At 72.4% G+C, this 57,671-nt stretch carries 45 protein-coding genes and 6 pseudogenes; 25 read left to right on the top strand and 26 right to left on the bottom strand.

The annotated features are described in order from the left end of the window. The 4 genes and pseudogenes from ACF07S_RS31650 to ACF07S_RS31665 form a co-directional block, all read right to left on the bottom strand. Window positions 1-215: pseudogene (locus ACF07S_RS31650) on the bottom strand (glucose-6-phosphate isomerase); the annotation flags it as partial. Beyond that, window positions 208-1,143: a glucose-6-phosphate dehydrogenase assembly protein OpcA gene (gene opcA, locus ACF07S_RS31655; protein ID WP_391975745.1), complete on the bottom strand. Its 936-nt coding sequence runs from the start codon at window positions 1,141-1,143 to the stop codon at window positions 208-210. The gene opcA and the pseudogene ACF07S_RS31650, both read right to left, overlap by 8 nt. Next, window positions 1,140-2,831: a glucose-6-phosphate dehydrogenase gene (zwf, locus tag ACF07S_RS31660; protein WP_391975746.1), complete on the bottom strand. Its 1,692-nt coding sequence runs from the start codon at window positions 2,829-2,831 to the stop codon at window positions 1,140-1,142. The genes opcA and zwf overlap by 4 nt, the downstream gene beginning before the upstream one ends. After that, window positions 2,828-3,166, bottom strand: a pseudogene (locus ACF07S_RS31665) (transaldolase family protein); the annotation flags it as partial. The pseudogene ACF07S_RS31665 and the gene zwf, both read right to left, overlap by 4 nt. A gap of 703 nt (window positions 3,167-3,869) precedes the next feature. On the opposite strand from ACF07S_RS31665, the pseudogene ACF07S_RS31670 reads away from it, so the two are divergent. After that, window positions 3,870-4,658: pseudogene (locus ACF07S_RS31670) on the top strand (helix-turn-helix domain-containing protein); the annotation flags it as partial. A 142-nt stretch (window positions 4,659-4,800) separates the two neighbouring features. Here the strand turns inward: ACF07S_RS31670 and ACF07S_RS31675 are convergent. The 5 genes from ACF07S_RS31675 to ACF07S_RS31695 form a co-directional block, all read right to left on the bottom strand. Next, a complete protein-coding gene (locus ACF07S_RS31675) occupies window positions 4,801-6,195 on the bottom strand; it encodes a glycoside hydrolase family 16 protein (RefSeq protein WP_391966910.1) in 1,395 nt (464 codons plus the stop codon). 377 nt (window positions 6,196-6,572) lie between these two features. Next, window positions 6,573-8,684, bottom strand: coding sequence for an MMPL family transporter (locus ACF07S_RS31680; protein ID WP_391966909.1), 2,112 nt, complete (start codon window positions 8,682-8,684; stop codon window positions 6,573-6,575). 129 nt (window positions 8,685-8,813) lie between these two features. Next, on the bottom strand, window positions 8,814-9,485 hold the full coding sequence (locus tag ACF07S_RS31685; protein WP_391966908.1) for a response regulator: 672 nt from the start codon (window positions 9,483-9,485) through the stop codon (window positions 8,814-8,816). Then, a complete protein-coding gene (locus ACF07S_RS31690) occupies window positions 9,482-10,678 on the bottom strand; it encodes a sensor histidine kinase (RefSeq protein ID WP_391966907.1) in 1,197 nt (398 codons plus the stop codon). Before ACF07S_RS31690 ends, ACF07S_RS31685 begins: the two co-directional genes overlap by 4 nt. Before the next feature lie 34 nt (window positions 10,679-10,712). Beyond that, window positions 10,713-10,952, bottom strand: coding sequence for a hypothetical protein (locus ACF07S_RS31695; protein WP_391975747.1), 240 nt, complete (start codon window positions 10,950-10,952; stop codon window positions 10,713-10,715). Window positions 10,953-10,968: 16 nt separating this feature from the next. On the opposite strand from ACF07S_RS31695, the gene ACF07S_RS31700 reads away from it, so the two are divergent. Continuing rightward, window positions 10,969-12,306, top strand: coding sequence for a 6-phospho-beta-glucosidase (locus ACF07S_RS31700; RefSeq protein WP_391966906.1), 1,338 nt, complete (start codon window positions 10,969-10,971; stop codon window positions 12,304-12,306). Window positions 12,307-12,626: 320 nt separating this feature from the next. On the opposite strand, the gene ACF07S_RS31705 is transcribed toward ACF07S_RS31700, so the two are convergent. Continuing rightward, a complete protein-coding gene (locus tag ACF07S_RS31705) occupies window positions 12,627-13,760 on the bottom strand; it encodes an ATP-grasp domain-containing protein (RefSeq protein ID WP_391966905.1) in 1,134 nt (377 codons plus the stop codon). Window positions 13,761-13,995: 235 nt separating this feature from the next. Between ACF07S_RS31705 and ACF07S_RS31710 the strand changes: the two genes are divergently transcribed. Then, window positions 13,996-14,853, top strand: a complete 858-nt coding sequence (locus ACF07S_RS31710) for a metallophosphoesterase family protein (protein WP_391966904.1) — start codon at window positions 13,996-13,998, stop codon at window positions 14,851-14,853. Then, the gene (locus ACF07S_RS31715; protein WP_391966903.1) at window positions 14,850-15,527 is read left to right on the top strand and encodes a 4'-phosphopantetheinyl transferase; all 678 of its coding nucleotides are present in this window, start codon (window positions 14,850-14,852) and stop codon (window positions 15,525-15,527) included. Before ACF07S_RS31710 ends, ACF07S_RS31715 begins: the two co-directional genes overlap by 4 nt. A gap of 56 nt (window positions 15,528-15,583) precedes the next feature. Here ACF07S_RS31715 and ACF07S_RS31720 read toward each other — a convergent pair whose 3' ends face one another. From ACF07S_RS31720 to ACF07S_RS31730, 3 genes are all read right to left on the bottom strand, one after another. Beyond that, window positions 15,584-15,820 (bottom strand): hypothetical protein, encoded by a 237-nt coding sequence (locus ACF07S_RS31720; RefSeq protein WP_391975748.1) that lies wholly within the window; start codon window positions 15,818-15,820, stop codon window positions 15,584-15,586. Between the two features lie 146 nt (window positions 15,821-15,966). Beyond that, window positions 15,967-16,506: a toxin-antitoxin system, toxin component gene (locus tag ACF07S_RS31725; protein ID WP_391966919.1), complete on the bottom strand. Its 540-nt coding sequence runs from the start codon at window positions 16,504-16,506 to the stop codon at window positions 15,967-15,969. A gap of 30 nt (window positions 16,507-16,536) precedes the next feature. Further along, window positions 16,537-17,193 (bottom strand): helix-turn-helix domain-containing protein, encoded by a 657-nt coding sequence (locus ACF07S_RS31730; RefSeq protein ID WP_391966901.1) that lies wholly within the window; start codon window positions 17,191-17,193, stop codon window positions 16,537-16,539. A 222-nt stretch (window positions 17,194-17,415) separates the two neighbouring features. On the opposite strand from ACF07S_RS31730, the gene ACF07S_RS31735 reads away from it, so the two are divergent. From ACF07S_RS31735 to ACF07S_RS31765, 7 genes are all read left to right on the top strand, one after another. Then, window positions 17,416-18,081, top strand: a complete 666-nt coding sequence (locus tag ACF07S_RS31735; protein ID WP_391966900.1) for a hypothetical protein — start codon at window positions 17,416-17,418, stop codon at window positions 18,079-18,081. 368 nt (window positions 18,082-18,449) lie between these two features. Further along, window positions 18,450-19,448, top strand: coding sequence for a LacI family DNA-binding transcriptional regulator (locus ACF07S_RS31740; RefSeq protein WP_391966899.1), 999 nt, complete (start codon window positions 18,450-18,452; stop codon window positions 19,446-19,448). Window positions 19,449-19,584: 136 nt separating this feature from the next. Continuing rightward, window positions 19,585-20,928 (top strand): ABC transporter substrate-binding protein, encoded by a 1,344-nt coding sequence (locus ACF07S_RS31745; RefSeq protein WP_391975749.1) that lies wholly within the window; start codon window positions 19,585-19,587, stop codon window positions 20,926-20,928. 6 nt (window positions 20,929-20,934) lie between these two features. Further along, a complete protein-coding gene (locus ACF07S_RS31750; protein ID WP_391975750.1) occupies window positions 20,935-21,885 on the top strand; it encodes a carbohydrate ABC transporter permease in 951 nt (316 codons plus the stop codon). After that, a complete protein-coding gene (locus tag ACF07S_RS31755; RefSeq protein ID WP_391975751.1) occupies window positions 21,882-22,748 on the top strand; it encodes a carbohydrate ABC transporter permease in 867 nt (288 codons plus the stop codon). Before ACF07S_RS31750 ends, ACF07S_RS31755 begins: the two co-directional genes overlap by 4 nt. Before the next feature lie 36 nt (window positions 22,749-22,784). After that, window positions 22,785-24,371, top strand: a complete 1,587-nt coding sequence (locus tag ACF07S_RS31760; RefSeq protein WP_391975752.1) for a glycoside hydrolase family 13 protein — start codon at window positions 22,785-22,787, stop codon at window positions 24,369-24,371. A gap of 87 nt (window positions 24,372-24,458) precedes the next feature. Beyond that, the gene (locus tag ACF07S_RS31765) at window positions 24,459-26,597 is read left to right on the top strand and encodes a discoidin domain-containing protein (RefSeq protein ID WP_391975753.1); all 2,139 of its coding nucleotides are present in this window, start codon (window positions 24,459-24,461) and stop codon (window positions 26,595-26,597) included. 199 nt (window positions 26,598-26,796) lie between these two features. Here ACF07S_RS31765 and ACF07S_RS31770 read toward each other — a convergent pair whose 3' ends face one another. Continuing rightward, window positions 26,797-27,936, bottom strand: a complete 1,140-nt coding sequence (locus ACF07S_RS31770) for an amidinotransferase (protein ID WP_391966918.1) — start codon at window positions 27,934-27,936, stop codon at window positions 26,797-26,799. 191 nt (window positions 27,937-28,127) lie between these two features. On the opposite strand from ACF07S_RS31770, the gene ACF07S_RS31775 reads away from it, so the two are divergent. After that, a complete protein-coding gene (locus ACF07S_RS31775; protein ID WP_391966893.1) occupies window positions 28,128-29,063 on the top strand; it encodes a TerC family protein in 936 nt (311 codons plus the stop codon). Between the two features lie 576 nt (window positions 29,064-29,639). Here ACF07S_RS31775 and ACF07S_RS31780 read toward each other — a convergent pair. Beyond that, window positions 29,640-30,611: a DUF2510 domain-containing protein gene (locus ACF07S_RS31780; RefSeq protein ID WP_391975754.1), complete on the bottom strand. Its 972-nt coding sequence runs from the start codon at window positions 30,609-30,611 to the stop codon at window positions 29,640-29,642. Between the two features lie 284 nt (window positions 30,612-30,895). On the opposite strand from ACF07S_RS31780, the gene ACF07S_RS31785 reads away from it, so the two are divergent. After that, window positions 30,896-33,580, top strand: coding sequence for an ATP-binding protein (locus tag ACF07S_RS31785; RefSeq protein WP_391975755.1), 2,685 nt, complete (start codon window positions 30,896-30,898; stop codon window positions 33,578-33,580). Between the two features lie 83 nt (window positions 33,581-33,663). On the opposite strand, the pseudogene ACF07S_RS31790 reads toward ACF07S_RS31785, so the two are convergent. Next, window positions 33,664-33,890 (bottom strand): annotated as a pseudogene (locus ACF07S_RS31790) (protocatechuate 3,4-dioxygenase subunit beta); the annotation flags it as partial. 29 nt (window positions 33,891-33,919) lie between these two features. Between ACF07S_RS31790 and ACF07S_RS31795 the strand changes: the two are divergent. Beyond that, window positions 33,920-34,244: pseudogene (locus tag ACF07S_RS31795) on the top strand (MarR family winged helix-turn-helix transcriptional regulator); the annotation flags it as partial. Between the two features lie 9 nt (window positions 34,245-34,253). Here the strand turns inward: ACF07S_RS31795 and ACF07S_RS31800 are convergent. Continuing rightward, entirely contained in the window at window positions 34,254-35,264 is a 1,011-nt protein-coding gene (locus tag ACF07S_RS31800) for a DUF3048 domain-containing protein (RefSeq protein WP_391975756.1), read from the bottom strand. Window positions 35,265-35,463: 199 nt separating this feature from the next. Here ACF07S_RS31800 and ACF07S_RS31805 point away from each other — a divergent pair, with 199 nt between their 5' ends. Further along, window positions 35,464-36,654, top strand: coding sequence for a zinc-dependent alcohol dehydrogenase (locus ACF07S_RS31805; RefSeq protein ID WP_391975757.1), 1,191 nt, complete (start codon window positions 35,464-35,466; stop codon window positions 36,652-36,654). A 417-nt stretch (window positions 36,655-37,071) separates the two neighbouring features. Here ACF07S_RS31805 and ACF07S_RS31810 read toward each other — a convergent pair whose 3' ends face one another. Both ACF07S_RS31810 and ACF07S_RS31815 read right to left on the bottom strand, forming a co-directional pair. Beyond that, on the bottom strand, window positions 37,072-39,273 hold the full coding sequence (locus ACF07S_RS31810) for an OmpL47-type beta-barrel domain-containing protein (RefSeq protein WP_391975771.1): 2,202 nt from the start codon (window positions 39,271-39,273) through the stop codon (window positions 37,072-37,074). A 23-nt stretch (window positions 39,274-39,296) separates the two neighbouring features. Beyond that, complete coding sequence (locus tag ACF07S_RS31815) at window positions 39,297-41,804, bottom strand: ThuA domain-containing protein (protein ID WP_391975758.1); 2,508 nt, start codon at window positions 41,802-41,804, stop codon at window positions 39,297-39,299. A 200-nt stretch (window positions 41,805-42,004) separates the two neighbouring features. On the opposite strand from ACF07S_RS31815, the gene ACF07S_RS31820 reads away from it, so the two are divergent. The 4 genes and pseudogenes from ACF07S_RS31820 to ACF07S_RS31835 all read left to right on the top strand — a co-directional run bounded on the left by ACF07S_RS31820 (window position 42,005) and on the right by ACF07S_RS31835 (window position 44,637). Next, on the top strand, window positions 42,005-42,991 hold the full coding sequence (locus ACF07S_RS31820; RefSeq protein ID WP_391975759.1) for a multicopper oxidase domain-containing protein: 987 nt from the start codon (window positions 42,005-42,007) through the stop codon (window positions 42,989-42,991). An 85-nt stretch (window positions 42,992-43,076) separates the two neighbouring features. Then, complete coding sequence (locus tag ACF07S_RS31825; RefSeq protein WP_391966886.1) at window positions 43,077-44,117, top strand: LacI family DNA-binding transcriptional regulator; 1,041 nt, start codon at window positions 43,077-43,079, stop codon at window positions 44,115-44,117. Window positions 44,118-44,144: 27 nt separating this feature from the next. After that, window positions 44,145-44,252: pseudogene (locus ACF07S_RS31830) on the top strand (VOC family protein); the annotation flags it as partial. 139 nt (window positions 44,253-44,391) lie between these two features. Continuing rightward, a complete protein-coding gene (locus ACF07S_RS31835; protein WP_391966884.1) occupies window positions 44,392-44,637 on the top strand; it encodes a WhiB family transcriptional regulator in 246 nt (81 codons plus the stop codon). A gap of 26 nt (window positions 44,638-44,663) precedes the next feature. Here the strand turns inward: ACF07S_RS31835 and ACF07S_RS31840 are convergent, their stop codons facing one another. Continuing rightward, on the bottom strand, window positions 44,664-45,593 hold the full coding sequence (locus ACF07S_RS31840) for a LysR family transcriptional regulator (RefSeq protein ID WP_391975760.1): 930 nt from the start codon (window positions 45,591-45,593) through the stop codon (window positions 44,664-44,666). A gap of 114 nt (window positions 45,594-45,707) precedes the next feature. Here ACF07S_RS31840 and ACF07S_RS31845 point away from each other — a divergent pair, with 114 nt between their 5' ends. Together ACF07S_RS31845 and ACF07S_RS31850 are read left to right on the top strand one after the other, a co-directional pair. Then, window positions 45,708-46,235 (top strand): DapH/DapD/GlmU-related protein, encoded by a 528-nt coding sequence (locus tag ACF07S_RS31845; RefSeq protein WP_391975772.1) that lies wholly within the window; start codon window positions 45,708-45,710, stop codon window positions 46,233-46,235. A 102-nt stretch (window positions 46,236-46,337) separates the two neighbouring features. After that, window positions 46,338-46,721: a transposase gene (locus tag ACF07S_RS31850; protein WP_391975773.1), complete on the top strand. Its 384-nt coding sequence runs from the start codon at window positions 46,338-46,340 to the stop codon at window positions 46,719-46,721. Between the two features lie 181 nt (window positions 46,722-46,902). Here ACF07S_RS31850 and ACF07S_RS31855 read toward each other — a convergent pair whose 3' ends face one another. The 4 genes from ACF07S_RS31855 to ACF07S_RS31870 form a co-directional block, all read right to left on the bottom strand. Next, the gene (locus tag ACF07S_RS31855) at window positions 46,903-47,877 is read right to left on the bottom strand and encodes an acyl-ACP desaturase (RefSeq protein WP_391966882.1); all 975 of its coding nucleotides are present in this window, start codon (window positions 47,875-47,877) and stop codon (window positions 46,903-46,905) included. A 211-nt stretch (window positions 47,878-48,088) separates the two neighbouring features. Further along, complete coding sequence (ddaH, locus tag ACF07S_RS31860; protein ID WP_391975761.1) at window positions 48,089-48,865, bottom strand: dimethylargininase; 777 nt, start codon at window positions 48,863-48,865, stop codon at window positions 48,089-48,091. Between the two features lie 157 nt (window positions 48,866-49,022). Next, a complete protein-coding gene (locus tag ACF07S_RS31865; RefSeq protein WP_391975762.1) occupies window positions 49,023-51,287 on the bottom strand; it encodes an ATP-binding cassette domain-containing protein in 2,265 nt (754 codons plus the stop codon). A 10-nt stretch (window positions 51,288-51,297) separates the two neighbouring features. Then, complete coding sequence (locus ACF07S_RS31870) at window positions 51,298-52,923, bottom strand: ABC-F family ATP-binding cassette domain-containing protein (protein ID WP_391975763.1); 1,626 nt, start codon at window positions 52,921-52,923, stop codon at window positions 51,298-51,300. A gap of 314 nt (window positions 52,924-53,237) precedes the next feature. On the opposite strand from ACF07S_RS31870, the gene ACF07S_RS31875 reads away from it, so the two are divergent. From ACF07S_RS31875 to ACF07S_RS31890, 4 genes are all read left to right on the top strand, one after another. After that, window positions 53,238-53,924 (top strand): GPP34 family phosphoprotein, encoded by a 687-nt coding sequence (locus ACF07S_RS31875; protein WP_391966878.1) that lies wholly within the window; start codon window positions 53,238-53,240, stop codon window positions 53,922-53,924. A gap of 156 nt (window positions 53,925-54,080) precedes the next feature. Continuing rightward, window positions 54,081-54,494, top strand: coding sequence for an SsgA family sporulation/cell division regulator (locus ACF07S_RS31880; protein ID WP_391966877.1), 414 nt, complete (start codon window positions 54,081-54,083; stop codon window positions 54,492-54,494). Between the two features lie 148 nt (window positions 54,495-54,642). After that, a complete protein-coding gene (locus ACF07S_RS31885) occupies window positions 54,643-54,966 on the top strand; it encodes a plasmid stabilization protein (RefSeq protein ID WP_391966876.1) in 324 nt (107 codons plus the stop codon). Between the two features lie 74 nt (window positions 54,967-55,040). Continuing rightward, window positions 55,041-55,733, top strand: coding sequence for an endonuclease V (locus ACF07S_RS31890; RefSeq protein ID WP_391966875.1), 693 nt, complete (start codon window positions 55,041-55,043; stop codon window positions 55,731-55,733). Between the two features lie 6 nt (window positions 55,734-55,739). Here ACF07S_RS31890 and ACF07S_RS31895 read toward each other — a convergent pair whose 3' ends face one another. Both ACF07S_RS31895 and ACF07S_RS31900 read right to left on the bottom strand, forming a co-directional pair. Then, window positions 55,740-55,931 (bottom strand): hypothetical protein, encoded by a 192-nt coding sequence (locus ACF07S_RS31895; protein ID WP_391966874.1) that lies wholly within the window; start codon window positions 55,929-55,931, stop codon window positions 55,740-55,742. 350 nt (window positions 55,932-56,281) lie between these two features. Further along, a complete protein-coding gene (locus ACF07S_RS31900; RefSeq protein ID WP_391975764.1) occupies window positions 56,282-57,487 on the bottom strand; it encodes an MFS transporter in 1,206 nt (401 codons plus the stop codon). Window positions 57,488-57,671 lie beyond the last annotated feature (184 nt).

Here is a 57,671-nt window from a genome sequence, read left to right on the forward strand (position 1 = left end):
GCGGCCAGGTCCCGCAGCAGCCGCAGGGTCTCGTCGGTGACCAGGTGCTTGGAGTAGTCGACGTACAGGTCGCCGACCCGGAGGGTGTACGCGGTGCCGCGGCCGGGATCGGCGGCGAACAGCTCGCGCAGGTCGAGACGCGGAAGCACGTCCGCGCGGTGGTTTTCCAGGGCGGCCCACTCGGGGCGCCGGGTCGGCTCGGGGACCTCAGACATGAGCGGGGATCTCCTCGGTGTGCTCGCCGCGCAGGGCGACGGCGTACATCTCGTCCGCGTCGAGGCGCCTGAGCTCCTCGGCGATGAGTTCGGAGGTGGGGCGGACCTTCAGCGCCAGCCGGCGCGGGGGCTGCCCCGGCAGGGTGAGCGTGGCCAGCGGGCCCTCGGGACGGTCGATGACGACCTCGCCGTCCGCGGTGCCCAGCCGGACCGCCGTGACGACCGGTCCGGCGGTCTCCACCCGGTCGACGGGTACCCGCAGCCGTGCCTCCAGCCAGCGCGCCAGCAGCTCGGCGGCCGGGTTGTCGGCCTCGGCCTCCACGGCCGCCGAGGTCACCGTCGCCCGGGCCTGGTCCAGCGCCGCCGCCAGCATGGAACGCCACGGCGTCAGCCTGGTCCAGGCGAGGTCGGTGTCACCGGGCGCGTAGGAACGCACCCGGTTCTCCAGGGCCTCCAGCGGGTTCTCGACCGCGTACAGGTCGGTGATCCGGCGCTGGGCCAGCGCGCCCAGCGGGTCCTTCGCGGGGTCGTCGGGCGCGTCCGACGGCCACCACACCACCACCGGGGCGTCCGGCAGCAGCAGCGGCAGCACCACCGAGTCGGCGTGCTCGGACACCTCGCCGTAGGTCCGCAGCACCACCGTCTCACCCGTGCCCGCCTCCGAGCCGACCCGCACCTCCGCGTCCAGCCGGGAGTGGGTGCGCTCGCGCGGGGTGCGGGCGTGCCGCTTGATGACGACCAGGGTGCGCGCGGGATGCTCGTGCGAGGCCTCCTCGGCCGCCCTGATCGAGTCGTAGGCGTTCTCCTCGTCCGTGACGATCACCATCGTCAGGACCATGCCCACGGCGGGGGTGCCGATGGCGCGGCGCCCCTGCACCAGCGCCTTGTTGACCTTGCTTGCCGTGGTGTCGGTCAGGTCGATCTTCATGGCCTGCGCCAGCTCCGTCCGTCTCGTGCGAGCATCTCGTCGGCTTCCGCGGGTCCCCAGCTGCCCGACGCGTACCGTGCCGGCCTGCCGTGCGAGGCCCAGTACTCCTCGATCGGGTCGAGGATCCTCCAGGACTCCTCCACTTCCTGGTGACGGGGGAAAAGGTTGGCGTCCCCCAGCAGGACGTCCAAGATGAGCCGCTCGTACGCCTCAGGGCTGGACTCGGTGAACGACTCGCCGTAGGCGAAGTCCATCGTCACGTCCCGCAGTTCCATCGACGTTCCCGGCACCTTGGAACCGAACCGGACCGTCATGCCCTCGTCCGGCTGCACCCGGATGACCACCGCGTTCTCGCCGAGTTCCTCGGTGGCGGTGGAGTCGAAGGGGGAGTGCGGCGCCCGTTGGAACACCACCGCGATCTCGGTGACCCGGCGGCCGAGCCGCTTGCCGGTGCGCAGGTAGAAGGGGACGCCCGCCCAGCGCCGGTTGTCCACCCCGAGTTTGATCGCGGCGTAGGTGTCCGTGGCGGAGGCCGGGTCGATGCCCTCCTCCTCCAGGTAGCCGCGCACCTTCGCACCGCCCTGCCAGGCGCCCTCGTACTGTCCGCGCACCGTGTGCAGGTCCAGGTCCTCCGGCAGCCTCACGGCCCGGAACACCTTCAGCTTCTCGGTCAGCAGCGAGGCCGCGTCGAAGGAGGCGGGCTCCTCCATCGCGGTCAGCGCCAGCAGCTGCAGGAGGTGGTTCTGGATGACGTCACGGGCGGCGCCGATGCCGTCGTAGTAGCCCGCGCGGCCGCCGATGCCGATGTCCTCGGCCATGGTGATCTGCACGTGGTCGACGAAGGACCGGTTCCAGATCGGCTCGAACATCTGGTTGGCGAAGCGCAGCGCCAGGATGTTCTGGACGGTCTCCTTGCCCAGGTAGTGGTCGATCCGGAAGACCTGGTCCGGGTCGAACACCTCGTGCACGATCGCGTTCAGTTCCTCGGCCGACCTCAGGTCGTGCCCGAACGGCTTCTCGATGACCGCGCGCCGCCAGGCGCCCCCGGGGGCGTCGGCCAGCCCGTGCTTCTTCAGCTGCTGGACCACCTTCGGGAAGAACTTCGGCGGTACGGAGAGGTAGAAGGCGTAGTTGCCGCTGGTGCCCCGGGAGGCGTCCAGCTCCTCGACGGCCGCGCGCAGGTTCCCGAACGCCGAGTCGTCGTCGAAGTCGCCCGGGACGAAGCGCATGCCCTCGGAGAGCTGCTGCCAGACCTCCTCGCGGAACGGCGTGCGGGCGTGCTCCTCGACCGCGTCGTGCACCACCTGGGCGAAGTCCTGGTCCTCCCACTCCCGGCGGGCGAAGCCGACCAGCGAGAAGCCGGGCGGCAGCAGGCCCCGGTTGGCGAGGTCGTACACGGCCGGCATCAGCTTCCTGCGGGACAGGTCGCCGGTCACCCCGAAGATCACCAGCCCGGAGGGGCCGGCGACCCGGGGCAGGCGACGGTCCCGGGGATCGCGCAGCGGGTTGGACCAGCCGGCCGGGGGCGCGGGCAGGGCCGTGAGCCTCGGATCCGGCTCCTCCGGTGCGGTCACGGCGTCGCCCACCGGGGCGTCCGGTACGGCGTCCACGGCGGGTCCGTCCGTCCCCGCGGGTTCGTCCGTCCCGGCGGGGGTGCCCACCGCCGGCCGGATCGTCTCGTCGGTCATTCCGCGTCAACTCCCTTGCTGTCGAGCGACTTCGTCACCGCGTCCAGCAGCTCCTGCCAGGCGTCCGCGAACTCCGCGCCGCCCTCGTCCGCCGGCTGCCGCACCACCTCGTCGTACGAGGAGCCGAGCCGTTCCACGGCGGCCGGACCGGCCCGCGCCCGGGCGTGACCGCCGGTGACGGTGCCGCCCCGGACCACCTCGCGATCGGTGGTGGCCCCCGGCGTGGTCGCGGTCGTCGTGACGACGGCGCCGGGCGCGACCAGCTCCTCCACGTACAGGGTGTCCCGGTACACCGGGTCCTTCACCCTCGTGGGCGCCCACAGCGGGCGCCGCCCGCCGGGCCGGGAACCACCGGCCCGCGCCGGCCGGCGCGCACCGGGCCGTCCCGGACCGGGGGCGGGGCGGCCCCGGGACGGCTCGTCCGGCCGGACCGGCACGCCCCGGCCGGACAGCCGCCTCGGCGTCCCCGCGCTCGCGGTCGCTTCGCTCACAGTGATCATCTTCTTTCTCGCGATCGTCAACCGCGCGCGTCGGCCGGTGATTCCCCGGGAGACGATGCGTCCTGGCCCACCCGTGAACCGGTACCACGCCGGACCCGCTCCCACCCCGACCGCAACGCGAGCCCGCGTACGCCGGTACGCCCCTACGGGTGAGCACCCGGCCGTGCGGAGTGGCCGGCGGGCGGGCGGCGCCGACGGCACGCCGGCCGAGCGCGGCCGGGCCGGTGCGATGTCTGCCCGCTCGTCTTCAAGAGATCCCCGTTCCGGGCGATGGAGCCCTGTGACGTGTTCAAGAGTAAAAGTCTGACTTATTTGAGGGAAGGTCACGGTGTGTCGGCCCGTGGTGAAAGCGGGACACCGGACGCACGATCGGTGTGTGCCGCGCTGACCTACGGCGGACGGGGGAGAGACGGCAGGCAGGGCTCCGCGGGGCGGAAGGCGCACCGGCGGGGACGGCGACGGTGATGGCGACGGGACCAGAACCTTCCCCTTCCCGGTCGACCGGAGCGTCCTCGGTGTCGGCGTGCGGATCGCCCCGATGGGCCCCGGCGGCATCTGGCGCGCCGGCGCACCGCCGGCCCGGGTGCACCGCATCGACCTCCACCTCGTGATGCTGTTCGACGCCGGACCGGTCCGGCACATGCTCGACTTCACCGAGTACGAGGCCACGGCGGCGATCTGCTGTGGATCCGCCCGGAGCGGGTCCACCGCTTCTCACCGGACGGCGAGTACCGCGGAACCGTGCCGGCCATGCAGCCCGGCTTTCTCCCCCGCGCCACCGTCGGGGCCACCGGCCTCCACCGCCACGACCGCCGGCCCCTGCTCCGCCCCGCCCCGGCGCAACGCGCCGCGCCCGAGGCCGCCCTGGCCCAGCTGCGCCGCGAGCACGAGGACACGGCCACCCTGCCGCCGAGCCTGCACACGGCCGTGCTGCGGCATTCGCCGACCGCGTTCCCGCTGCGCCTGGCCCATCTCGTGGCCGGCTCGGACGAGGCGGCCCGGGAGCGTCCGGGCACCGCCTTCACCCTGTTTCCGGGACGCGGTGGAGCAGGACTTCGCCACCAGCCACAGCGTCAGCGCGTACGCCCGGACGCTCGGTTGCTCGCGCCGCACCCTGCTGCGCGCGGTGCGTGCCGCGACCGGCGGGACGCCCGGGTCCTTCATCGACGGACGCGTGGTCCTCGGGGCCAAGCGCCTCCTGGCGCACACCGGTCTGCCGATCGGCCGGGCCGGGGCGGCCGTCGGGTTCCCGGACGCCGCGAACCTCTCCAGGTTCTTCCTGCAGCACACCGACACGACGCCGGCGGCGTTCCGCGCGGAGCTGCGGCAGTCCGTACGGACGCCGCGCGGCAGCCCGTGCGGACGGCGCGCGGATCCCGGTGGCGGACACGGGTCCGGACCTGCGAAAGAGGGCTCCACGCACGCGTGGAGCCCTCTTTCCCGGCCGGAGGGGCCGGTGTGGGGGGTGCTCAGTGGCCGAAGGTGAACCAGTTGACGTTCACGAAGTCCGCCGGCTGGCCGCTGGTGAAGGTCAGGTAGACGTCGTGCGTCCCGGTCACGTTGGCGATGTTCGCCGGGATCGTCCGCCAGGACTGCCAGCCGCCCGTGTTGCCCACCGCGAAGCTGCCGATGGGCGCGTTGCCCCGGCTGTCCAGGCGCACCTCGACCAGCCCGGTCACGTTGGCGCCGGCGCCGCTCGCCACCCGTGCGGAGAACTGCCGTGCCGCGGTCGAACCGAAGTTGACGCCCTTGAACTGCAGCCAGTCACCGTTGGCCAGCGCGCCGACGTTCTGCCCGCCGCCGGAGTCCGAGGTCGCCTCCGTCATCACACCGGACTGGGCGTCGTAGGACTCGGCCTGGACGGCGGTGTAGGCGTCACGGTTGCCGGTGGGCGGGGGAGTGGTGCCACCGCCGGAGGTCAGCACCTGGACGTAGTCCACCAGCATGGAGTGGCCGGGCCGGGTGCCGGCGTCCGGGCCGCCGCCGAAGGCGTCGGGGAAGCCGCCGCCCATCGCCACGTTGAGGATGACGAAGTAGCCGTGGTTCGTGGCGTTGGTCCAGGTCGTCGCGTCGACCTGGTTCTCCCGGACGGTGTGGTAGTTGTTGCCGTCCAGGTAGAAGCGGATCTCCTCCACATCGGCCGAGCGGTCCCACTCCATCCGGTACGTGTGGAAGCCGGCCTGGCACGTCGTGCCCTGGCAGGTGGTCGAACCGCCGATGCCGCTGGTCTCGTTGCACGGGCCGCCCGGCGAGGTGCCGCAGTGCATCGTGGCGAACACGGTGTTGTTGCCCTGCGTGTTCTCCATGATGTCCAGCTCGCCGACGGCGGGCCAGTTCCAGTAGTTGCCCCGGTAGGGCGAGCCCAGCATCCAGAACGCCGGCCAGTAGCCCTTGGCCGCGGCGCCGGTGACGTTCGGCACCTGGATGCGGCTCTCCACGCGGAGCCTGCCGCCGGCCGGGGGCTGGAAGTCGGTGCGGTTGGTCTCGATGCGGCCGGAGGTCCAGTTGCCGGAGGCGTCGCGGCGCGGGGTGATGCGGAGGTTGCCGTTGCCGTCCAGGGAGACGTTGTCCGGGTGGGACGTCATCGTCTCGATCTCGCCGGTGCCCCAGTTGGCGGGGCCGCCCGGGTAACCCTTGCCGGTGGCGTACCGCCAGTTGGAGGTGTTGACGCCGCTGCCCGCGGCGCCGTCGAAGTCGTCGGCGAAGACCTGGGTCCAGCCGGACGGGGGAGGCGGCGCGGAGGCGCTCGCGGGCGAGCCGGCCGCGGTGGCTGCTCCCGCCGCGAGAGCGAGCGTGCTGACGACGGCGGCCAGCGCCCGTCTCAGGGGGCGGGGGCGGCGCAGGGTGCGGAGGGTGTCGCTCATGTGGGGATGCCCTCTCGGGTTCGGTGACCTGTGCGGGGACGAGCTTTCGAGAGCCCGGAACATCGCTGAGAGCGCTCTCACGTTGGCGCCAATGTGCTCCGCGGCCCCACCGCCGTCAAGAGGTGTAACCGGGAAACCTCCCGTGAACGGGGAGAGTTCACCTCTCGAATGGCGCGAATGGGTGCAAGCGCGCCGCCCGCCGCTCCGTTCGACCACAGGGGCTGGGCCTGCTCGGCCCGACCGGCGGCGGTGGCCGGGGAGGCCGGGCCCCCAGGCGACCGAGGACCGGACCGGAGCCCCCGTGGACGGGGAGCCCGGGTCCGGGGCCCTGCCGTCCGAGGGGGTCGCGGGTCCTTTCCGTCGCGGGGAGGAAGTGCTCAGACCCCGGTCGGTACCCGTGGCCGGGGTGCTGCCTCGGCCGGCTCCTCGTGCAGGCCGAAGCGGTCGTGGACCCGGCGCAGGGGTGCCGGGGCCCACCAGGCGCGGCGGCCGAGCAGGGCCATGGTGGCCGGGACCAGGAGCATCTGGACGACGGTCGCGTCGATGAGGACGGCCAGGGTGAGGCCCAGGCCGATCTGCAGGATCGGCGAGAAGCCGCCCGTCATGAAGGCGGCGAAGACCACCGCCAGCAGCAGCGCCGCGCAGGCGACCACCCTGCCCGAGCGGCGCAGCCCGTCCACCACGGCCTCCGCGTCGTCGCCGGTGCGCTGCCGCGCCTCGCGCATCCGGGCCAGGATGAACAGCTCGTAGTCCATGGCGAGTCCGAACGCGATCGCGACGATCAGCGGTGGCGCGGTGAGACTGAGCGCGCCCAGCCCCTCCGCGCCCAGCAGCCCGGCCAGATGACCGTCCTGGAAGACCCACACCACCACGCCCAGCGCGGCGGCCAGGCTGAGCAGCGTCGTCGCGATGGTGCGCAGCGGCAGCAGCACCGAACCGGTGAACGCGAAGAGCAGCACGAAGATGCCGGCCAGGACGGTCAGGGCCGCCCAGGGCGCCCGGTCGGCGAGCATCTCGCGGAAGTCGACCAGCCGGGCCGCGGGCCCGGTGACCTCGACCGGTTCGTCGCCGCGCACCTCCCGCACCCGTTCGACCAGGCCGGTCGCCTTCTCGCCGTCGGCCTCGCCGGGGGGCCGGATCTCCAGCACCGTGGCACCGCCGGGAAGTTCACGGGCCGCGGTGGCCGGGGCCAGCGCGCGGATCCCGTCGGTGGTCACGGCGTCGGTGCCGGGCCGGACGACGACGGTGATCGGCGTGACCCCGGCGCCGGGCGGGAAGTGGTCGCCCACGGTGTCGTGCAGCTGCCGGGCCTCGCTGTCCGTGGGCAGCTGCCGCGCGTCCCCGATGGCGATCTTCATTCCGGCCACCGGTACCGCGAGGACCAGCAGCACCGGGACGGCCACGGCCAGGACGGCGATCCGGCGCCGGGCCGCGAAACGGGCGATCCGTGCGAAGAACCGGCCCTCCTCGCCCTCCGGCAGTTCCTTCGCCGGGGTGATCCGCCCGCCGAACCGGGCCAGCATCGCGGGCAGCAGGGTGAGTGCGGCGAGCATGTCGATGACGACCACGGCGGCGACCGCCAGGCCCATGCTGCGCAGGAACACGCTCGGGAAGACCAGCAGCCCGGTCAGGCTGACGGCCACCGTGAGCCCGGAGAACAGCACCGTCCGTCCGGCCGCCGCGACCGTGCGGTGCACCGCCTCGACGACGTCCTCGGTGTGCCGGCGCTCCTCCCGGAAACGCATCAGCATCAGCAGGGCGTAGTCCACGGCGAGTCCGAGCCCCAGCATCGTCGTCACCTGGATCGCGTACACGGAGATGTCCGTGACCTCACTGAAGAGGAAGAGCGCCAGGAAGGCCCCCGCGATCCCGCTGACCGCGATGACCAGCGGCAGCAGAGCCGAACGCAGCCCGCCGAACACCACGAGCAGCAGCGCCAGCACCACTGGCAGGGAGACCATTTCCGCGAACTTGACGTCCTTCTGGGCCTGCTCGCTGAGCTGCTGTCCCAGCAGCGGGCCTCCGCTCACATGGACGTCGGGGGCGTCGATCTCCCTGATCCGGTCGGCCGCCGCGTCGAGCGTGCGCTCCTCGGCGTCGCCGTCCAGACCGCCCTCGAGCGTGACGGGGATGATCAGCGCCTGCCCGTCCCGCGCGGTCAGGCCGCGCGTGGTGTACGGGTCGGGCACGGCGGCGACCCCGGCCACCTTCCGGACGTCGGTGACGGCCCGCTCGACCTCGGCGCGCAGCTTCGCGTCCGAGACGGTGGTGCCGGCCACCACGCCGGTGATCGACTCGCCGGCCGGGTCCTCCCGGTCCAGGTACTGGGCGGCCGACTCCGATTCGGTTCCGGGGACTTCGGGCACGTTGTCGGAGAGCCGCGCGAAGACGCCGGTCCCCAGCCCGAAGCCCAGCAGCAGGAAGAGCCCCCACAGGAGCATCACGGTCAAGGGGCGGCGGGTGGCCGCCCGGGCGAGTGCGGTGAGCACGGTCCCTCCAGGCGATTGACGGTCTGTCATCGCTTCCACAGTGGCGCCGCGGGGCGGTCCACCGGATCGCCGGAGGGAGCGGTTGTCGGCCCTCGCCCGTACGGGGGAGACGGCCCCCTTCCTCACCCCTCAGGGGGAGCCCGGGGTGATCAGGCCCGACTCGTACGCGCGGATCACCGCCTGTACCCGGTCCCTGAGACCGAGCTTGCTCAGCACGTTGCTCACATGGGTCTTGACGGTGTGCTCGCTGACGAACAAGGTCGTGGCGATCTCCGCGTTGGACAGGCCGCGGGCCAGCAGCCGCAGGGTCTCCGTCTCGCGGGCGGTGAGCGCGTCCAGGCGCTGCGGGGCGGGGGCCTCGGCGGCGGTCCGTTCCCGGCGGCACCGCACGATGTCCGCGACCAGCCGACGGGTCACCGCCGGGGCGAGCAGCGAGTCCCCGGCCGCGACGACCCGTACCGCGTGCACCAGGTCGTCCCGGCGCACGTCCTTCAGCAGGAAGCCGCTGGCGCCCGCGTACAGGGCCTCGTACACGTACTCGTCCAGGTCGAAGGTGGTCAGCATGACCACCTTGCAGCCCGACTGCGCGCACACCAGGCGGGCCGCCTCGAGGCCGTCCATCACCGGCATGCGGATGTCGAGCAGCAGTACGTCCGGGGCGTGCCGGCGCACCGCCGCGACGGCCTCCTCGCCGTCCCCGGCCTCGGCGACCACCTCGATGTCGTCCTGGGCGTCGAGGATCATGCCGAAGCCGGCCCGCACCAGCTCCTGGTCGTCGGCGACGACCACCCGGATGCTCACCCGAGGGCCCCCTGCCGGCCGGCGGCCACGGGCAGGCGCACGACGACCCGGAAGCCGCCGTCCGGACCGCTGCCGGTCTCGGCCCTGCCCCCGCAGGCGGCGGCCCGCTCGCGGATGCCGATCAGCCCGTGGCCGCCGATCGGCGCGGACGGGCCCCGTCCGTCGTCCGTCATCGTGAGGGTCACGTGGTCCTCCGACCAGTCCAGCTCCACCACCGCGCGGGAGGCACGGGCGTGCTTCACGGTGTTGGTGAGTGCTTCCTGGACCACACGATAGGCCGCCACCTCGGTGTCCGAGGACAGCGGGCAGGGCTCGCCCGTCGTGCGCAGCTCGGTGCGCAGCCCCGTGGACTCCTCCACCTGGCGCACGAGCCGCGGCAGCGCGGCCACGCTCGGCTGCGGCAGCCGCCGCGCGACCTCGCCGTCCGGCCGTTCCTCCTTCAGCACGCCCAGGATGCGGCGCAGTTGGGCCATCGCGTCCCGTCCGGTCGTCGCGATGGTGTCGAAGGTGGCCGCCGCGCGTTCCGGATCCTTGCGCACCACCACCGGCCCGGCCTCCGCCTGCACCACCATCAGGCTCACCGCGTGCGCCAGGATGTCGTGCATGTCCCGGGCGATCCGGGAGCGTTCCTCGGCGCGGGCCCGCGCGGTGTCCGCGGCCCGCTCCCGTTCCAGCCGGCGGGCCCGGTCCTCCAGTTCGGTGGTGTACGCCCGCTGCACCCGGGCGAGCACTCCGAGGGCGTAGGCGCAGACGAGGCCCATCAGGTGGAAGGCGTACTCGAAGGGCTGCTTGTCCGCCTGGTGCTGCATGGTCACGACGACCCCGATCACCCAGCCGGTGAGCATCAGCCGCCGCTGCCAGGGCCGGGCCAGGGCGGCCAGGGTGTACAGGACCACCATTCCGCCGTACATCACGTCCGGCGGCGGCGCGTGGTACAGCGCCTGCGCCGGGGTGGCGGCCGACACGGCCCACGCGGACGCGCACGGCGACCGGCGGCGCCAGACCAGCGGTACGGCCGTGGCGGCGGCGAGCAGCCAGCCCTGCCACGTCAACCGGTCGTCGCCCTTGCCGGGGAAGATCCAGTGCAGGGACACGGCGAACAGCACGAGCGCGGCGAGCGCCGTGTCGAGGGCGTACGGATTCGCCGAACGCCAGCGGGTGACGACCGGCGTGAAGGCGGACCGGAGGGACATGGGCGGCTCCTCGGGGACGGGGGACGATCCAGTATCACGAGGGCCGGCCCGCCCGGTCCTCACCGGTGAGAGGGATTTCGTCCCGGCTGCCGGCCCGGGGCCCCGGAGGTACCGCGGGCCGCAGTGCCGGGCCGAGGACCGGGATCCGGGAGCCGGCGCACGGGACGACGACCGGGGCGGCCACCGACGGCGCGTCCGGGGTGATCAGGCCGTCGCGGCGGGCGGCTGCCCGGCCGCGCGGCGCGCCACGAGTAGGGTCGTCCCCGGTCGGCATGGAGGGAAGGTGCGGTGTGAGGCTGACGATTCTGGGCGGCGGAGGCTTCCGCGTGCCCCTGGTGTACGGGGCACTGCTCGGCGACCACGCCGAGGGGCGGGTCACCCGGGTCGTCCTGCACGACGTGGACGCGGGCAGGCTGCGGGCGATCACCCGGGTCCTCGCCGAGCAGGCCGCCGGCGTGCCCGACGCCCCCGAGGTGTCCGCCACCACGGACCTCGACGACGCGTTGCGCGGCGCCGACTTCGTCTTCTCCGCGATCCGCGTCGGCGGCCTGGAGGGCAGGGCGAACGACGAACGGGTCGCCCTGGCCGAGGGTGTGCTCGGCCAGGAGACGGTCGGCGCGGGCGGCATCGCCTACGGTCTGCGCACCGTCCCCGTCGCCGTCGACATCGCCCGCAGGGTGGCCCGCCTCGCACCCGACGCCTGGGTCATCAACTTCACCAACCCCGCCGGCCTGGTCACCGAGGCCATGTCCCGGCACCTGGGCGACCGCGTCATCGGCATCTGCGACTCACCGGTCGGTCTCGGCCGCCGTATCGCCCGGGTCCTCGGCGCCCGACCGCGGGAGGCGTGGATCGACTACGTCGGCCTCAACCACCTCGGCTGGGTACGCGGACTGCGCGTCGCCGGCCGTGACGAACTGCCCCGGCTGCTCGACGACCCCGCACTGCTCGGCTCCTTCGAGGAGGGCCGGCTCTTCGGCGCCGACTGGCTCCGCTCCCTGGGCGCGATCCCCAACGAGTACCTGCACTACTACTACTTCAACCGCGAGGCCGTCCACGCCTACCAGCGGGCCGAGCGCACCAGGGGAGCGTTCCTGCGCGACCAGCAGGAACAGTTCTACGCGGGGGCCAGCGCCCCCGGCGTGCCCGCACTGGACCTGTGGGAGCGCACCCGCGCCGAACGCGAGGCCACCTACATGGCCGAGAACCGGGAAGCGGCGGGCGCGGGCGAGCGCGAGGCCGACGACCTGTCCGGCGGCTACGAGAAGGTGGCCCTCGCCCTGATGCGCGCCGTCGCCCGTGACGAACGCACCACCCTGATCCTCAACGTCCGCAACCGCGGCACCCTCGCGCCGCTGGACGAGGACGCCGTGATCGAGGTCCCCTGCCTGGTGGACGCCGGCGGCGCGCACCCCGTCTCCGTCGACCCGCTGCCCGGTCACGCCACCGGTCTGGTCTGCGCCGTCAAGGCCGTCGAACGCGAGGTGCTGGCCGCCGCCCGGTCGGGCTCCCGCACGACAGCGGTCAAGGCGTTCGCACTGCACCCGCTGGTGGACTCCGTGACCGTGGCCCGGCGGCTCGTCGACGGCTACACCGCCGTCCACCCCGGCCTCGGCTACCTCGGCTAGGACTCCCCCGGCGCCGTGCCGTCCGCCCTCTCCGGGAGGGCCGGTCCGCGGTGCCGCTGCCGCCGCCGGCCGAGTGCGCGGCCGGGTCCGCGAAGGCCGTCGAGGAGGGCGCGGGCACGATCGCAGCGCCCCGCCGAACACGGGTGCGGGCACGGGAACGGCTTCGGATCGGCCGGTCGCCCCCCGTGACAGCGGCCGACCGACCCGAACCCCCCGTTCCCCCGTGCTTCCCCCCGGCGGCTTCCCCAGTCGCCTACACCGTTAAGAGTCCGCGGACCGGCCCCTGATACACCCCTGGCCGGGATTTCCCGGAAATACTTTCAGGTGCGTGCTCCGGTCGCCGTCCTCGGCTCCACCGGCGCCGCCGGAGCCGGTACGGCGTCCAGCGCGGCCGTGGGCACATCGGCACGCTGCTGCCGCGGCGGCAACGGCACCGGCAGCAGCGGGCGCGGACCGGACACCACCGAGTAGTCCTGGCCGAGGAACGGCGGTGACATCTCGCCCGGGTCGTCGCCGAGCGCCAGCCGCACGGCGGCCCACGGGGCGTTCACCCCGCACAGCGACAGCTGGTGCAGCCCGCCCGCGGGGCGGGTGTTGACGTCCATGAGCACGGGCCGCTCGCCGAACATCCGGAACTGGATGTTGGACAGGTGGTGCAGCCCGAAGCCCTCCGCGATCCGCCGGGCCGGCTCCAGCCACTGCTCGTGCAGCGTGAAGCCCCGGCGCCGTCCGTTCTTGGTGCGCCCCACCGCCAGCCGGATCCGGTTGTCGGTCCCGGTGAGGCAGTCCACCGACACCTCGGGCTCCTCCAGGCGCGGCATCACCAGCCAGTCCACCGGCTCGTCGGCCTGCCGCACGGCGTCCAGCACCGGACCGAGCGCTACGTACGGGCTCGGGAAGCCGCTCAGCTGCGCGAGCGAGAACGGGGCGCGGGTGATCATCCTGAAACCCACCCCGCCCGCACCGGACGCGGGTTTGAAGCAGGCCCGGTGGCCCCGCGCCTCCAACTCGTCCACAGCGGCGAGGAGTTCGTCCGCACAGCGCACCCGCCACCACGGCGGCACGGGCACCCCGATCGCCTGCACCGCCTCGTAGGCGATCACCTTGTCCCGGAACACGGCCACCGCCTCGGGCGGCGGCGCCAGCAGCGCCGTACCGGCCGCCTCGAACTCGGCGCGGTGCGCGACGACCGCCGCCTGGTGCAGCCGGGGCACGAACACGTCGATGCCGCGCCGCTCGCACTGGGCGAGCGCGTACTCGACGTACGCCGCCGGCGACAGCCCCTCGGGCTCCAGGTCGGCGGTGTCCGCGGCGGCCAGCACGGGGGAGTCGGGATCGCCGTGGGTGGCATGGATCTCGACGGCCCGGTCGTCGGGATTTCTCCTCAGCTGATCCATGAAGAACACGTTCTCCGCGTACGTGCGGTTGAGCCAGACGCGTACGCGAGAGACCATGCAGGCCGCCTTTCACGGTTCGCGGGCAGGGCTCGGCGGCCCGTTGCCCGGGCAAGACACAGGGAGGGTCGCCAAACGGCCCTGGACGAAGGGCGGGTCATGGCGGTGGTGCCGCAGATCATACGGCTTCGGCGGCGGTTCCGGACACCACGGGCATATGACGGGCCGAGCTTGTCCCGGCGGCACGAATGTGATCTCGTGGTGCCGTTCGTGACGGCTGAAGGGGCGACGGGTGATGTCGGGTACAGGCGGCGGCGGACGGATGTGGGCCATCAGCGACCTGCACATCGGCTACGACGAGAACCGTGCCCTGGTCGAGCGGATGCGGCCCGAGACGGACGAGGACTGGCTGCTGGTGGCCGGTGACGTCGCGGAGACCGTGGAGGACATCCGCTGGGCCCTCAAGACCCTCGCGGGACGGTTCGCCAAGGTCGTCTGGGTGCCCGGCAACCACGAGCTGTGGACCCATCCGCGCGACGCGGTCACCCTGCGCGGCGTGGCCCGCTACGACCACCTCGTCGAACAGTGCCGCGACCTCGGGGTGGTCACGCCCGAGGACCCCTACCCCGTCTGGGACGGCCCCGGCGGCCCGGTGACCGTCGCACCGCTGTTCCTGCTGTACGACTACTCCTTCCTGCCGTCCGGGTGCGCCACCAAGGACGAGGGACTGGCCTACGCCGAGGGCACCGGCGTCGTCTGCACCGACGAGCATCTGCTCCACCCCGACCCGTACCCGAGCCGGGAGGCCTGGTGCCGGGCACGGGTCGCCGAGACCGAGCGCCGGCTCGCCGAGCTGCCCGACGACCGCCCGCTCGTCCTCGTCAACCACTATCCGCTGCACCGCCATCCGACGGAGGTGCTGTGGTACCCCGAGTTCGCCATGTGGTGCGGCACCGTGCTGACCGACGACTGGCACCGGAGGTTCCCCGTCCACACCATGGTCTACGGCCATCTGCACATCCCCCGGACCACCTCGCAGGACGGTGTCCGGTTCGAAGAGGTGTCGGTCGGCTACCCGCGCGAGTGGCGCAAGCGGTCGCAGCCGCCGGGGCGGCTGCGCCGGATCGTGCCCGAGGAGGACGAGAGACGATGATCGAGGAACTGCTGCCGCAGACGGTGGTCTCCGTCGAGGCCTACGGCGACGAGGGCGTCGACGCGCCGCTGTACCCCGAGGAGGAGGCGCTGATCGAGCGGGCCGTCCCCAAACGCCGCCGGGAGTTCACCGCCGTACGCTCCTGCGCCCGCCGCGCGATGGAAAAGCTCGGCGTGCCGGCGCACCCGGTGCTGCCCGGTGAACGCGGCGCTCCCGGCTGGCCGGCCGGGGTGGCCGGCAGCATGACCCACTGCCAGGGCTACTGCGCCGCCGCCCTGGTCCGCGCCGGCGACCTGGCCTCCCTCGGGATCGACGCCGAGGTCCACGGGCCGCTGCCCGACGGCGTGCTGTCCGCCGTGGCGCTGCCGGACGAGGCGGCACGCATCGCCCGGCTGACCGGGGAACTGCCCGCCGTGCACTGGGACCGGCTGCTGTTCAGCGCCAAGGAGTCCGTCTACAAGGCGTGGTTCCCCCTCACCAGGAAGTGGCTGGACTTCCACGAGGCCGACATCGACCTCTTCCCCGACGACGACGCGCACCACCGCGGCGGCTTCCGCGCCACCCTCCTCGTGCCGGGCCCCCGCGTGGGCAGCGAGGTGCTCGACCACTTCACCGGCCGCTGGACCACCCGGGGAGACCTGATCGCCACGGCGGTGGTCGTACCCCACGGCTGAACACGTCGGCGGCGGCCCGTCCCGGGGCGGCGGCCGCCGCCCCGGGACGGGCCGCGCTACGGCTCGGAGTGCCAGTCGCGCAGCATCCGGAAGAACGCCTCCTCGTTGCCCGCCAGGCCCGCCCGGGCCAGGGCCGTCTCCGCCTCGGCGAGCACGGAGGGCGGGAGAAGCGGGGGCCCGGGCCGGTCCGGCGGGACGGGCCGGGCGTCGAAGGCGGCGCGCACGGTGTGCAGCAGCCGCAGATAGGCCTGGACGGCGGTGCGCTCGCGGTCGGTCGGTACGGCGGTGGGCATCGCTCGGCTCTCCCCGTGTCGTGGTCGTGGGTCCGGCGCCCCGCGCGCGGGGACGCACCTCCAGCTTGCCGCCCACCACTGACAACGGGGCCGCGACGCCGACCGGTCCGCCCGCCCGGAGGGCTCGCGCGCCGGGGCGCGGCCGCTCAGCCCTGCGGCCCCAGGTACCCCAGCGAAGCCCCGATCCGGCCCGCGAGGTGGTCCCGCTGCACCGGCCCGCGCAGCGACGAACCGGCCAGCCACGTCCGGCACTTGCTGGCCAGCAGCAGGCCGAAGGCCTCGGCCTCCTTCTCCTCGGCGAGGTCGAAGCGGGTGCGCGCGGCGACCTTCAGGACGGTCGCCCGCAGGGCGTCCTCGTCGGTGTTCTCGTGCAGGAGCCGCGCGGCGACCCGCGCCCCCTCGACGTGATGACTGCGGTGACCGGCCTTCATGTGCCACAGCTCGTGCCCCAGGATTACCAGCTGGTGACCGGGCGCGGTGCGCTCCTCGACCACCACGAGGTCCAGGTCCGCCATGTCGAGCCACAGTCCGCTCGCGGTCGCCGGCGGGAAGACGGCCGTGCGGAAGAGCACGGGCCGGCCCCGGCGCCTGCTCATCGCCTCGCACAGGGCGGTGCACAGGTCGGCGGGCCGCGCCGGGACGGGGAGCGTCAGCTCCGTGACCAGCTCGCCGCACAGACGGCGCATGTCCCTACCGGTGCCCACGGCTCTCCCCGGTCACGACGTGGGCCGCTGGACGCTCTCCAGGAGCATGTCCAGCCACTCCGCGACCTTGTCGCGGTGCTGGTCGGTGGGCAGCTGCGCGGCCCGCCACGCGATCCCGCGGACACCGTGGTCCTGCAGCAGCCGCTCCAGCGGGTCGTCGGCCACCGCCGCCGCCTCCCGCTCCCGGCCCGCGAGCTTCTGCAGCAGCTCCTGCTCGGTGTGCTGGAGCACGCTCGCGAGCGCCTCGGGGTCCTCGGCGGTGAGGAAGCCGGCGTGCACCCGGAAGAACCGCTGGAGGGCGTCGCAGTGCTCCATGGTGGGCCGGCGGTCGCCGTTGATCAGGGCGCCGGCCTGCTGCCGGGACATGCCCGCGCCGTCGGCGATCTCCTGCTGCGTGTACTTGCGGCCGTTCGGCTTCAGCCGGGTGCGGCGCAGCAGGTCCAGCCGCTGCAGGAACCGGGCCTGCACATCCGGCTCGCCCGCCGGCCGGCCGCTCAGCAGCGACTTGACCACGGGCTCGGGCACACCGGAGGCGACGGAGAGCCGGCCGACGTCGAAGACCTCGCCGTGCGCCACGCCGAGCCGGTCGGCGAGAGCGGTGACGCGGGCGACGACGGCCGGCAGCGCGGTCGTCGGCGCGGTGTCCGGACCCTCGAAGCCACCCGTCACCGAAAGATCTCCTACGTCTCTCACAGGCTTTTCACAAGCGATTGCCGTGAACTTCACGGAGACTAGCCGTGGTTCGAACTCACATCCAGGTCTCGCCACAACTGTGGCCAATTTCAGCCGTCAACAGGCATGGAATGCCACGATAGTTGACACGCGTCGCGTCCGGGCAGCAGGATCGGGGCGCCGCGTCAAGGCCGCACAGGCAAGAGGGGTGACCTCCCGATGGCATATCAGGCAGGAGGGCAGCGGCCGGCACCGCGGCCCACCCCCGACACTCCCGAGGCGCAGGCCTACCTCCAGGACTACGCCGTACTCCTGGAGGCGGTCCCGCATCCCTCCCTGGTGGTGGACCACCGGTGGGACGTGCTGCTCACCAACACCGCTTTCCGGACGCTCTTCCTGGACGTGGAGCCGCATCCCACGGCCCTGCCCGTGGACAACTTCCTCAGGTTCGTCCTCTTCCACCCGGATGCCGCCACGGTGCTCGGCGACCACGAGTCGAGCTGGTGCCTGCCGATGCTGGCCCACTTCGCCAGGACCGTCGAGCGTTACGGCCACGGCCACGACCGCGGGCTGCAGGCCATCCGCCGCGAGATCGCCCAGGATCCGATCATGGAGGCCGCCTACCGGTACGGCCTGCCGCACTGGCTCCGGGTCGTGGGCGAGCGGGCCGCCGAACAGGACGGCGCCGTACGTCCCCTCCTGCACCCCGACCCGCGCTGGGGCGCCACGGACTGCCGCGTCGTCGTCGAGACGACCAGCACGCTCCGGGAGATGGACTGCGTCCGGCTGACCCTGGTCCTGCGCGAGGCGCCCCGTGTCCCGGCCGGGAGCCGCAGGGCCCGCCGCGCAGCCTCCCACCTGAGAGTCGTCCCCGCCGGGGACTGAGCCGCCCCGCGGAGGCCGCCCGCGCTGTTCCCCGCACGGGTGCCGGGTGCCGGAACGACAGGCGCCGCCCGCGCCCTGGAGAGCAGCCGAACGAGGCGAACCGGGTGAACGCCGTGAACGGCGTGGGCGCCGGGCGGAGGGACCCCGGCCCGCCCCGTGCGCACTCTCCGCCCCCGGCGGGCGGGAGCCCGGCTGTCGCGAGCGCGCGGCGGACGTGCCGCGGGCCGCGCCGCTCGTCCGGACCGGGAGGCCGTACGCGCCGCGACGACCTGCCACCTCGGGCACGTCCGGGGCTCCGGGCGGCACCCCGACGTAATTTTTGCGCGGTTACGCAAGCTGTTTGCATTCCTTGCGTTATTCTTGCGTTCATGACGCGACGACTTGCTGTGGTGGCGAAGAAGGTCGGGGTCAGCGAGGCGACGGTCAGCCGGGTGCTCAACGGCAAGCCGGGAGTCTCCGAGGTCACCCGGCAGGCGGTGCTCTCCGCCCTGGACGTGCTCGGCTACGAGCGGCCCACCCAGTTGCGCGGTGAGCGTGCCCGCCTGGTCGGCCTGGTCCTGCCCGAGCTGCAGAACCCGATCTTCCCCGCCTTCGCCGAGGTCATCGGCGGCGCGCTGGCCCAGCTGGGGCTGACGCCCGTGCTGTGCACCCAGACCCGCGGCGGCGTCTCCGAGGCGGACTACGTGGACCTGCTGCTGCAGCAGCAGGTCTCGGGTGTCGTGTTCGCCGGCGGCCTGTACGCCCAGGCCGACGCGCCCCACGACCACTACCGCCGGCTCGCCGGGCGCAACATCCCCGTCGTCCTCGTCAACGCGGCGATAGAACACCTCGGTTTCCCCGCCGTCTCGTGCGACGACGCGGTGGCCGTGGAGCAGGCCTGGCGGCACCTGGCCTCGCTCGGGCACGAGCGCATCGGGCTGGTGCTCGGGCCCGGCGACCACATGCCCTCGGCGCGCAAACTGGCCGCCGCGCGCGCCGTGGCCGGCGAGGTGCCCGACGAGCACGTCGCCCGGGCCATGTTCTCCATCGAGGGCGGTCACGCCGCCGCCTCGCGGCTCATCGAGCGGGGCGTCACCGGCTTCATCTGCGCCAGCGACCCCCTGGCCCTCGGTGTCGTGCGGGCGGCCCGCCGCAAGGGACTCGGCGTGCCGGACCGGATCTCCGTCGTCGGCTACGACGACTCGGCGCTGATGAACTGCACCGAGCCCCCGCTCACCACCGTCCGGCAGCCCATCGAGGCCATGGGCAGGGCGGTGGTGGAACTGCTGAACGCGCAGATCAACGGCAGTGCGGTGGCCGCCGAGGAGCTTCTGTTCGAGCCCGAGCTGGTGGTGCGGGGATCGACCGCCCAGGCACCCCGTTCCTGAGATCCGCTCTCCTGTCCAATAATTTCAAATTCTGTGCGACATATTGCGGGCCGTTGATGTCGGTGCTTGAGTGTGCCCCGCCCACCGCTCCTGTTCCGAGGGGTCCACTCGCTCCTGTCCCGTAAGGGGTCCACCGATGAGAAGCACCGGGATCCGCCGTACCCTTGTCGCCCTGGGCGCCGGCGCCCTCACGCTCACCGCGTGCGGATCGAGCGGCGACGAGGCCGCCGACGGCAAGACCCGCATCACGGTCAACTGCATGCCGCCCAGGAGCGCCGAGGTCGACCGCCGGTTCTTCGAGGAGGACATCGCCGCCTTCGAGAAGGAGAACCCGGACATCGACGTCGTCCCGCACGACGCCTTCCCCTGCCAGGACCCCAAGACGTTCGACGCCAAGCTCGCCGGCGGGCAGATGGAGGACGTCTTCTACACGTACTTCACCGACGCGCGGCACGTCGTCGACATCAACCAGGCGGCCGATCTCACCCCGTACGTGGACGAGTTGAAGAGCTACAAGACGATCCAGCCGCAGCTGAGGGACATCTACACCGTCGACGGCAAGGTCTACGGCATCCCGCGCACCGGCTACTCGATGGGTCTGATCTACCACAGGGCGCTCTTCGAGAGGGCCGGTCTCGACCCCGACCGGCCGCCCACCACCTGGGCCGGGGTCCGCGACGCCGCCAGGAGGATCGCCGCGCTCGGCGACGGCACCGTCGGCTACGCCGACTACAGCGCCCAGAACCAGGGCGGCTGGCACTTCACCGCCGAGCTGTACTCCCGGGGCGGCGACGTGGTCAGCGCCGACGGCGAGAAGGCCACCGTCGACACCCCCGAGGCCCGCGCCGTGCTGCGGACCCTGCACGACATGCGGTGGAAGGACGAGTCGATGGGCAGCAGGCAACTGCTCGTCATCAACGACGCCCAGCAGATGATGGGCGCGGGCAAGCTCGGCATGTACCTCGCCGCCCCCGACAACATCCCGATCCTGGTCAAGGAGAAGGGTGCCGAGTACCAGGACATCGCCATCGCTCCCATGCCCGGCGGCAGGGCCACCCTCATCGGCGGCGACGGCTACATGTTCGGCAGGAACGCCTCACCCGAACAGATCCGCGCCGGTCTGAAGTGGCTCGACCACATGTTCCTCACCCCCGGTGACGGCTTCCTCGGCGACTACGCCCGCGCCGGGAGGAACGACGCCCCGGTCGGCCTGCCCGAGCCCCGCCTGTTCACCGGCGCCGCCGACGAGAGGGACCAGCGGGCCAAGGAGGCCCACGCCAACGTCCCGGTGGAGAACTACCAGTCCTTCCTCGACGGCAACCAGAAGCTGGAGATGAAGATCGAGCCGCCGCACGCGCAGCAGCTCTACTCCGTGCTCGACGGCGTCGTCTCCGCCGTCCTCACCAAGGAGGACGCGGACATCGACCGGCTCCTGAAGGACGCCTCCGGCAAGATCGACGGCATCCTGGCCCGGGGCTGACCGGCGATGGAGACGGTCGAACGGCCGGCCGCGGCCGTGCCGGTCCGCCCGGTGAGGGCGCCGTCCCCGGCAGGGGACCGGAGACGGCGCCGCCTCGCCGACCACCTGCGCGCCTACGGCTTCCTCGCCGGCGGCCTGGTCTGCTTCGCGCTGTTCTCCTGGTACCCGGCGATCCGCGCGGTCGTGATCGCCTTCCAGACGTACACGCCGGGCTCGGATCCCGAGTGGGCCGGCACCGCCAACTTCACCCGCGTCCTGAACGACCCCGAGTTCGGCGCCGCCTGGCGCAACACGCTCACCTTCACCCTCCTCGCCCTGCTGATCGGCTTCGCGGTCCCCTTCGTGCTGGCTCTCGTCCTCAACGAACTCAGGCACGCCAAGGCCTTCTTCCGGGTCGTGGTCTATCTGCCGGTGATGATCCCGCCGGTGGTCAGCGCCCTGCTGTGGAAGTGGTTCTACGACCCCGGCGCCGGCCTCGCCAACGAGGCGCTGCGCTTCCTGCACCTGCCCACCTCGAACTGGTCCAACGGTGCCGACACCGCCCTGGTCTCCCTCGTCGTCGTGGCGACCTGGGCCAACATGGGCGGCACCGTCCTCATCTACCTCGCCGCCCTGCAGTCCATCCCCGGCGAGCTGTACGAGGCCGCGGAACTGGACGGCGCGACCCTGCTCCAGCGCGTCCGGCACGTGACGGTCCCGCAGACCAGGTTCGTCATCCTGATGCTGATGCTGCTCCAGATCATCGCCACCATGCAGGTGTTCACCGAGCCGTTCGTGATCACCGGCGGCGGCCCCGAGAACTCCACCGTCACCGTCCTCTACCTCATCTACAAGTACGCCTTCCTCTACAACGACTTCGGCGGCGCCTGCGCGCTGAGCGTGATGCTCCTCGCCCTGCTCGGGGCGTTCTCCGCCGTCTACCTCCGCCTCACCCGTTCCGCGGAGGAGGCCGCATGAGCAGCGCCACCCGCACCCTCGTCTCCCCGGCGGTGCTGGCCCGCCCGCGCGGCAGGGCCGTCTACTGGACCGTGTTCACCGGCATCCTCGTACTGTTCGCGCTGGCCTTCCTCTTCCCGGTCTACTGGATGGCGAGCGGCGCGATGAAGTCACCGGACGAGGTGGCGCGCACCCCTCCCACCCTCGTCCCGCAGACCTGGAGCACCAGCGGCTACACCGACGCCTGGGAGCTGATGCAGCTGCCCACGCACCTGTGGAACACGGTGGTGCAGGCGGCCGGAGCCTGGCTGTTCCAGCTGGTGTTCTGCACGGCCGCCGCCTACGCGCTGTCCAGGCTCCGGCCCGCCTTCGGCAAGCTGATCCTCGGCGGCATCCTCGCCACCCTGATGGTCCCGGCCCAGGCCCTGGTCGTACCCAAGTACCTGACCGTGGCGGACCTCGGACTCCTCAACGATCCGCTCGCCATCTGGCTGCCCGCCGTCGCCAACGCCTTCAACCTCTACCTGCTCAAGCGGTTCTTCGACCAACTGCCCAGGGACGTCCTGGAGGCCGCCGGGATGGACGGCGCGGGCAGGCTGCGCACCCTGTGGTCGATCGTGCTGCCCATGTCGCGGCCGGTGCTCGGCGTGGTGTCGATCTTCGCGCTGGTCGCGGTGTGGCAGGACTTCCTGTGGCCGCTGATGGTCTTCTCCGACACCGGGAAACAGCCGATCAGCGTGGCCCTGGTGCAACTGTCGCAGAACATCCGGCTGACCGTGCTCATCGCCGCGATGGTGATCGCCAGCATCCCCATGGTCGCGCTGTTCCTCGTGTTCCAGCGGCACATCATCGCCGGAATCAGCGCGGGCGGCACCAAGGGCTGACACCGGCCACCTCCACAGAAGAGAAAGGCACGCACCGTGGAACAGCCCACCTCTGCCCGAAGCGACGACTGGTGGCGCTCCGCCGTCATCTACCAGGTGTACGTCCGCAGCTTCGCCGACGGCGACGGCGACGGCACCGGCGATCTCGCCGGAGTCCGCGCGAAGCTGCCCTATCTGGAACAGCTCGGCGTCGACGCCCTGTGGTTCAGCCCCTGGTACCTGTCCCCGATGAAGGACGGCGGCTACGACGTCGCCGACTACCGGGCGATCGACCCGGCCTTCGGCACCCTCGCCGAGGCGGAGAAACTCATCGCGGAGGCACGGGAGACGGGCATCCGCACGATCGTCGACATTGTGCCGAACCACGTCTCCGACCAGCACCCCTGGTTCCGCGCCGCCCTCGCCGGGGGCCCCGAACGCGAGCTGTTCCACTTCCGCCCGGGCCGCGGCGAACACGGCGAACTGCCCCCGAACGACTGGCGGTCGGAGTTCGGCGGCCCCGCCTGGAGCCGGCTCGACGACGGCGACTGGTACCTCCACCTGTTCGCCCCGGAACAGCCCGACCTCAACTGGGCGCACCCCGCCGTCCGCCGGGAACACGAGGACATCCTGCGCTTCTGGTTCGAGCGGGGCGTGGCCGGTGTCCGCGTCGACTCCGCCGCGCTGCTGGTGAAGGACCCCCGGCTGCCGGACCTCACCGAGGGCCGCGACCCGCACCCCTACGTCGACCGCGACGAACTCCACGACGTCTACCGCGCCTGGCGGGCCGTCGCCGACGAGTACGGCGCCGTCTTCGTCGGCGAGGTGTGGCTCCCGGACACCGAGCGCTTCGCGCGGTACCTCCGCCCCGACGAGCTGCACACCGCGTTCAACTTCTCCTTCATGACCTGCCCCTGGGACGCGGCCCGGCTGCGCGCCTCCATCGACGAGACACTGGCCGAGCACGCCCCGGTCGGCGCCCCCGCCACCTGGGTGCTCTGCAACCACGACGTGACCCGCACGGTCACCCGCTACGGCCGCGCCGACACCGGGTTCGACTTCGCCGCCAAAACCTTCGGCACCCCGACCGACCTGGCCCTGGGCACCCGCCGGGCCCGCGCCGCCGCCCTGCTGTCCCTGGCCCTGCCCGGCGCGGTCTACGTGTACCAGGGCGAGGAACTCGGCCTGCCCGAGGTGGAGGTGGCGCGCGAGCTGATCCAGGACCCGATGCACGCCCGGTCGGGCGGCGTCGACCCGGGGCGTGACGGCTGCCGGGTGCCGCTTCCCTGGGTGGCGGACGCGCCGCATGCGGGCTTCGGCTCACGGGAGACGCCGTGGCTGCCGCAGCCCGACGGCTGGGCGGCCCGCGCGGTCGACCGCCAGCTGGACGATCCCCGTTCCATGCTCTGTCTCTACCGCCGGGCGATCGGCCTGCGCCCCGCGTTCGGGGAGGGACCGCTCACGTGGCTCCCCGCGCCCGAGGGGGTCCTCGACTTCGTGCGGGCCGAGGGCACGCGCTGCCTGGTGAACCTCGCCGACACCCCGGCCCCCCTGCCCGAGCACACCGAGATCCTCCTCGTCAGCGGGCCTCTGGACCCCGACGGACGGCTGCCGCAGGACACGGCGGTCTGGCTGCGCGCCTGAGGACCGCACCCGCTAGTTCCCGCACCCCCACCACGAAGGGACCGGCACATGAGCACCGTCAGCAGCACCGCAAGTAGTGTCAGGAGCATGTCAGTGATCGGCGCGGTCGTCGCCGTCGCCGCCGGCATGCTCGTCGCCCTCGCGCCCGCGCCCGCCCACGCCGCCGCGGGCGCCACCCTCCCCTTCACCTCGGTCGAGGCCGAGTCCGCCACCACCACCGGCACGAAGATCGGCCCCGATCACACCCAGGGCACCCTCGCCTCCGAGGCCTCCGGCCGTCAGGCCGTCCGTCTGAACGCGGGCCAGCGCGTGGAGTTCACGGTGCCGCGCGCGGCCAACGCGGTGAACGTCGCCCACAGCGTCCCCGACGGCCAGTCCGGCTCGCTCGACGTGTACGTCAACGGCCAGAAGCTCCCGAAGACCCTGCCCGTGACCTCCAAGTACTCCTACGTCGACACCGGCTGGATCGCCGGCTCCAGGACCCACCACTTCTACGCCAACTCGCGCCTGCTGCTCGGCCGTGACGTCCAGGCCGGTGACAAGGTCGCCCTCCAGGCCACGGGGGTCCAGGTCACCGTCGACGTGGCCGACTTCGAGCAGGTGGCCGGGCCCGCGGCCAGACCCGCCGGTTCGGTCTCCGTCACCGACAAGGGCGCCGACCCGAGCGGCCGGGGCGACTCCACACAGGCGTTCCGCGAGGCCGTCGCCGCCGCACAGGGCGGCGTGGTGTGGATCCCGCCGGGCGAGTACCGGCTCACCTCCTCCCTGAACGGCGTCCAGAACGTCACCCTCCGGGGCGCCGGCCACTGGCACTCGGTCGTGCGCACCTCCCGCTTCATCGACCAGCCGAACTCCTCGGGCAACGTCCACATCGAGGACTTCGCGGTCATCGGCGAGGTCACCGAGCGCGTCGACTCGAGCCCCGACAACTTCGTCAACGGCTCGCTCGGCCCGGACTCCTCCGTCTCCGGCATGTGGCTCCAGCACCTCAAGGTCGGCCTCTGGCTGACCGGCACCAACGACAACCTCGTCGTCGAGGACAGCCGCTTCCTCGACATGACGGCGGACGGCCTCAACCTCAACGGCAACGCGCGCGGGGTGAAGGTCCGCAACAACTTCCTGCGCAACCAGGGCGACGACGCGCTCGCCATGTGGTCGCTGAACGCGCCGAACACGAACAGCAGCTTCGAGAACAACACCGTCTCGCAGCCGAACCTCGCCAACGGCATCGCCATCTACGGCGGCACCGACATCACCGTCCGGAACAACCTGGTCACCGACACCAACGCCCTCGGCAGCGGTATCGCCATCTCCAACCAGAAGTTCCTCGACCCCTTCCACCCGCTGGCCGGCACCATCACCGTCGACGGCAACACCCTGGTGCGCACCGGCGCCATGAACCCCAACTGGAACCACCCCATGGGCGCCCTGCGCGTCGACTCCTACGACAGCGCCATCGAGGCACAGGTCAGGATCACCAACACCACGGTCACCGACAGCCCCTACAGTGCCTTCGAGTTCGTCTCCGGCAGCGGGCGCGGATTCGCGGCCAGGAACATCACCGTCGACGGCGCCACCGTGAACAGGGCGGGCACGGTCGTCGTCCAGGCGGAGACCCAGGGTGCCGCCACCTTCCGCAACGTCACGGCCACGGGTGTCGGGTCGGCCGGCGTCTACAACTGCCCCTACCCGTCCGGCTCCGGCACCTTCACGCTCACCGACGGCGGCGGCAACTCCGGGTGGAACAGCACCTGGTCGGACTGCTCGACCTGGCCGCAACCCGGCCAGGGCAACCCCGACCCCGGCCCGGACCGCAACCTCGCTCAGGGCCGTCCGGCCACGGCCACCGGTTCCCAGGACGTCTACACCCCCGGCAAGGCGGTCGACGGCGACGCCGGCACCTACTGGGAGTCCGCCAACAACGCCTTCCCGCAGTCCCTGACGGTCGACCTCGGCTCCGCGCAGGCCGTGCGCCGGGTGGTGCTGAAGCTGCCGCCGCAGTCCGCGTGGCAGGCCCGCACGCAGACCCTCTCCGTGCAGGGCGGCACCGACGGCTCGTCGTACGCGACCCTGGCCGCCTCGAAGGCCTACCGCTTCGACCCGGCCACCGGCAACACGGTGACCATCCCGGTCAGCGGGACCGTCCGCCACCTGCGGTTGCACGTCACCGGCAACACCGGCTGGCCGGCGGCCCAGTTCGGCGAAGTGGAGGCGTACCTCTCCTGACGCCTCGGGGCCCCGCGCCCCGCCGCCCGGATCCGCCCGTACACCCGGGTCCGCGGCTCGGCGGAGCGCGGGGCCACCCGTCGTGCGGCCGGCCGGCCGCGCTCCGCGGGCGGATCGCCCTTCAGCCGCTCCCGCACCACGGTGGGGGAGCCCGGCGGGCGTGCGGGTGCTCCCCGGGTGTGCGCCCCGAAGCGGCTGATCAGTCGAAATAGGATTCGAGTGTGCCGCGGCGCCGGACGTCGAGCGTCGCGCAGTGGAACGAGCCGCCGAACGGGGCGTAGTGCAGCAGATCGCACGGGATCGGCTCGAAGCCCCATTTCTCGAGTGCGCGGAGCATGCCGGTGTGGTGGCGTTCGGCGATCACCCGCTTGCCGTCGATCACGAGCACGTTCATGCTGAGCCACTTGCCGCACATCGAGGTGAGCCTGAGCAGGCGCTCGTCGATCGGGTCGGGCTCCGGGGCGACCAGGATGTCCCACCCGTCCAGGATGCCGGGCAGGCGGTCGACGTCGACGTACTCGGGATTGACCAGGGCCTTGCCGGGTGCGAGCGGGACGAACGTCGTGTCGATGTGCATGGGTGTGCGGCAGCGGCTCTCGATCTCGTGGATGCGGTAACCGGATCCGAGGTGCCGGCGCAGCCACTCGATGCCCGTCAGGTTGGTGACGTTGCTCCGGGTGACGAACAGATCCCGTCCGGCGCGCACGAAATCAGCGGCATCGAACACCGGTTCGAACTCGGTGAGGATGTAGCGCATCGGCTCGCCCGGCCCGGGCGCACGGAAACCCGGCTCGAACAGCTCGTCGGTGAGCTGCGGCTTGGGCGCCGACGTCCAGCGCGCGCCGCGCCGGAAGTAGTCCTTGAGGAGCGGGCGGTAGGAGTGGGTCTCGAAGTACCGGCAGGGCCAGGCCATCGGGGTCTCGATGATCTCGTCGCCGATCACCAGCAGGCTGTCGCGCGGGCAGGTGTTGCAGAACCCCCGCGACGACCAGCGCGGGGTGCCGAAGCGTTTCCTGTGGTCGACCGGTTCCGGACGCGTGACCGTGACGCCCAGGGACCGCAGGAGGGTGACGAACTGGTCGAGTTCCCGCTGTGCCGACTCCAGCAGCACCCGGGGGTACCTGATGCCGGCGGCGAGCCCCTGCAGCCGCCCCGCCCATGACGGGATGTTGCAGGCCACGACCGGATGGCTGGAGGGGATCGTCGCGCCGTCGAGACGTCCGACGACGACCTCCTCCAGCGGGTCCCACTCGTTGTGGGAGCTGACCGCCGGAACGGCGGACGGCTCGGCCCCGTCCACCGCCGCCGCCGGAATGCCGGGCCTGCGCATCACCGCCATGCTCATCCACTCCCGACCGGAGATCAGTGACCCCGTGTGCTCGCCGTGGCGCTCCACGCAATGGTGCCCCATCCGGTGGGTCCCGACGATTCGGCCCGGCGGCGCGCACGTGCGGGCGACAAGCCCGTGGCGGTGTTCCAGACTCGTTGCAGGGAGAGGCTCTCGTCCTGCTCGTCGAGGGGTCTGTGGCGATGGATGTGCCGTACTGGCTGTGGGTGGCGTTCGCCGTCACCGTCCTCGTGTCGCTGGCCGTGGACCTGCTGGCGCACCGGGAGGCACATGTCATCGGGTTCAGGGAGGCGGCCCTGTGGAGCGGGGTGTGGATCGGCCTCGCCGTGCTGTTCGGGGCGGTCGTCTTCCTGGTCCTCGGTGTGGCGCCGGGGGTGGAGTACACCACCGCGTGGCTGCTGGAGAAGAGCCTGTCGGTCGACAACCTGTTCGTCTTCGCGCTGATCTTCGCCTACTTCAAGGTGCCGCGCGCCTACCAGCACCGCGTGCTCTTCTTCGGCGTCATGGGCGCGCTGGTGTTCAGAGGCGTGTTCCTGGCAGCCGGGCTGGCCGTGGTCAGCCGGTTCACCGCGGTGCTGTACGGCTTCGCGGCGGTCCTCTTCTACAGCACCTACAAGATCTTCCGGGAGGAGGAGGAGTTCGACCCGGGCAAGAGCTTCGCCGTGCGGCTGCTGCGCAAGGTGATGCCCGTGCGGGAGGACTACGCGGGGATGAGGTTCTTCGTCCGGGAGGCGGGCAGGCGGGTCGCCACTCCGCTGCTCGTGGTGGTCGCCGCCATCGAGGCGGCCGACCTGATCTTCGCCGTGGACAGCGTGCCCGCCGTCCTGGCGGTCAGTGACGACCCCTTCATCGTGTACACCAGCAACGCGTTCGCCATCCTCGGTCTGCGCGCCCTGTACTTCCTGCTCGCCGGGCTGCTGGACCGGTTCCACTACCTCGGTGTGGGCCTCGCGCTGATCCTCTCCTTCATCGGCGTGAAGCTGATCCTCCAGGCCTCCCACAAGCTGATCAGTGCCGACATCCCGGAGGTGCCCTCCCTGGTCGGTCTGGCGGTCATCGTCGTGGTCCTGACGGTGTCCGTCGTGCTGAGCGTGGTACGGCCCCGCCCGACCGACTGAAGCGGTGGTCAAATCGGTACAAAATGTGCCTATTATTTTCATATGGGCAAGATGGACCATGTGATGACGCCGCAGCTCGCGAGCGTCTGCCCCGTATGCCACCGGCCCGTGACCCCCGAGGTCATGCGGCACAAGACGATGGGAGTCGTCGTTCCCCTGTGGAAACCGGGTCCCTGCCACCACCCGGACTGCCGGAGGTGCGAGGACGCCGGCGAGGTGCGAAGCACCGGCGGGACCGGGACCGGGGACAGGGCCGGGGAGGCCGGCCGGCGGGACTGGGCCGGCGAAACACGGGCGTGACGCCCCGCGGTCCTGCGCATCGGCGTCGGCGCACAGCCGGCGCCCGCGCGCGTGCCGACGCCGGCCGTCCGGCGGCCACCTCCGCGACGGACGCAGGAGGGCGCCCGTGGGCCCGCCGCCCGGCGCGCCCACGGGCCGTCCCGCGATCCGCGCCCCCATGGGCACCGCGGCGGCCCGACCGCGCCGCACCGTGGGGACGGGGGCGGCGCTCACCCCGGCCGGGTGGGGCGGCCTCCGAGTAGAAGGGCGCCCCACCCGGCCGTCAGGTGCGGGGCGTCAGACGTCCTGACCGCTGCCGCCGCCCGACGACACCTCGATGCCCTCGGTGATCTCGTCGAGGACGGCCTCCTTCTGGTCGGTGTCCACGCCCAGGCGGACCACGACCATCTGCCGCGGCTGCGCGGGGGACGGGAAGGCGAGCGACTGCACGTACCCGTCGGACCCCTTGCTGGTGACCGCCTTCCAACGCACCAGATAACCCCTCTGACCTGCCACGGTCACGGCCCTGGACACGAGCACGTCGTGCGAGGTGATCTTCCCGTAGGAGTCGCCGCCGTAGCTCTCCTCGGCGTTGGCGGTGATGTCCGCCTTGGCGACCTCCTCGGCGGTGGAGCCCCGGGTGCCGAACGCCAGGGCGGGTGCCGAGTACGCCCCGCCCTTGGTGCAGGTCTTGGAGGTGTCGCCGGGGCAGTCGTAGGAGTCCTCCGACGTCACCGCGGCACCCACCTGCAGTTCCTGGCCGTACCACCCGTCCGGGATGGGCAGGCTGATCCCGCTCGTCCCGTCGGTGACCGACCCGCTCTCGATCCGCGGCGGCTCGGACGTGTCCGGCCCCGGCTCCTCACCGCCGGAGTCCCCGTCCGGGGTGCCGTCCCGCCCGTCCGGTGCCCCGCCGTCCCGCCCGCCCGGTCCCTGCGAGGCCGTCGTCCCCCCGTCGCCACCGCCGTCGTCCGTCAGCGCGTACACGCCCACGCCGATGCTCGCCAGCACGGCGACGGCCACCGCCACGGCTATCCCGTTCCGCAGCCGGTGCCCGCGCCCGGACGGCGCCGGAGCGGGATACGCCGGGTAGGCCGGATACGCCGGCCCGGCCGCCGTGCCCGGCGCCGGGGGGCCCCAGGCGGCGGCCGTCCCCGCCGGACGGACCTGACCCGTCCAGGCCGTGCCGTCCCACCAGCGCTCGGTGGCCGGTCCGTCATTCGTCTGCCCGGGGTCGGGGTACCACCCGGGGGGAGTCACCTGAGTCATGCCCCCACCGTATGAGGCATCGGTGAAAGCCGGATGAGAGCCCCACCCGCTCCCCGCCGCCCCCGGGCTCCCGGCTGCCGTCCGCTCGGTCCGGTGTTCCCCATCTCCCCACCGTGCGTGGGACGTCGGCCATCAAGCCCTCGGGTGGGGCGGCGCGTGGGCCGGCCCCCGTGCCCGGTGCCACCCGTCGCGGCAACACGTCCTCCCACCGGCCACCGCTCGGCCGACCGGAGGACTAGGCTCATGACCTGTACGTCATTCGGGCGACTCGGGGAGGTAGCGGGATGACGGAGGTACGGCCCCCGGCCGCTTCCTCGGCTGCCCTGTGGGAGCGCGACGAGGAGGTCGCCGCCCTCACACGGGCCGTCGACATCCTGTGCGCGGACCGCTCCTCACCGGGCGGCCTGCTGGTGCTGCGCGGCGAGGCGGGGAACGGCAAGACCGCGCTGCTGGCCGAGACCCGGCGCATCGCCGAACAGCGCGGCTGCACCGTGTGGTCGGCCCGCGGCGGCGAGACCCTGCGCTCCGTCCCGTTCAACGTCGTACGCCAGCTCCTCCAGCCCGCCCTGGTGTCGATGCCGCCGGAGGAGGCACGCGAGTACCTCGGCGACTGGTACGACATCGCCGGACCGGCCCTGGGCATAGCCGACCCCGGGGAGCGGCACCCCGACCCGCAGGGCGTGTGCGAGGGCCTGGTCGCCGCCGTACGCCGGCTGGCCCGCCGGGACTGGCCGCTGGTCCTGCTGATCGACGACGCCCACTGGGCCGACCAGGAGACCCTGCACTGGCTCGCCGCGTTCGCCGAACGGCTGGCCGACCTGTCCGTCCTCCTCGTGGTCGCCCGCCGGCCCGGCGAGATCTCCGGACCCGGCGCCCGGCACCTGGACGCCGTCGCCGCCGCGGCCGCCCACCCCGTGACCACCCTCAACGCCCTCACCCCGCAGGCCGTGGCCGGACTGACCCGCGCCACGCTGGGCGAGGACGCCGACGCCGCGTTCTGCCGCGAGGTGTGGGCCGTCACCGGCGGCAACCCCTACGAGACCGTCGAACTCCTCGCCAAGGTCCAGGACAGCGAACTCGAACCCGTCGAGGCCCACGCCGGCGAACTGCGCGAGCTGAACCGCTCCGCCCGCGGCGGCGGGCTCGTCGCCCGGCTGGAACAACTCGGCATAGACGCCACCCGGTTCGCCTGGGCCGCCGCCATCCTCGGCAGCGACATCACCGTCGACCTGGTGGCCCGGCTCTCCACCCTGCGCCACGACGACGCCGTCCGCTGCGCCGAACTCCTGCGCAGCGCCCGCATCCTCACCCCTCCCGACCCGGCGACCGGCCGCACCGCGGCCGCCGACCTCGAGTTCGTCCACCCCCTGATCGCCACCGCCGTCTACAACTCCATCCCCGACGCCCTGCGCCGTGCCATGCACGGCATCGCCGCCCGTATCGTCACCGACTCCGGACGCGGTGCCGCGGCGGCCGCCCGCCACCTCCTCGAAGTCCATCCGGACGACGACGAGGAACTCGTCCGGCAACTGCGCGAGGCCGCCCGGGAACACCTCGCCGTCGGCGCCCCGGACGCCGCCCGCCGCTGCCTGGAACGCGCCCTGGAGGAACCGCCCCGCCCCGAGGTCCACGCACAGGTCCTCCACGAACTGGGCCGTGCCGCCTTCCTCACCGCGCCCGCCCGCACCATCGGCCATCTGCGGGCCGCGCTCGGCATGCCCGGCCTCGACGGCGACCGACGCGTGGACGCTGTGGTCCGGCTCTCCCAGGCACTGCTGCACAACGACCAGATGGAGGAGGCCGTCCGCACCGTCGAGGCGGAGGCCGCCCGGCTCCCACCGGGCCCGGCCCGGATGCGGCTGCGCGCCGTGCAGTTCATGTGGGAGGGCCTGCACGCCGGCGAGGCCACCACCCCACGGCGCTCCGAGCGCCTCGCCGAACTCGCCGCCACCTGCACCGGGCGCGACAACTCCGAACGGGCGCTGCTCATCCTGCGCGGCTTCGACGCCATGATGCGCGGCGAGAACGCCGAGGAGGTCGCCGAACTCTGCGACCGTGCCCTCGTCAACGGCCGCCTCGCTCCCGGCCTCGGCTGGACCGACGGCGAATGGGGCGTCGAACTGCTGCTGATGGTGGCGAGCGCCTACGCCTACACCGACCGCCTCGACCGGGCCGAGAGCCTCTACAACGAGGCCCTGCGCGCCTACGAGACGGCCGGCTGGAGCGGCGGCCATCTCGCGCTGGCGCACGCCTACGTGGGTCTCGCGCACCGCAGGCGGGGCCGGCTGGAGGAGGCGGAGGCCGCGCTGCGCGAGTCCCTGCGCCTCGCCGAGCGGGTCGGCCGCGGACTGCCCCTGTACTGGACGGCCACCTGCAACCTCGTCGACACCCTGCTCGCCCGCGGCCACGTCGACCGGGCCTGGGAGGTCGCGCAGCGGCACGGCTTCGCACCGCCCTACCCGTCCACCGTCGTGCTGCCCGACCCGCGCTCCGTGCGCGGCCGGCTGCTGCTGGCCGTCGGCCGCACCGAGGAGGGCATCAACGAACTGGAGGCGGCGGAGAAGGCGGCCGCCGCACGCGGCCACCACAACCCCGTGCACGTCTTCGGCGCCGCCGACCTCGCCCGCGCCCTCGCCACCGAGGACCCCGCCCGCGCGGCCCGGCTGGCCGTCGACGTCCGCCGCAACGCCGAACGCTTCGGCACGGACACCGCCCTGGGAGAGGCCCTGCGCGTCGCCGCAGCCCTGGAGACCGGCCGGCGCGCCGTCCGGCTCGCCGCCCAGGCGGTCACCTACCTGGAGTCCTCGCCCTGTCAGTACGAACACGCCGCGGCCCGCGTCGAGTACGGCGTCCTCGCCCGCTCCGCGCCCGACCTGGAACGGGGCCTGGCACTGGCACGGTCGTGCGGCGCGGACGGCCTGGCGGAGCGGGCGCGGGCGGAGCTGGGGGCGGGTGTGGGGCCGCGATGACACCGGGCGCCCCCGGGGGTCACGGCGTGCCCCCGCCCTCCTCCGCCAGCACCCGCCGGGCCGTCGCGAACGCCGAGTTCGCCGCGCTCCCCGAACGCGGGGGAGTGCAGCTCCACGGTTCCGGGTCCTTGGCGACGTCGATGGCGACCGGCGGCTGCCGGGGACGGCGCAGCGCCGAGGAGCGGTACGGCGTATAGTCGCGGCGCGGACGGTGCTCGACGGGCGCGCCGCCGGCGACCCGCTTCCCGTACGCGGCGCGCTCGGCCGCCGTCTCCCGGTCGATGTCGGCCTGCGTCAGGGCGCCGGTCACGACAGGCCCTCCCGAGGGTGAGTTCGGCACCGGGCCTGGACCAGCGCACCGTCGGGGAGCGGGTCGGGCCCGGCCGGTCCACCATCGCCGAGGTGATCGGCCGGCTCATCCGGCGCGGGCTGCTGGACAAGGTCCGCGCCCCCCCAGGACGGCCGCCGCCTCCTGCCGGGCCTCACCGACGCCGGCGTGCGCGCCCACCGCAGGCCGACCGTGCGCACCGCACGCATGAACCAGGTCCTCCTGGCCCCGCTCGCCCCCGACGAGCAGGCGGTCCTCATGGATCTGATCCGGCGCGCGGCGGACGCGGCCGAGGACCTGCGCGATCCCGCCCCGCCCCTGGCCGCCCCGCGCTGACCGGGCCGCTCAGGGCGCCTTCACGAACACCACCCACACCTGACCGCGCGCGAAGTTCATCCGCTCGCCCCCCTCGGTGGTGAACGAGGTGCCGCCCTCGGCGGCCGGACGGCTCCACCTCGCCCCGTACGCCCGTCCGTCGCGCAGCACGGTGGCCTCTCCGGAACCCACCGTCTCGGTGTACGGGGTGGTGTTGCCGAGGAAGTCCCGGAAGGCGGAACCGCGCACGCTCACGTACTGCACGACGACCGTCGCGGGCGCCGCCCGCGCCCCCTCCGTGGTGAGCGCCGGGGCGCCGTCCATCGAGACCAGCCAGCGGTCGTGGGTGCCGGACCAGGTGAAGGTGAAGCGGGCCGCCGGGTAGCGCACCGTGAGGGCGTCCTCGGTCTCGCCGCCCGCGGGCGGCCGTCCGTAGGGGAAACCGGTGGTCAGGGAGGCCGGACCGGGCGGGCCGTCCATCAGCTGCCGGGGCCGCAGATAGAGGTTGTGCGGGGCCGGCCGGCCGGTGCCCCGGGCGTAGACGCCGGGCGCCGACTCCGGGGTCACCGCCTCCAGCGGCGCCCGGTCGATCAGCGGCAGCAGCTTGCCCTGGGCCCCGGAGAAGGCCAGCACCGGCCGGTCGAACTGGCGCAGCAGTTCCAGATCGGACTCACGGGCGCTGCGCACCGGCCCGACGGACTCGGGGAGCCGGGTCGCGTACACCGCCATCAGCCGGCTCAGCCCGCCCTCGACCTGTTCGACGTACACCACGTCCGCTTCCGTCAGGCCCGCGTGGGGCCGGGCCGTGCCGGCGTTGTCGATCTTCACGGCGAGCACCGGGGGGACCTGGGCCGGCCGTGTCCCGTCCGGCTCCCGGGGTTTCTCCGACGACTGCCGCGGCGCTCCGCGCCCGTCGTCGTCCGCACCGTCCGGCGTCGTGCAGCCCGCGGCCAGGGCGGCCGACATCACGGCCGCGAGGAGTACCCTCGCCCCCGCGCCGCACCGTGCTCGTGTCCCTCGTCCCGTGCCCACCGTCGCCACCGTGCCTGCCGCATGTCATCCGATGTCTTGATTGTGCGCTTGTCTGACGGTCACTGGCCATCGCCGACCGGAAGCGGTCCCACGCGGTGTGGTCCGCCGATCGGCCCGGCGACGCGCGGTTCGGCGGCCGGCCGCTCGGGTACCCGGACGCCCTGCCGCAGGAGCGGCACACCGGCCACCACGGAGGGAGCGGGCGGCGATGAGGGCACTGACCTGGCAGGGAAAGCGGGACGTACGGGTGGAGAACGTGCCCGATCCCCGGATCGAGGAGCCGACGGACGCGGTCATCCGCGTCACCTCCACCGGGTTGTGCGGATCCGATCTGCATCTGTACGAGGTCCTGACCCCGTTCATGACCCCGGGCGACATCCTCGGTCACGAGCCGATGGGGATCGTCGAGGAGGTCGGCGCGGCGGTGCCGGACCTCCAGGTCGGCGACCGGGTCGTGGTGCCGTTCCAGATTGCCTGCGGCAACTGCTGGATGTGCCTGACCGGACTGCCCACCCAGTGCGAGACCACCCAGGTCAGCGCCGAGGGCATGGGCGCCGCCCTGTTCGGCTACACCCGCCTGTACGGCGCGGTGCCGGGCGCCCAGGCCGAGTACCTGCGCGTCCCGCAGGCCCAGTACGGCCCGATCAAGGTCCCCGAGGGGCCGTCCGACGACCGGTTCGTCTACCTCTCGGACGTCCTGCCCACCGCCTGGCAGGCGGTCGCCTACGCCGGCGTCCCGCAGGGCGGCAGCGTCGCCGTGCTCGGACTCGGCCCCATCGGCGACATGGCCTGCCGGGTCGCACAGCTCAAGGGCGCCGGACAGGTCTTCGGCGTGGACCTGGTCCCCGAGCGGCTGCGCCGGGCGCGTGAACGGGGCGTGGAGACCTTCGACCTGCGCTCCTTCGACGACGAGAAGGAACTCGTCACCGCGATCCGCGACCGGACCGACGGCCGCGGCCCGGACGCCGTGATCGACGCCGTCGGCACCGAGGCGCACGGCAGCGCGGCGGCCCGCCTGGTGCAGAACGCCTCGGCGCTGCTGCCCCGCAAGCTGAGCGGCCCCATGGCGGAACGCTTCAGCGTCGACCGGCTCGCCGCCCTCCACACCGCGATCGAACTGGTGCGCCGCGGCGGCACCATCTCGATCGTCGGCGTCTACGGCGGCATGGCCGACCCGATGCCCATGCTCACCCTGTTCGACAAGCAGATCCAGATGCGCATGGGCCAGGCGAACGTACGCCGCTGGAGCGACGAGATCATCCCCTACCTCACCGACGAGGACCCGCTGGGAGTCGACGACTTCGCCACCCACCGCGTCCCGCTGAGCGAGGCACCGCACGCCTACGAGATGTTCCAGAAGAAGCGGGACGGCGCCGTCAAGGTGCTGATGCAGCCCTGACCCAGGGCCCGCCGGCAGCCGGGCCGTCTCGTGCGCCGCCCCGTCCGCCCGGGCCCCTCGGACGCCCCGTCGCCCCCGCCCGGTCCGCACGCCCCGACGCCCGCACTCCGGTCCCGGCGCCGCTGCGCCGGGGGGAGGCGGGTGCCGCGCATCCGCGGGACTTCGCTCTCGTGACCCTGCCCGCGCGCTTCGCCGGACCCGGCGACGTGCACGCGGACGACGTGCACGCGGCCGTGGACGATCACGCGTTCTCCCCGGCGCCCCTCCCCGGACTCCCTCGCCGTGACGAACACGGCCACGGTCCGGGCGGCCCGCCGCATCCGCCCGGGTGTCCGAAGACGCCGGGAGGACCCGGGCGGGTACGGCCGGGCCGGGTCAGGAAGCCGAAGCCGGCGGCTCCCTGACCCACCGGCTTCGTCAGGGCAGTTCCCTGATCCGGACGTCCCGGTACGAGACCACGTCCGTCGTGCCGTGCACCTGCAGTCCGATGTGGCCGGAGGCGAACCGCCGCCCGCCGGTACCCGGGTCGTCCGACCGCGGCGGCTCGAACACCTGGCCGCCGGTGTTGTCGAACTCGTTGATCAGCACGCCGTTGCGGTAGACCGAGTAGTGCTGGTCGACCACGCGGATCTCGTAGTCGTTCCAGGTGCCCTTCTGCGTCACGCCCGCACCGGCCAGGCCCACCCGGTCGAAGCCGTAGACCGAGCCGGTCTTGTACATGTCGCCGGTGGGCGAGTCGAACACCTGCACCTCGTGCCCGTACTTGATGGCGGCCCACTCCGGACGCGACTCCTCCGGATGGTCGTGGACCTGCGGGAACCGCACGAACACACCGGAGTTGGCGTTGCCGGTGCCCGGCGCGTCGTCACGCCACTGCAGCTTCAGCGAGAAGTCGCCGTACTTGCGCTCGGGGAACCACAGCATGCCGAGCCCCGGCCTGCTGGTGCCCGAGGTGATCGACCCGTCCGGATTCAGCGCGAACGAGCCACCGCCCACCTGCTCCCACTTGGCGAACGTCTCCGCGGTGCCGTCGAGGATCTTGCGGTAGCCGTCGGTCCGGCCGGGCTTGCCGATGCCGGACTGGCGGGCGGCCTGGTTGACGGCCCGGTACTCCCGCTTGTCGATGACCCCTTCCTTCCGCAGCGCGTCCAGGACGCCCGTCACGTGCTTCAGGAACAGTGCCTGCGAAGTCCACTCCTTCTCGTCCTCGATCAGCTCGCCGATCCGGCACCGGTTGTCGGTGACCCGGTTGGGCACGCCCGAGTCGACCGTGCCGACGATCACCGTCAGCCGCTCGTCGTACTCCGGGCAGTCGGGTGCGGGCACCCCGCCGTCCGCCACGACCGTGAAGCTCACCGTGAGCGACGCGGAGGTGTTGCCCGCCCTGTCGCTCGCCCGGTACGCCACGGTGTGCCGGCCGGCGCGGTCGACCACCACCGGCCCGGTGTACGCCAGGTAGGGACCGCCGTCCAGCGAGTACTCGATGCCGGCGACGCCGGATCCGTCGTGCCCGTCGGTGGCGCTGACCGTCACCGTGGCGTCGCCGACGTAGGCGCCGTCGGAGTTCCTGGTGCCCTCCACGGTCACGCCGGTCACCGGCGGGGTGGTGTCCCGCGGGGGAGCGGCGACGACCGTGAACTCCACGCTCTTGCCCGCCGCGGCGTTGCCCGCCCTGTCGGTGGCGCGGTAGCGCACGGTGTGCGTACCGGCCTGGTGGACCATCACCGGACCGGTGTACGGCTGCCAGGCGCCGCCGGCACCGATCGCGTACTCGATGGTGTTGACGCCGGAGCCGGTGTCCGACGCGGTGACGGTGACCGTCGCCATGTCGATGTAGTCACCGTCGGCGTTCTTCTCGCCGTCCACGGTCGCCGAGGTCTCCGGCGCGGTGGAGTCGTCGGACGGCGGCGGGACGACCGTGAACTCCACGCTCTTCCCGGCCGAGACGTTGCCCGCCTTGTCCAGGGCGCGGTAGCGCACCGTGTGGGTGCCGACCTGGTCGACGACGACCGGGGCGGTGTACGGCTGCCAGGCGCCGTCGGCACCGATCGTGTACTCGATCCGGTCCACGCCCGAGCCCTCGTCGGTGGCCTCGACCGCGACGCTCGCCGAACCGACGTACTCGCCCCGGGCGTTCTGCGTGCCGGTCACCTTCGCCGTGGCCTCGGGCGCGGTGGTGTCCTCACCACCGCCCTCGGTCACCGTCAGGATGCCCTGCATCTCGCCGTGGCCGGGGATGGTGCAGTGGTAGAAGTAGCGGCCCGGGGTGAGCGTCACCTCGGCGGTGTGCCTGCCGCCCCGGGCGTCGCTCGGGTTGGCCAGGATGTTCAGCTGGACGTCGTTGTTGAACTCCGGGTCGGAGGTCGCGAACGTCAGGGTGTGCGGCATTCCGGTGGTGTTGCCGGTGGCCACGCTGTTCTCGAAGACGATCGTCGCCGGACCGGCCACCGCGGTCGTCGGCGCGGAGGTGTACTCGGTGATGCTGTCGCCGGCGGTCCAGGTGAGCACCTGCGCCGCCGTGGTGCCGGGGGGGTCGGTGGTGCCGGTCTCGCCGGCCGCGGACGTCGCCGTCCGCGGACCGAGCACCATCAGCAGGGCGGCCAGCAGGGCGGCCCACATTCCGCGTTGCCGTATCACTGGTTTCACTCGGCCTTCCTCGCCAGCTGACCGGCGGCCGGGGTGGGCCCGCCGCCCGTGTAGGTGACCCGCCACAGCGCGGACGCGGCGTCGGAGGTGAAGAAGCCGCGGCCGTAGTCGAGGACGTACAGGGCGCCGTCCGGACCGAACTTCCAGTCCATCAGGTTCCTGATGCCGTCGTTGCCGACCGGCACGATCTCCTTCAGCGACTCCGAGTGCACCGGGAGACCGCCGTCGCCCTGCGTCCTCGGGTCCATGACCACCGCGTTGCGCGGCTGGTCGGCGTCGTAGAAGTCGCCGACGAACCACTTGCCGTCCCAGTACTCGGGCCACTTGACGTCACTGGCGCTGCCGGCGTCGTGGCGGTAGACCGGTCCGTTCATCGCGGCCTGCCCGCCGCCCTTGAGCCAGGGCAGCCGGTAAGCGGCCTCGTCCTGCTCGTACGACGGGACGCCGTTCCCGTCGCGCGGGAAGTCGGGGCCGCCGCCCTGCGGTGAGTACCAGATGTTGTTGCCGGTCACCGGCGGCAGGTTGACCAGACCGTCGTTGTTCGGCGACTCGTTCCTGGGGTGGTCGCAGTCGTACCAGCCCAGCGGCTTGGACGGATCGGGCAGGTTGCGGTCCCGGTAGGGCTGCTTGTTGCCCATGCAGTACGGCCAGCCGCGGTTGGACGCCTTGGTGATCACGGCGAACGTGTCGTACTTCGCCGGCCCCCAGGTCGTCGACGGGGCGCCGGCGTCCGGGCCGACCCACCCCGCGTAGAGGACGTCGGTCTTCTTGTCGACGGAGATGCGCGCCGGGTTGCGCACACCCATCACGTAGATCTCGCCGCGCGTCTTCCCGCCGCCCTCGGCGGTCTCCCTGCCGGTGAACAGATTGCCCTCGGGCAGCGTGTACGTGCCGTCCGGCTCCGGGTGGATGCGCAGGATCTTGCCGTTGAGGTTGTTGGTGTTGCCGGCGGTGCGGCGCGCGTCGGCGAAGGAGACGCCCTTGTAGTTGGGCTCGGGGTTGTTGCCCGAGTAACCGCCGCTGAAGCCACTGGAGTTGTTGTCACCGGTGGCGATGTACAGGTTGCCCTTGGAGTCCCAGGCCAGCCCGCCGCCCGCGTGGCAGCAGCTGTGGATCTGCACCGGCCACTCCAGCAGCACCTTCTCGCTGGCGAGGTCCAGCTTGTCGGTGGCCCGGTCGAGCGTGAAGCGGGAGACCCGCCGCTCGGCCATGCGCGTGTCCCGGTTGATCCCGGAGTGCGGCGTGTAGTGCAGGTACACCCAGCCGTTCTGCTCGAAGGCCGGGTCCAGTTCGATGCCGAGCAGGCCCTCCTCGACCTTCCTCAGCTCGTCGCCGCCTCCCTTGTTGCCGAAGACGGTGAGCGCCCCGGCGAGGGTGACCTTCTTCGTCTTCGGGTCGTAGACGTGGATCTCGCCCCTGCCCTTGCCGATGTCCGGGTCGTTCCAGTCGGTGACCACGGGCTGCGAGGCGTCGGCGCCGCCCCGGCCGATGTAGAGGACGCGGCCGTCGGGGGCGGTGACCAGGCCGTGCGGCTCGCCGATCTGGTCGTTCTGCCCCGGCTGGTTGGGCCGGGTGAGCCGCTCCGCCTCGTAGTTGCCGGTGATCGTCGCCTTGCAGTCGGCCCGGACGAGCCGGTTGGTCCACAGCAGGGCGCCGCGCAGATGGTCACGGAAGTCGGTCTCGTCGTACGACGACACCGTGCCGCCCATGCCGGTGTAGAAGGACCGGCCGCCGTCGTAGTCACGGCACCAGCTCACCGGGTGGTCCCAGCCGCCCGCGCCCGCACCGGGCGCGTAGGTCGACTCGCGCACCCTGGCGACCGTGTGCACCTCGCCGGACGGATCCTCCACCCAGTTCAGCCACTTGTCCGGGCGCTTCCACTCCAGCGGCAGGCCCTTGGTCGCCGGATGGGTCCGGTCGCCCACCTCGACGGTCGCCCGCTGCGCCTTCTCCGGGCTTGACGCCGGGCGGGCGCCGATGAGGCCGGTGAACCAGTCCGAGTAGGGTTCGGCGCGGGCCGCGTCGTGCAGGCCGACGAAGCCGCCGCCGGCCTCCATGTACGCCTCCAGGCCCGCCTCCTGGTCCGGGTCGAGGACGTCGCCGCCCCCGGTCAGGAACACGATGGTGTTGAAGCGGCCCAGCTTCCCGGCGTCGGTGAAGACCGAGGCGTCGCCGGTGGCGGTGACCTTGAACCGCTGGTCCGCTGGCCCGGACAGCCCGATCTTCTCGATCGCCTCGATCCCGGCGTTCACCAGGGGCGACTCGTCACCGCCGGCCGCGGAACCGTGGAACAGCAGCACACGCACGTTGGCGCCGCCCGGGGGCGACGTGATGGACATCGTTGTCAGGGGCGGATCCGGGGCCGGGCGCGCGCTGGCGGCGGGACCCGACAGCAGTCCGGCGGTGACGGCCCCGGTCGTCACGGCGGCCGCCCAGAGACGGCGTCTCGTTCCCGCCCTCCGTGGGCCCTTGGCGCTTTTCGTGCTCAACCCTCGCAAGTGCATGGGTTCTTGATGCGATGTGAACCGCATGTGGGCACCCACTCCTCCTCGGTCGCGGCAACAGCGTCAAGGAAGCTAGACCTCTTTGCGTCATTCGCCAATACCTATGGCCGCAATGAAACGAACTTTGTCCTGACTGTGGATAAACCAAAGGGTGCCCGCTACGGTTTCACAGGTTCATGACAGCCACGAGGGAGTTCGGCATGGACAGACGCGGTTTCAACCGACGGGTACTGCTGGGCGGCGCGGCCGTTGCGACATCGTTGTCCATAGCGCCCGAGGCGGTGAGCGCTCCGAAACCGGCGAGGACCGCGCCCGCCGGCGGCGAGGTGCGGCGCATCAGGATATACGCCGAGCGGCTGGACGGCGGACGGATGGGCTACGGCCTCGAGAAGGGCAAGGCGTCCGTCCCCGGCCCGCTGATCGAGCTCAACGAGGGCGACACGCTGCACATCGAGTTCGAGAACACCATGGACGTACCCGTGAGCCTGCACGTCCACGGCCTGGACTACGAGATCTCCAGCGACGGCACCAAGCAGAACAGGAGCGACGTCGCGCCCGGCGGCACCCGCACCTACACCTGGCGCACCCACCAGCCCGGCCGGCGGCCGGACGGCACCTGGCGGGCGGGCAGCGCGGGCTACTGGCACTACCACGACCACGTCGTCGGCACGGTGCACGGCACCGGTGGCATCCGCAACGGGCTGTACGGACCGGTGATCGTGCGGCGCAAGGGCGACGTCCTGCCCGACGCGACGCACACCATCGTCTTCAACGACATGACGATCAACAACAAGCCCGCCCACACCGGCCCGGACTTCGAGGCCACCGTGGGCGACCGCGTCGAGTTCGTCTCGATCACGCACGGCGAGTACTACCACACGTTCCACCTGCACGGTCACCGCTGGGCGGACAACCGCACCGGCATGCTGACCGGCCCCGACGACCCCAGCCAGGTCATCGACAACAAGATCTGCGGCCCGGCGGACTCCTTCGGCTTCCAGGTGATCGCGGGAGAGGGCGTCGGGGCGGGCGCCTGGATGTACCACTGCCACGTCCAGAGCCACTCCGACATGGGCATGGTCGGGCTGTTCCTGGTGAAGAAGCCGGACGGCACGATCCCCGGGTACGACCCGCACGAGCACGCGCACGGGGAGGCGCCCACGGAGGACCACGAGCACGGGCACTGACGCACCGGGCGTGATCCGAGAGCGCTCTCGCCGGCCGGCGGGCCGGGGCTATCCTTTCCGGCAGCCGCAGGTGAGGAGCCCCGAAGTGACCGAGACAGTGCCACGCCCCACCCTGGAGGCCGTGGCCGCGCGGGCCGGTGTCTCCCGGGCCACGGTCTCCCGCGTGGTCAACGGCTCCGACGGAGTACGCGAATCCCTGGCCGAACGGGTCCGGCGGGCGGTGGAGGAACTGGGGTACGTACCCAACCAGGCGGCGCGCAGCCTGGTGACGAAGCGGCACGACGCCGTCGCCGTCATCGTCGCCGAACCGGAGACCCGGGTCTTCTCCGACCCCTTCTTCGCCCGGCAGCTGCGCGGCATCAGCAAGGAGCTGACCGCCCATGACAACCAGCTCGTCCTGCTGCTCACCGAGGACCGCGACGACCACGTCCGGGTCGGCCGCTACCTGGCCGGCGGCCATGTCGACGGCGCGCTGGTGTTCTCCCTCCACATCGACGACCCGCTGCCCGAACTGATCCAGCGGGCCGGTCTGCCGACGGTGTTCGGCGGCCGGCCCGACTGGAGCGGCGGCCGAGGCGGTGTCGTCTACGTCGACAGCGACAACCGGGGCGGCGCCCGTGACGCCGTACGGCATCTGCTCGGCCTCGGCCGGAGCCGCATCGCGCACATCACCGGCGCCCTCGACCAGACCTCCGCGGTGGACCGGCTCGACGGCTTCCGCGACGTCATGGTCGACACCGATCCCCGGCTGGTCGTGCAGGGCGACTTCACCCCGGCGGGCGGCGAGGCGGCGATGCGGGAACTCCTCGACCGCTGCCCCGGCCTGGACGCGGTGTTCGCCGCCAACGACGTCACGGCGGCCGGTGCCCTGCGCGTGCTGCGCGAGCACGGGCGGCGGGTCCCGGAGGACGTGGCGGTCGTCGGCTTCGACGACATGCTGCCGATCGCCGAACAGACCGAACCGCCGCTCACCACGGTCCGCCAGGACATCGAGGAGATGGGCCGGCTCATGGCCCGCCTCCTGCTGCGCGGCCTCGACCGCACCGTCGCGCGGGAGGAGAACGTGGGCGGCGCCCCGTCCAGCGTGATCCTGCCGACGACGCTGATCAGGCGCGCGTCCGCGTAGGCCCCGGGCGCCGCGTCGCACCACGCCGTCCGGATGCCCGCCACGTCCCTCGCCGGTGTCGGCCGGCCGGCCCGCCTGGAGGACCCGTACGGCGCCCGGTTCGCCGTACTCCGGGGCGATCCGCGCCGGACCTGAACACCGGCGCGCCGCCGTGCGCACCGGGTCACCCGGCGTCATCATCGAGCGGTCGCGGCAGACCTCCGCGGCGCGCGGCGGCCGCCGCGTTGATTCCGCGTTGATCGAACGTTTTTCGCCGCCCGGCACGCTTCCGGCCATGCACATCCACACAGTCCCGTCGCCCGACCTCGCCTGGCAGGAAGAGGCACTGTGCGCGCAGACCGGAGGCGACTTCTTCTTCCCGGAGCCCGGTAGTTCGGTCCGCGAGGCCAAGCGCATCTGCGGTCTCTGCCCGATCCGCGCCATCTGCCTCGAATACGCCCTGACCCATGACATGCGCTTCGGCGTCTGGGGCGGCCTGTCGGAGAAAGAACGCCTGGAACTGCGGCGAGCGAGTCGCTAGGCGTGTCCGTCGATTCGGTCGTCCGGTCAGCGGGCTACCCAGTCCGGTGCCCACACGTCGTACGGGGTCCGCGGGCGTGCAGTGCGCAGATGGTCGCGTAGCGCGGTCAGCACAGGGTGCTGGTCTCCGCTGCGAAACAGCAGCACGTGCGGGTAGACCGGGGTCGGGTCGTGCAACGGGACGCGCCGCAGGTCGTGGGTCTGGGGCCACAGGTACCGGTCCCCGCTGCCGACGAGGGTGGCCAGCGAGGCCGAGTCGGCCAGAGCGTCCATCAGGGCCTCGTCACCGAAGTTGGGGCCGAGCGCGTCGATGCTCAGGCCGAAGGCCTCGGACAGTGCCTGGTAGAACGCTGCCCACTCCGTGCTCGGCCTGATCCCGGGGATCCAGATGCGGTGACCGCCCAGGTCCGCAGGACTGACCCAGGGCACGTCAGCCAGCGGGTGGCCGGGTCCGATCAGGAGCTCCAGGGGTACGTCCAGAAGTCGTTCGGCGCTGATCCCGGCCGGGACCTGGTCTGCCGGCAGGGCACGGAAGGACGCGTCGACGGTCCCTTCGAGCACCGCCTGGGCGGCCTGGGCGGCGTTTTCCTTGCTCAGCGTGACCGCGTCCAGGTGCGTCCCGGGGTGGGAGCGGTAAAACCGGTAGACGGCCTGGGCCGGGGAGATGCGCCGATTGAGGACATCGACGCGCAAGGGACGGCTTCCGGGGCGTACGGCCTGCTCGGCCTGCTCGACGGCCGTCAGGACCTTCTTGGCGTGCGGCAAGAGGACCTGCCCGTCCAGGCTCAGCCGGGAGCCTCGGGACGTCCGCACCAGAAGTGTGACCTCGATGTGCCTCTCCAGGGCCGCGATCCGCTTGGAGACCGCCTGCTGGCTGATCCCCAACTCGTCGGCCGCAGCCTGGAACTGGCCGGCCTCGGCGACGGCCACGAACGTCCGCAGTGCTTCGACATCCACACTTCCACCCTACTTCCACAACCATTGGTTGTGTCTGGTGTGGTGCGGGGTTGTTTGATCAAGCGTTCCGCGCGGTGGTGGGATCAGCGCATGTCTACCCGTACAGAGCAGGTCATGTATGTCCGGACGCCTGAGTTCGCGCGTCATGCGGAGCGGATCGTGGAGGTGACCGATGCGACATCTCGACTGAACGTGCTTCCGTTTGGCGACAGCGAAGGTCGCGCGGAACTACTTTCTGTTGTGTTCGGTGGCCCGCTGCCGGAGTCGGTGGTGATCTACCCGCCGTTCTTCACCGAGCATGGGCTCAACACGACGTTCGGGGAGAACGTCTTCGTCAACCAGGGATGCACCTTCATGGACAAGGGAGGCATCCGTATCGGGAACGACGTCATGATCGCCCCGAAGGTCAGCCTCATCACCGGAGGCCATCCACTCCACCTGGCCGAGCGCCGCGAGTACCTCTCCTTCGCCCCGATCGTCATCGAGGACGACGTCTGGATCGGGACGGCTGCCGTGATCACGCAGGGGGTGACCATCGGCGCCGGTGCGGTGGTCGCTGCCGGTGCGGTGGTCACTCGTGGTGTTCCTGGCGGCACCGTGGTCGCGGGAGTGCCCGCCCGGGTGATCAAGACGATCGACTGAGCCCGGCCGGGCCGCCGGCCCGGCTGCGCAGCACCTCTGCGGTCTGATCCTGATGCCTCGTAACGCCCGGCCGACCGGCAGCGGGACCGCACCCGGCCTCTGCTGCCCTCCAGCACCGGTCGTCGCGGCAGGCCGTGGGCCGATCACCGCTGCGTTGCGGAGGCGATCGTCTACCGGTACCGCACCGGTATTCCTTGGCGAGACATCCCAGCCGGGTTCGCATCCTGGAAGACCGCGTGGGCCCGCCACGGCGGCTGGGCCGCCGACGGGACCTGGGACCGCGTACTCGGCGTCCTGCTCGTCCGCGCGGACGACGGCGGGCTGATCGACTGGCGGGTGGCGTGGATCCTGCCATCACCCGGGCCCACCAGCACGCCACCAACACCCGCCGCCCCGAGAAGTGCCGGGCCACAGCCCAAGGACAGGGCCTCGACGGCCGCCGAGAGCCCGCCGGGCACGCGCTCGGCCGTCCCCGCGGCAGGTTGACCACGAAGATCCACCACGCCGCGGACGGTCAGGAGCGACCGCTGGCCGTCGTCGTGACGCCCGGGCAGGCGCACGACGGCCACTCCCCGTCGTTGCTGCCGGGCGACCTGCGAGTCCTCAGGACCGGAGCAGGCCGCCCGCGCACGACCCCGGCCATGCTGCTCGGGAACAAGGCATGCGTTCAGCCGGCGGCGCGGGCCGCCATCCGGGCCTTGCGGGCCGCCAGCTTCTCGTCGAACTTCGACGCCTCCGCGTCCAGGCCGCTCATGTACATGCCGAGCTCCTCCTGCGCCTTGAGCCCGTCCGGGCCCAGGCCGTCGATCTCCATGACCTTCAGGAAGCGCAGCACCGGCTGGAGGACGTCGTCGTGGTGGATGCGCATGTTGTAGACCTCGCCGATGGCCATCTGCGCGGCCGCCCGCTCGAAGCCGGGGATGCCGTGGCCGGGCATCCGGAAGTTCACGACGACATCGCGCACCGCCTGCATCGTCAGGTCCGGGGCGAGCTCGAACGCCGACTTGAGGAGGTTGCGGTAGAAGATCATGTGCAGGTTCTCGTCGGTCGCGATGCGGGCCAGCATGCGGTCGCAGACCGGGTCGCCGGACTGGTGCCCGGTGTTGCGGTGCGAGATGCGGGTGGCCAGTTCCTGGAAGGCGACGTAGGCGATCGAGTGGAGCATCGAGTGCCGGTTGTCCGACTCGAAGCCCTCACTCATGTGCGCCATGCGGAACTGCTCCAGCTTGTCCGGGTCCACCGCGCGCGAGGCGAGCAGGTAGTCCCGCATCACGATGCCGTGGCGGCCCTCCTCGGCCGTCCAGCGGTGCACCCAGGTGCCCCAGGCGCCCTCCCGGCCGAACAGCGTGGCGATCTCGTGGTGGTAGCTGGGCAGGTTGTCCTCGGTGAGCAGGTTCACCACGAGCGCGATCCGGCCGACCTCGGTGACCTTCGACTGCTCCTTGTCCCAGGCCTCGCCGTCCTCGAAGAAGCCGGGGAAGTTGCGGGCGTCGCTGAAGGGCACGTACTCGTGCGGCATCCAGTCCTTGGCGACCTGCAGATGCCGGTTGAGCTCCTTCTCCACCACTTCCTCCAGTGCGTACAACAGCCGCGCGTCGGTCCAGACGGAGGGGCTGCCGAGGTGGGAAGAAGCAATCGTCACGGGTGACTCCAGAAAACGGCGACATGGGGAGGTGCCGGCGAGCGGGGCCGGGTACCTACGGAATCGTAGGCTACGAACCCGTAGGTTACGTAGCCGTAGGCTAAGGGTGCTGTAAAGACCGCTGATCAGTGGGTTCTCCCCGGAGTGTCGTCCGGGCCGCCGGCCGCCCGGAGCCGCAGGTCGCCGAGCCGCACGGGGGAGGGAACCCGGGTCAGGCGTACAGATCCCGCAGACGCACCGAGAGGCATGTCACACACCCCTCGAGCTTCTCGAACTCGCCGATGTCCACCGGGACCGGCTCGTATCCGAGGTCCGCGAACAGCTCCGCGGTCCTCGGCGCGCTCGCCGCCATCAGCAGCCTGTCCCCGCCGAGCAGCACCACATGCGCCCCAGACTCCTCGGGCACCGGCAGCAGGCGGGGGAACAGCGACGGCGCGTCCATGGCCGGGACGTGCCCGATGGCCGTCCCGTCCGGCAGGGCCGTGACCGCCGACTTCAGGTGCAGCACCTTGGTCACCGGCACGGCGACCACCCGCGCCCCCAGCGGCTCGAACGCCGCCCGCAGCTGCTGCACCCCGGCCGCGTTGGTGCGCCCGCCGCGGCCCACGTAGACGGTGTCGCCGACCTTGAGGACGTCGCCGCCGTCCAGCGTGCCCGGCTCCCAGACCCAGTTCACCGAACAGCCCAGGGACGCCACCGCCTCCTCCACCCCGACCGCCTCCGCGCGCCGGGACTCGGCGCCGGACCGGGCGATCAGCGCCACGTTCCGGTACATCACCACCGTGTCCTCGACGAACACCGAGTCCGGGCAGCCGTCGGCCGGCTCCACCTCGATCGTCTCCCAGCCGTGGGCGCGCAGCGTTTCCGTGTACGCCTCCCACTGCTCCACCGCGCGGTCGACGTCGACACGGTCCCGCTCGCCGTGCGTCACCGGTCCTTCGGCCGGTCGGAGGGCGGGGCGGCGGACGAGGGCCTTCTTGCTGGGCACGAGGGTGACTCCCTATCGCATGGGGCAGGTGCCGGCCGGTCCGGGGCCGGCCGGGAAGCGGCCTGCCTCCCTCCGGCGCCGGAGCAGCCATCATGCAGTGCGCATCCGGACCGGGCCACCCTCCGGCGGCGACCGGACGGATCACCGGTGGCGGTCCTCACCCGCAGGCCCTGCGCAGATACTGCCCCGTGAAGGACCCCTCGGCCTCGAGCAACCCGGCCGGTGTGCCCTCGAAGACCACCCGTCCGCCGTCCCTGCCGCCGTCCGGACCGAGGTCGATCACCCAGTCGGCGCGGGCGACGACGTTCAGATCGTGCTCGACGACGATCACGGTGTTGCCCGCGTCCACGAGCCGGTCCAGCAGGGCGACGAGGCCGTCCACGTCCGCCATGTGCAGCCCGGTGGTCGGCTCGTCGAGCACGTACACCACGCCCTTGCGGTGCAGCCGGGTGGCCAGCTTGACGCGCTGGCGCTCGCCGCCGGACAGGGTGGACAGCGACTGTCCCAGTGTGAGGTAGGTGAGACCGACCTCCCGCAGCGCGCGCAGCCTGCGCCGTACGCCGGTGTCGTCGAAGAAGTCCAGCGCCTGCTCGGCCGTCATGCCCAGCACGTCGGCGACGGAGCGGCCGCCGACGGTCAGCCGGAGCACCTCGTCCTTGAAGCGCCGCCCCTCGCAGGCGGGACACGTCGTCGTCACCGGGTCCATGAAGGCGAGATCGGTGTACATGATCCCGCGGCCCCCGCAGGTCCCGCAGGCACCGTCGGAGTTGAAGCTGAACAGCCCCGGCTCGGCCCCCGTCTCCCGCGCGAAGATCTTCCGCACCGTGTCCATGATCCCGAGATACGTCGCCGGGGTGGACCGCGCGGAGATGCCGATCGAGGACTGGTCGACCACCACGGCGTCGCCGTGGGCGGCGGTGAACTCGGCGACCAGTGTGCTCTTGCCCGAGCCGGCGACGCCCGTCACGGTGGTGAGCACCCCGGCCGGGAAGCGCACCGTGACCTCGCGCAGATTGTGCCGGCCGGCCCCCTTCACCCACAGCTCGCCCGCCGCCTCCCGCACCGTGTCCTTGACGGCCGTACGCCGGCCCAGGCACCGCCCCGTCAGGGTGCCCGAGGCGGCCAGCTCCCGCGGTGTCCCCTCGAACACCACCCTGCCGCCCTCGGTGCCCGCCCCCGGACCCATGTCGACGACATGATCGGCCAGGGCGATGACGCCGGGATCGTGCTCCACCACCAGCACGGTGTTGCCCTTGTCGCGCAGCCGCAGCAGCAGCTCACCGAGCCGGTGCACGTCGCGCGGATGCAGTCCCACGCTGGGCTCGTCGAAGATGTACGTCATCCCGGTCAGGCTCGACCCGAGGTGGCGCACGGTCTTCAGCCGCTGCCCCTCGCCGCCCGAGAGGGTGGCCGTCTCCCGGTCGAGGCTGAGGTAGCCGAGGCCGATGGTCTCGATCCGCTCCAGGGCGGCGACGGCGGCCCCGGCGATCGGCCGGGCCACCGGGTCGTCGATCTCCCGCAGTACGGCGATGAGGTCGGTGACCTGCATCCGGGCGCAGTCGGCGATGGACCGGCCGCCGATCCGGGACGCCAGCGCCGCCTCGTTGAGCCGGGCGCCCCGGCAGACCGTGCAGACCCCCTCGGTCAGGAACTCCCGCACCGTGTCCCGGGTCCGCTGGCTCATCCCCGCCAGGTCCCGCTTCAGGTACAGCCGCTCGAAACGGTCGGCGAGGCCCTCGTACCCGGTGGTCCAGGTGCCGCCCGGGCCGCTCACGGCGACCTTGCTGCCGGGGCGTCCGCGCATCAGGAACTCCCGTTCGGCGCGGCTGAATTCACGCACCGGTTTGTGCGGGTCCAGCTCGTCGCTGTTGGTGTACGTCTGCCCCTGCCAGGTGCCCGCCGCGAACGGCGGGAAGCGGACCGCCCCCTCGGCGAGGGAGCGGTCCGCGTCGAGGATGCGGTCCCAGTCCGGCCGTACGGCCCGGCCCAGCCCGTCGCACTCGCGGCACATGCCCGACGGGTCGTTGAACGAGTACGCCGTCGCCGGCCCGGCACCGGGTGTGCCGTGCCGGGAGAACAGCACCCGCAGCACCGGGTGGACGTCCGTCATCGTGCCGACCGTCGACCGGGAGTGGCCGCCGACGGGCCGCTGGTCGACGACGATCGCGGGCGTCAGGTCCTCCAGGGCCTCCGCGCGTGGCCGTTCGTACTTGGGCAGCCGGCTGCGGACGAACCAGGTGAACGTCTCGCCCAGCTGCCGCTGCGACTCGACCGCGATCGTGTCGAAGACGACCGACGACTTCCCCGACCCCGAAACGCCGGTGAACACGGTCAGCCGGCCCTTCGGGATGCGGAGTGTGACGTCCTTGAGGTTGTTCTCCCCGGCTCCGGTGATGGTGATGAACTCGCTGGCGTGGCTCATGCCCCCGACGCTAGGCGGGATACCCGACAGCTTCCGGCGTGATTTCGCTCAGTTCTCCCTCCTCCATCAGCAGCCACCGGGTGATGCCGATCGACTCCAGGAACGGCAGATCGTGACTGGCCACGATCAGGGCTCCCTGGTACGAACCCAGCGCCGTGGTCAGCTGCCGGACGCTGGCCATGTCGAGGTTGTTGGTCGGCTCGTCCAGCATCAGCAGCTGCGGCGCGGGCTCCGCCAGCATCAGTGCGGCCAGCGCCGCCCGGAACCGCTCGCCGCCGGAGAGCGTCGCCGCCCTCTGATCGGCCCGGGCGCCCCGGAACAGGAAGCGGGCGAGCCGGGCCCGGATCCGGTTGTCGGTGGCGCCCGGCGCGAACCGGGCCACGTTCTCGGCGACGGTCAGCTCCGCGTCGAGGACGTCGAGCCGCTGCGGCAGGAAGCGCAGCGGAACGTGCGCCGTGGCCTCGCCCGACACCGGCTGGAGCTCCCCGGCGACGGTGCGCAGCAGCGTCGTCTTGCCCGCGCCGTTGCGTCCGATCAGCGCGATCCGCTCCGGGCCCCGCAGATCGAGGCCGCCGTTCACCCGGGCGCCGTACGCCAGCTCCAGGTCCACGAGCGTGAGGACGCCGCGACCCGGCGGTACGGCCGTGTACGGCAGGTCGACGCGGATCTCGTCGTCGTCCCGTACGGCCTCCACCGCCTCGTCGAGGCGTTCCCTGGCCTCGGTGAGCTTCTCCTCGTGCATGACGCGGTGCTTGCCCGCGGACTCCTGCGCCGCGCGCCTGCGCGCCCCCATGACGATCTTCGGTTCGCGTTTCTGCTCGAACATTTTCTGCCCGTACCGCTTGCGCCGGGCCAGTTTCACCTGGGCGTCGGCCAGTTCGCGCTTCTGCTTGCGCAGGTCCGCCTCGGCGACCCGCACCATGCGCTCGGCCGCCTCCTGTTCCACGGCCAGGGCCTCCTCGTAGGCCGAGAAGTTGCCGCCGTACCAGGTGACCTCCCCGGCGCGCAGATCCGCGATCCGGTCGACCAGGTCCAGCAGTTCACGGTCGTGGCTGACCACGACCATGACCCCCGGCCAGCCCTCGACGGCCGCGTACAGCCGCCTGCGGGCGTACAGGTCGAGGTTGTTGGTGGGCTCGTCGAGCAGCAGCACGTCCGGGCGGCGCAGCAGCAGCGCGGCCAGCCGCAGCAGCACCGACTCGCCGCCGGACACCTCGCCGACGGTGCGGTCGAGACCGATGTGCCCGAGGCCGAGTCCGCCGAGCGCGGCCAGGGCACGCTCCTCGACGTCCCAGTCGTCGCCGACCGTCTCGAAGTGCTCCTCGGCCACGTCGCCCGCCTCGATGGCGTGCAGCGCGGCCCGCCGTGCGGCGATGCCGAGCGCCTCGTCGACCCGGAGCGCGGTGTCCGGCGTCACGTTCTGCGGCAGGTACCCCACCTCGCCGGACACCTTCAGGGTGCCGTCGGCCGGGGTGAGTTCACCGGCGATCAGCTTCAACAGGGTCGACTTGCCTGATCCGTTGACGCCGACGAGGCCGGTGCGGCCGGAGCCGAAGGCGACGTCGAGGCCCTCGAAGACGGGGCGGCCGTCGGGCCAGGTGAAGGAGAGGGACGTACCGGTGATGGATGCGGTCATGCGGGCCTCCGCGGTTGCTCGGGACGGTGAGGGGCACACGCGTATCGAGACACCGCGAGACGACGACCGGCAGCCGGGAGGGAGGTCCTGGGCAGGGGAGGAGCCCTGCTCCGCAGGAACCACGAGGACGGCTCGAACGCCGAGGTCGCACGCGACGTACACACCTGAAAGGCGTGACGCGGTGTCTCAGAACCTCAGACGAGCAACGTCCTTCTCCCATCGACGGCAACAGAACCGCTGCAAACCGTACGAGAGGCCGGATCGGCCGTCAACGCCTTTACCGGATCACGATGTCACTGCCCCGAGGAGGCCTCGTGCCCAACGGCCCGCTCCCGCTGCCCGCCCGCCTCTACCTGCTGGCCTGGGACACCGCGCGACGGGAGGTCCTCGAACCCGCCCGGCTGCCCCTTCTGGTGCGTGCCGGTGCCCTCGCCGAGCTGGCCCGGCGCGGTCTGCTGACCGACGACGAGGGCATCGCCACACCGCTCGACCTGGACTCCCGTACCGGCGACGCGGTCCTCGACGGGCTGCTGGAGCTGGTCAGCGAGTCCTTGCCGCACGACTGGCACACCTGGGTGAGGCTGCGGGCGCGCCACACCCTCGACGCGGTGCGCGAACAACTGGTGGCCGAGGGGGTGCTGCGCGCCGAGCGGCGGCGGGTCCTGTGGGTGTTCCCGTCCGTGGAGCACGTCCTGGCCGACACCGTCCGCGTGGACGCCCTGCACAGGGAGGCCCGGCTGATCCTCGACGGGCCCGCGCCGCCCGAGACCTTTCCCCGGCCGGCCGCCACCGCCGTCGCCCTCGCGGCCGCGGCGGGCCTGCTGCCGGGCGCGGACGGGCGGCGCGTCGAACAGCTCCTCCGGCGCGCCGGGTCGCCCGCCCCCGCCCTCGACGGGATCACCAGTGCCCTGCGGACCACGCCGGCGGAGTCCGCACCGGTGCCCTCCGCCCGGCGGACGGGGGTGCCGCCGGGGGGCACCCGCGCCCCGAAGAGCGCATGAGGAGAACCGTGCCCCCGGGGGGTGCATGAAGGCGGTGACAGAGGTCACTCGCCTCCCGGATACACGGATTGGCTCATTCCGTCGTCTTTTCCGGTAGTCCGCCGGTCCACCCGATCGTCAGGGAAGCCCGTCCAGCCGTCACGAGGGAGCAAGGCGTTGTCCACCGTCATCGAGCAGCCCGTAGAGGCCCGCCTCGTCGCCGCCGCGCCGCGGATGGCGAGCATTCCCGCCACGCTGCGCTACGACCGCGACGACCCGTTCGCCGTCCGCATGACCTTCCCCGCGCCGGCCACCCTGGAGGGTGTCGAGGTCTGCTGGACCTTCGCCCGCGAACTGCTCGCCACGGGTCTGCTGGGCCCCGAGGGCCACGGCGACGTGCGGGTGCGGCCGTACGGTTACGACCGCACCGTGCTGGAGTTCCACGCCCCCGAGGGAACCGCCGTCGTGCATGTCCGCTCGGGCGAGCTGCGCCGGTTCCTGGAGGCCACCGGCGAACTGGTGCCGGCCGGTCTGGAACACCTCCGGCTCGACCTCGACCACGATCTCGCGGAGCTGATGCGGGACGCCTGAACGGCCGGACCGGCGCCGCCCTCCGGCAGCCACCGGACGGGCCCGGCCACCGCCCGTCCGCCCGCCCGGATCACCGACGCGTGCGGTGTGCCCTGTCCGCTGCCGGCGCGGGTACCCGTTCGCTGTACGCGAGAGGAAGTGAGCGGACATGCCACGCGGTTCCAGCCCCGAACGGGAGCGTCAGTACGAGCACATCAAGGAGAGCGCGGAGGACCGGGGCGAGAGCACCGGACGCGCCGAGGAGATCGCCGCCCGCACGGTGAACAAGGAGCGCGCCCGGGCCGGCGAGTCCAGGACGGCGAGCCGCACCTCGACCCGGGACATGTCGTCCGGCAGGCGCGGCGGCCTGCGGTCCGGCAAGGGATCCCAGGGGCCCACGTACGACCAGCTGTACGAGGAGGCCAGGAAGCGCGGTGTCGAGGGCCGTTCGAGCATGAACAAGAGCCAGCTGCAGCGGGCGCTCGGCAAGTGAACCGGCTCCGTGCGGAGGGGACCGTACGCGCCCCCTCCGCGCGGAACACGCGCACCCCGTAGGCTCGGGGCACCATGACGACCGTGAGCACACCCGCCGACTGGCCCGTGACCGAGGAAGAGGCCCGCGCCGTCCAGGACGTGCTGCGCACGCGCGTGGTGCTGGACGAGGCGGGCCCCCGGCCGGGCACCGGCCGTGTCACCGGAGTCGACGTGGCGTACGACGACGAGCGGGACGTCGTAGCCGCCGCGGCCGTCGTCCTGGACGCGGCGACCCTCGACGTCGTCGCCGAGGCCACCGCCGTCGGCCGGATCTCCTTCCCGTACGTGCCCGGACTGCTTGCCTTCCGCGAGATCCCCACCGTCCGCGCCGCCCTGGACGCCCTGCCGTGCCCGCCCGGCCTGGTGGTCTGCGACGGCTACGGCCTCGCCCACCCCCGCCGGTTCGGCCTGGCCAGCCACCTCGGCGTGCTCACCGGCCTGCCCACGATCGGCGTCGCCAAGAACCCCTTCACCTTCACCCACGAGGAACCGGACACCCCGCGCGGCAGCACGGCACCCCTGCTCTCCGGGAGCGAGGAGGTCGGCCGGGCCCTGCGCACCAGGGACGCCGTCAAGCCGGTGTTCGTCTCGGTCGGCCACCGCGTGAGCCTGGACAACGCCTGCGCCCACGTCCTCGCGCTGGCCCCCGCGTACCGCCTCCCGGAGACCACCCGCAGGGCGGACGCCCTGTGCCGCCGGGCCCTCGGCGAGGCCGCGGCCCGCTAGGTCCGCCTAGGACGCGTCCTCGACGCTCCACCGGCCCACCTCGCGGTACTCCGAGTCGTGGACGGCCGACCCGTCCCCGGGCACCAGCGCGTAGTGACGCAGGTTCCCGCCCCAGTACCGCAGGATCCGGCCCAGCTCTCCCGCGGGATCCTTCGCCAACGCTTCGCCGTCCATGGTGACTTCGAGAAGAAATCGCATGCCTTCAAGTGTTTCATTGAACTCCCCTTTGGCACTTGGAAGCCCTTCCTCGCAGCCCGGCCTCGCCAAGGGGAGACCGAAGTCTCAACTGGGGGCGAGTGCGCGGCGGGGCGCGCCGGTGCCGGGCTCGTCCTTCGACCTCTGGGGAACCTCCGGGGCCGTCGCGCCCGAGGAGGCTCTCGGGCCGCCCGGTCGTCTTCCCGACGCCGAAGCGGGCCGCGGGACGGCGACGTCCGGAGCCGGGGGGCCGTCCCGTCCCGGGTGCCGAGGACCCGGGGGCGGCAGCGGGCGAATCGCCTCGCTTCCGGGATCACGGCCGAGGCGGCGGAGGCATCGGGCCGCGGCGCGGTTCACGCCGACGGAACAGCCGACGCCCTGGCGTCCGCACGCTGGTCCAGGTCCAGCCGGGACTGCCCGGCCAGGAGGATGAGGACGCTCGAGGCGAGCCCCAGGACGCCGCACGCCGCCGCCCAGGTGAGACCTCGGTGCTCCAGGACCAGTCCGACGACGGCGGACCCCAGCGCCGAGCCCGAGGCCACCAGCGTCACCAGCCAGGCGAAGGCCTCGGTGACGGTACCGGTCGGGGCGAGCTCTCCGACCAGGACGAAGGAGACGGTCAGCAGCGGTGCGAGGAACAGCCCGGTCAGCAGCATCAGACAGGCCATGAACGGTGGCGCGGGCAACAGGCACAGGAGCGCGTAGCCCAGCGCCAGGCCGACGGCCAGCAGCAGAGTCCGCCGCGCGGGTGGCACGGGCCAGCGGCGCACGGCACCGTAGAGGAGTCCTCCGGCCAGAGCGCCGAGGGCGTTCAGGGACAGGAGCGTCGGGGCGCCCCCGGGCAGCGGGTGCTCCTCCGCGTAGGACACGACGACGACATTGAGCGTGCCGATGGCCACGCCCACCCCGGTGAGGCTGGTCAGCAGCACGACGAGACTGCGGCTGCGCATCGGGCCGAGCCAGTCGGCCCGGCGGGCAGGGGCCCGCCAGGCCCGGGCGGGAGCCGCGGTGGCGACGACGAGGACCCCCGCGAGTCCCAGCAGTGAGGCGGCCCACAGGGCTCCTGCGGGTGAGGCGACGGAGACGCAACCGGCGACGATCAACGGTCCGCCCACGAAGATCAGTTGCTGGGAGGCGGAGTCCAGTGCGTAGGCCGACTCCAGCTTCCCGGCGTCGACGACATCCGGCCACAGCGCCCGCAGGCAGGGCTCCAGCGGCGGGGTCGCCGCCCCCGCCAGGGCTGCACCGGCCACGACGCCGGCCCGGTGATCGAGGGCCACCGCGACCACCAGGAACCCGCAGCCCGCCAGCACGGCTGTCCCCAGCAGTACCAGGGGCTGGCCGACACGGTCCACGAGGCGGCCGAGCAAGGGCCCTGCCACAGCCGCCGCGACGGCGAACGCCCCGACGGCAAGCCCGATGAACCCGTACGGCGCGCCTGCGTCGCGCAGGGCCAGGGGGATCGCGACGGCGGCCATCGCGCTCGGCAGCCGCCCGACGAGGGTGCCCGCCAGCAACCGGGCCGCGTAGGGATTGCGCAGCAGGCTCACATAACTCATGGGGCGCCCTCGCCGCCGACGGAAACCGGAGGATCATCGGTCGAACGCACATGCAGCGAGGCCGGGCTGAGCATGTTCGGCACGAAACGCTCCTGTCGGTGCAAGGCGGCGGGTGAGGCGATGGCCGTGTACGAGCGGTTGGCACGAAAGGTTATACGTAACACTGTCCTCCGCAAGCCGTTTC

The sequence above is a fragment of the Streptomyces sp. NPDC016640 genome, from assembly GCF_043076215.1.
GTDB lineage: Bacteria > Actinomycetota > Actinomycetes > Streptomycetales > Streptomycetaceae > Streptomyces.

Coding starts and splice junctions, on each gene's coding strand:
- ACF07S_RS31885 (WP_391966876.1), top strand. CDS start 54,643: ATGCCACGCGGTTCCAGCCCCGAACGGGAGCGTCAGTACGAGCACATC.
- opcA (WP_391975745.1), bottom strand. CDS start 1,143: ATGAAGATCGACCTGACCGACACCACGGCAAGCAAGGTCAACAAGGCG.
- ACF07S_RS31710 (WP_391966904.1), top strand. CDS start 13,996: ATGTCGGGTACAGGCGGCGGCGGACGGATGTGGGCCATCAGCGACCTG.
- ACF07S_RS31780 (WP_391975754.1), bottom strand. CDS start 30,611: ATGACTCAGGTGACTCCCCCCGGGTGGTACCCCGACCCCGGGCAGACG.
- ACF07S_RS31745 (WP_391975749.1), top strand. CDS start 19,585: ATGAGAAGCACCGGGATCCGCCGTACCCTTGTCGCCCTGGGCGCCGGC.
- ACF07S_RS31820 (WP_391975759.1), top strand. CDS start 42,005: ATGGACAGACGCGGTTTCAACCGACGGGTACTGCTGGGCGGCGCGGCC.
- ACF07S_RS31725 (WP_391966919.1), bottom strand. CDS start 16,506: ATGCGCCGTCTGTGCGGCGAGCTGGTCACGGAGCTGACGCTCCCCGTC.
- ACF07S_RS31705 (WP_391966905.1), bottom strand. CDS start 13,760: ATGGTCTCTCGCGTACGCGTCTGGCTCAACCGCACGTACGCGGAGAAC.
- ACF07S_RS31770 (WP_391966918.1), bottom strand. CDS start 27,936: ATGGCGGTGATGCGCAGGCCCGGCATTCCGGCGGCGGCGGTGGACGGG.
- ACF07S_RS31895 (WP_391966874.1), bottom strand. CDS start 55,931: ATGCGATTTCTTCTCGAAGTCACCATGGACGGCGAAGCGTTGGCGAAG.
- ACF07S_RS31845 (WP_391975772.1), top strand. CDS start 45,708: ATGTATGTCCGGACGCCTGAGTTCGCGCGTCATGCGGAGCGGATCGTG.
- ACF07S_RS31785 (WP_391975755.1), top strand. CDS start 30,896: ATGACGGAGGTACGGCCCCCGGCCGCTTCCTCGGCTGCCCTGTGGGAG.
- ACF07S_RS31735 (WP_391966900.1), top strand. CDS start 17,416: ATGGCATATCAGGCAGGAGGGCAGCGGCCGGCACCGCGGCCCACCCCC.
- ACF07S_RS31810 (WP_391975771.1), bottom strand. CDS start 39,273: ATGTGGGCCGCCCTGCTGGCCGCCCTGCTGATGGTGCTCGGTCCGCGG.
- ACF07S_RS31870 (WP_391975763.1), bottom strand. CDS start 52,923: ATGACCGCATCCATCACCGGTACGTCCCTCTCCTTCACCTGGCCCGAC.
- ACF07S_RS31750 (WP_391975750.1), top strand. CDS start 20,935: ATGGAGACGGTCGAACGGCCGGCCGCGGCCGTGCCGGTCCGCCCGGTG.
- ACF07S_RS31740 (WP_391966899.1), top strand. CDS start 18,450: ATGACGCGACGACTTGCTGTGGTGGCGAAGAAGGTCGGGGTCAGCGAG.
- ACF07S_RS31675 (WP_391966910.1), bottom strand. CDS start 6,195: ATGAGCGACACCCTCCGCACCCTGCGCCGCCCCCGCCCCCTGAGACGG.
- ACF07S_RS31865 (WP_391975762.1), bottom strand. CDS start 51,287: ATGAGCCACGCCAGCGAGTTCATCACCATCACCGGAGCCGGGGAGAAC.
- ACF07S_RS31900 (WP_391975764.1), bottom strand. CDS start 57,487: ATGAGTTATGTGAGCCTGCTGCGCAATCCCTACGCGGCCCGGTTGCTG.
- ACF07S_RS31755 (WP_391975751.1), top strand. CDS start 21,882: ATGAGCAGCGCCACCCGCACCCTCGTCTCCCCGGCGGTGCTGGCCCGC.
- zwf (WP_391975746.1), bottom strand. CDS start 2,831: ATGACCGACGAGACGATCCGGCCGGCGGTGGGCACCCCCGCCGGGACG.
- ACF07S_RS31715 (WP_391966903.1), top strand. CDS start 14,850: ATGATCGAGGAACTGCTGCCGCAGACGGTGGTCTCCGTCGAGGCCTAC.
- ACF07S_RS31805 (WP_391975757.1), top strand. CDS start 35,464: ATGAGGGCACTGACCTGGCAGGGAAAGCGGGACGTACGGGTGGAGAAC.
- ACF07S_RS31720 (WP_391975748.1), bottom strand. CDS start 15,820: ATGCCCACCGCCGTACCGACCGACCGCGAGCGCACCGCCGTCCAGGCC.
- ACF07S_RS31890 (WP_391966875.1), top strand. CDS start 55,041: ATGACGACCGTGAGCACACCCGCCGACTGGCCCGTGACCGAGGAAGAG.
- ACF07S_RS31835 (WP_391966884.1), top strand. CDS start 44,392: ATGCACATCCACACAGTCCCGTCGCCCGACCTCGCCTGGCAGGAAGAG.
- ACF07S_RS31815 (WP_391975758.1), bottom strand. CDS start 41,804: ATGCACTTGCGAGGGTTGAGCACGAAAAGCGCCAAGGGCCCACGGAGG.
- ACF07S_RS31775 (WP_391966893.1), top strand. CDS start 28,128: ATGGATGTGCCGTACTGGCTGTGGGTGGCGTTCGCCGTCACCGTCCTC.
- ACF07S_RS31695 (WP_391975747.1), bottom strand. CDS start 10,952: ATGCCGACCGGGGACGACCCTACTCGTGGCGCGCCGCGCGGCCGGGCA.
- ACF07S_RS31690 (WP_391966907.1), bottom strand. CDS start 10,678: ATGTCCCTCCGGTCCGCCTTCACGCCGGTCGTCACCCGCTGGCGTTCG.
- ACF07S_RS31765 (WP_391975753.1), top strand. CDS start 24,459: ATGTCAGTGATCGGCGCGGTCGTCGCCGTCGCCGCCGGCATGCTCGTC.